The organism is Paracoccus sphaerophysae (assembly GCF_000763805.1).
Taxonomy (GTDB): Bacteria; Pseudomonadota; Alphaproteobacteria; order Rhodobacterales; family Rhodobacteraceae; genus Paracoccus; species Paracoccus sphaerophysae.
The window spans coordinates 1-57028 of sequence record NZ_JRKS01000012.1; the positions used below are offsets into that span (position 1 = coordinate 1).

Below are 57028 nucleotides of genomic sequence, written 5' to 3' on the forward strand. Positions count from 1 at the left end.
GTCGCGGCCTCCACGATCCGCACGCAGCGGTCGCGGCGCAGCGCCTGATAGCGGGCGAGCGCGCGGGGCTGGTCGCCGTCGGCATCCAGACAGGCGGCGAGCGTCCACGCATCCTCGATCGCCATGCCCGCCCCCCGGGGGGGGGACGGCCGCGGCGGGAGGGGTTGCCTGGGCCCCAGTCGGAGTGGTCGCATCGGCGCCACCCGCCTCGTCCGGCGCAGCCGCGGCCGTCCCATCCGTTCCGGCCGGCCCCGAGGTCTCGGCCCCCGCCTCCGCGGCGGCCTTGATCGCGGCGGCGACCATGTCGCTCCCGTCGCCAAGCTCCGCGTCCAGCGCGGCCACGGTGGCGGCGGTGATGTCGGTGCGCTCGTCCGAGATCAGCACGGTGCGCTGGTCCAGCACCACCAGGGCGCCGCGCGCCGACATGATCCGGCCCAGCACCGGCGCCGCGGCCTGGAAGAAGATCGCCCGGTCGCGTTCGGCCATCGCGGCCAGCGCCTCGCGCGCGGCGTCGCGTTCGGTGCGCACCGCCGTCACCCGCTCGTCGAAGGCGGTGGCGCGGCTGCGAAATTCATCCGGCGACAGCGTCGCGCGGGCGGCGGTCAGCGCGTCCTCGTCGGCGACCAGCTCGGCAAAGGCGCGTTCGTTGTCGGCCGCGACCTGGCGCGACTGCGCTGCGATTTCCTGCTGTGCGCGCTGGCCCCAGCGGGACTGGCGATAGATCGCCTCCTGATCGACGGTCAGCACGGCCTGCGCCAGGGCCCCCGCAGCCGCCCCACCGGCGCTCGGGGCGACGCGCAGGGGCGGATTGGCCGGCGGCGACCCGGGGTCGGTCGCCGCCCCCGGCGGACCGCCCAGCGCCTCGGCATCCGCCGCAGTCGCGGTGACGGGAGCGGGCGAGGCGTCAGCTGCTGCCGCAGCCGGCGCCTCGGCCTGCTGGCCCAGCTGCGCCGGGCGGGGGCGCGGGCTTTGGGCGGTATCCGGCGACTGGGCCAGGGCGGGCACGGCAAGGACGGAGGCGGCAAGCACGCTCAGCAGCGCCGCTGCCACCGCCCATTGCCCCCCAGGACGGCCGCGCATCAGAACTTGGTCGAGATCGACAGGTCGAAGGGCTGGTCCTTGTCGTAGTCTTCCTTCTTGACCGCCTTCGAGAAGTTGAAGCGCAGCGGTCCGATCGGCGTCGTCCAGAACATCGACACCCCGACCGAGGCGCGCACCTTCATGCTGTCGTCGACCGTCCCGTCCACCACCTCGGTGAAGTTGCCGTCGCCGTCGCGGTCGTTGGAATCGCGGTCATAGCCGGCGGCGTTGTCCAGCCCCCAGACCGAGCCGGCATCGGCAAAGATGCCGCCGGTGATGCCGTATTCCTCGGGCAGGCCGACCGGGAACTGCGCCTCGGCGCGGACGGCCCAGAAATAGTTGCCGCCCAGCGCGTCCTCGTTCGGCGCGTTCAGGTCGCGGGGGCCATAGCCGTTCGCCTCGAACCCGCGGATCCGGCCGCTGCCGCGGAAGCGGTCGGTGATGCGGCTGTCCTCGTCGCCCAGCATGTGCAGCGCGCCGGCCTCGAATTCGGCCCGCAGCGTCACCTCTTCGCGCCAGGCGCGGCTTTCGACGCCCGCGGACATGGTCGAGGTGACCGACTGCACGTCCCCGCCCACCCCGGCGAAGTCCTGGTTGAAGCGCAGCTTGTATGAGGTCAGCGGGCTGATCGCGGCGATCCGGCTGTCATAGGAATAGCTGTAGCCCAGCGCCGAGGTCACCCGTTCGCCCTGTTCGGCGACGAGGATCGGCGACGACCCCGTCCATTCGCCGCTTTCCGGCGACAGCTGGACCGGATCGACGTCGAACAGCTTGTCCTTGCTGAGCCGATAGCGCAGCTCGACCCGGCCGTTGGGGCTGACCGGGAACTCGATCGCCGGCGAGAACCCGGCGCTGCGGGTGTTGAACTTGGCGTTGTTGTAATCCGAGGTCCGGTACCAGGCCGAGAACTTGGCCTTGAGGTCGCGGCCCAGGAAATACGGCTCGATGAAGCTGAAATCGAAGCTCTGCGACCCGCTGGCGGTCGAAAACGACAGATCGACGGTCTGCCCGCGGCCGAGGAAGTTGGTGTCGGTCAGCGAGGCGTTGAAGCCTATCCCCGCCGACGCGCCGTAGCTGGCGCCAAAGCCGAGGCTGCCGGTCGGCTGTTCCTCGACGTTCACATCGACGATGACCTGCTGGGTGCTGGACCCCTCGCGGGTTTCCACCTGCGCGTCGCTGAAATAGCCCAGCGCGCGGATGCGTTCGGCCGAATTGCGGATCTCGCGCGGGTTGAAGGGGTCGCCTTCGACGGTGTTGAACTGGCGCCGGATGACCTCGTCCAGGGTCGTGGTGTTGCCCTCGATGTCGATGCGTTCGACGAAGACGCGCGGGCCGCGGATCAGGGCAAAGGTCAGGTCCAGTGTCTGGTTGCGCATGTTCCGGGTGACGCGCGGTTCGAAGCTGACGAAGTCCACGCCCTGCTGGATCGCCAGCGCCTCCATCCGCTGGATGGTCTGTTCGACCACCTGCGGGCTGTAGACCTGCCCCGGCCTGACCCGGTTCAGCGCGCTGTAAGGGCCGGCATCGACGCCGGGGATCTCGCTGACCACATCGACGCGGCCAAAGGTAAAGCGCGGGCCTTCGTAGATGTTGTAGGTCACATAGAAGGCGTCGCGTTCGCGCGTCACCTCGGGGGCGACGGCCTGGACCTTGAAATCGGCATACCCGCGCGAGCGGTAGAAGTCGGTCAGCAGCTGTTCGTCCAGCTGCGTGCGTTCCGGCGCATAGACGTCGCGGCGGATGAAGGTCCGCAGGATACCCGCCTGCTTGGTGGACAACACGTTGCGCAGGCGGCGGTCCGAAAAGGCGCGGTTGCCGGTAAAGCCGATGCGCTCGATTTCGGTCAGGTCGCCCTCGCGGACCTCGAACACCAGATCGACGCGGTTGTTGGGGCGGCGGATGATGCGCGGATCGACGCGGGCGGCGTAGCGCCCTTCCGAGGCATAGGCCGCGGCGATCGCCTGCGCGTCCTGTTCGGCCTGGCTGGGCGAGAACACCCGGCGCGATTTCGACTGGACGATCTCGGCCAGCTTGTCGTCCTTGAGCCGGCGGTTGCCCTCGAAGTTCACCACGTTGATGGTGGGAAATTCGCTGACCCGGATGACCAGGGTGCTGCCCTGGGGGACGATCTCGACCGTCTCGAACAGGCCGGATTGCTGCAGGCGCTGCTGGGCGTCGTTCAGATCGCCCGGCGACAGGTCGGCGCCGCGGCGGATATTGGCCAGCGACAGCGCGGTTTCAGCGTCCACGCCCTGCGCGCCTTCCAGCCGGACCTGCGTATAGACCGCCGCGGCGGCCGGCAGCGCGGCGCCCAGCATGGCGGCCACCGCCAGCCCCGATACCAGCGCCCGCGCGCCCATGACCCGTGTCTTGTCCGTCATTGCCCGCCCCTCGCGCATGGCCGCCCGCGCCGGATTTCCCCGGTCGCATTTGCAGGCAGGATTAACCCTTCGCGGGGCATGCTGTCAAAATGAAACCCGCCCTCAGCGGCACATGATGTCGTTGGAGAGTCCAAACAGCATCAGCACCAGCACCAGCGCCATCCCGCCGCGGGTCAGGAAATCCATCACCCGCGCCGAGGGCGGGCGGCCGGCGACGGCCTCCCACCCATAGAACATCAGATGCCCGCCATCCAGAACCGGGATCGGCAGCAGGTTCAGAAGCCCGATCCCCGCCGACAGCACGGCGACCAGCCAGAAGAAGTTGCCGGCCCCGGCGCTGGCCGCGTCGCCCGCGACCTCGGCGATGGAGATCGCGCCGGACAGGTTGCAGCGCCCGATCTGGCCCGTGATCATCGCCCAGATGCCGGTGAGCGAGCCCCAGACCACGTCCCAGGTCTGCCGCGCGCCCATCGCCAGCGCCTCGAACGGGCCGGGGGTGCGGGTGGCGGGGCGCAGATAGCCTTCGCCGCCGGTCACCCCGATCAGCCAGCGCTTTTCAAATCCGTCGGCGGTCGGCAGGTCCTGTTCGCGAGGGACTAGCACGAAATCGGTCTCGCCCACCCCCTCGCGCCAGACCCGCAGGGTGACGCCGCGGCCCTCGGCGGCCTCGACGGCGGGGCGCAGCTCGGTGAAGCGGCTGATCGGCCGGCCCTCGACGGCCAGGATGACGTCGCCCGGGCGCAGATCGGCGGTCGAGGCGGCACTGCGGGGCGCCACGCCCGAGATGCGGGGCGGCGCGGGATCGGGGGCGCGGACGGTCAGTTCGGCCCCGTCGCGGCGGATGCGCCAGTCCTGCTGCGCCGCCGGGGGCAGGCTGTCGGTCAGCCGGAACAGGTCGGGCCAGCCGGCCACGGGCTGACCGCCGACGGCCAGGACCTCGTCGCCCGCACGCAGGTCGTTGACGATCCCCGGCGGGGCGGGGGCGACGTCGCCGACGATGACCCGCTCGGTCGCGATGCCCTGCCACAGGATCACCCCGGCAAAGACCAGCGCGGCGAGGATGAAGTTGAAGACCGGCCCCGCGGCCACGGTCGCGAACCGCGCCCATAGCGGCGCCCCGCCCAGCGTCTGCCGCGCCAGTGCTGGATCGACCGCCCGGCCCGGCCCGGCGCTGGCGGCGTTGTCGTCGCCCAGAAAGCGGACATAGCCGCCCAGCGGGATCGCCGCGATCTGCCACAGCGTCCCGCGCCGGTCGCGGCGCGACAGCAGCCGCGGGCCGAAGCCCAGCGAGAACACCTCGGCCCGGATGCCGGACCAGCGGCCGACGATGTAGTGCCCGAATTCGTGGACGCCGACGATGATCGACAGCGCGACGACGAAGGCGATGACGGTCCAGGCCAGCCCGCCGGTCTGCGCGATGAGGTCCGAGATCATGCGGCCACGCTCCATGCTGCGGCGTCGCGGCGGGCCTGCGCGTCCCAGGCCATCACCGCCTCGAGGCTGTCGGGGCTGACCGAAAAACCCGCTCGCCCGGCGGCGCGGTCCAGCGCATGGGCGACGGCCGGGGCCATGTCGGTGAAGCGGATGCGCCCGGCGATGAAATCGTCCAGCGCCTGCTCCTTGGCCGCGTTCAGCACCGCGCCCGCGGCGCCCCCCGCCGCGATCACCTGCCGCGCCAGCGCCAGCGCCGGCCAGCGCGTCTCGCAGGGCGCGCGGAAGGTCAGGCTGCCCAGCGCCGCGAGGTCCAGCCGGGGCAGAGGCAGCTTCCGCCGCCGCGGCCAGTGCAGCGCGTGGCCGATGGCGTGGCGCATGTCGGGCGGCCCCAGATGCGCCAGCGTGCCGCCGTCAACATAGGTGACCAGCGCGTGAACGATGGATTCGGGGTGGACCAGCACCGCGATCCGGTCGGCGGGCAGGCCGAAGAACTCGTGCGCCTCGATGACCTCAAGCGCCTTGTTGAACATGCTGGCGCTGTCGATGGTGATCCGCTGGCCCATCGCCCAGTTGGGATGCGACGAGGCCTGGTCCACCGTCGCCTCGGCCAGCCGTTCCAGCGGCCAGTCGCGGAAGGCGCCGCCCGAGGCGGTCAGGGTGACGGACGCGACGGCGTCGAGATTGCCCGCGTCAAGGCACTGAAACACCGCGGAATGTTCGGAATCGACCGGCAGGATGGTGGCGTTGGTCCGGGCCGCGGTGCCCATCAGCAGCGGCCCCGCGGCGACGAGGCTTTCCTTGTTCGCCAGGGCCAGAGTCCCGCCACGCTGCGCCACCCGCAGCCCCGGCGCCAGCCCCGCCGCGCCCACGATCGCCGACAGCGACCAGTCGGCGGGCCGGTCGGCGGCCTCGGCGACGGCGGCGGTCCCGGCGGCGGCCTCGGTGCCGGTTCCGGCCAGCGCCGCGCGCAGGTCGGGCAGCAGGCTTTCGTCGGCGATCACCGCGACCTCGGCCCGCAGCGCGCGGGCCATCTGGGCCAGCCGGGCGACGTTGCGGCCGCCGGTCACCGCGACGGTCCGCCAGGCCTCGGGCCCGCCCGAGGACGTCAGCAGGTCGAACGCGCTGTCGCCGATCGAGCCGGTGGCGCCAAAGATCGAAACGCTGCGCATCTCAGCTGCCGATCGTCGGCAGCAGGCCCGCCAGCCCCATGACCAGCGCCGCGGCCAACGATCCGCCCATTGCGTCAAAACGGTCCATCAGCCCTCCGTGGCCGGGGATCAGCTGCGAGCTGTCCTTGACCTGCGCCCGGCGCTTGAGCCAGCTTTCGGCGATATCCCCCATCTGCCCGCCAAAGACCAGCAGCGGCCCGGCGACGAGCGCGCCCCAGCCGGCCTCCCCGGCGGCGACCAGCGCCAGCCCCAGCGCCACCGCCCCGACCCAGCCGGCGACCGTGCCGCTCCAGGTCTTCTTGGGGCTGATCGCGGGCCAGAATTTCGGCCCCCCGACGCTGCGGCCGACGAAATAGCCCAGCACATCGGACAGCACGACGAGGATCACGATCCACCACGCCGTCCCCTGCCCGTGGGTGGCGCGGACCCAGGCGAGCCCCGCCGTCGCCAGCGCCATCAGCACCGCATTCCCGACGAAGGCCGGGCGCAGCGGTGGGTCCGCGATCCGCAGCCCCAGGACCAGCGGCACGAGGAAACCCAGCGCGCACCACGCCGAGACGAGCAGCGTCCCCGCCATCACCAGCGCCGCCAGCAGCGCCACGAGATAGGCCATCCGCGCGTCCCCCGGCCGCGGCCGGGGTTCCGGGAACTGTTCGCCCAGCGGCACGGTCGAGGGGGCAGAAAGCCGCGCCAATTCCCAGATCAGCGCCCCGAACAGGATCGCGAGGCCGACACTCGACCACCAGGGCGGCGCCAGCAGCAGCCCGGTCCCCAGGACGAGGATCACCATCGCCGATCCGACCCGCTGCGCCAGGTCGACCCAGCGGCCGGGCGGGGACACGCGCGGCGGGCGCGGGCTCATGCGGTGCCGAAGCGGCGCTGCCGAAGGCTCGTGCGGTCGAGGATCTCGGCCAGCAGCACCGGGGTGAAGTCGGGCCACAGCACCGGGGTGAATTCGTATTCCGCATAGGCGGCCTGGAACGGCAGGAAGTTCGAGGTCCGCGTCTCACCCGAGGTGCGGATGACCAGGTCGGGGTCCGGGTGGCCGGCGGTGTCGAGGCAGGCGGCCAGGTCGGCCTCGGTCGGGGGCGCGGCGACCTCGCCGCTGGTCAGGCGCTGTGCGAGCCGTGAGGCGGCGCGGGTCAGCTCGTCCCGGCCGCCGTAATTGATCGCCACGGTCAGGTTCAGGCGGGTGTTGCCGGCGGTCCGCGCCTCGATCCCCGACATCAGCTGCTGCAGCTTGGGGTCCAGCCGCTCACGCCCGCCGATGAAGCGCATCCGCACGCCTTCGGCCGCCATCGCGTCGGCCTCGCGCCGGATATAGCGGGCGAAGATCGCCATCAGGCCAAGCACTTCCTCGGTGGAACGCTTCCAGTTCTCGGTCGAGAAGGCATAGACGGTGAGCCAGTCCACCCCCAGGTCGGGGCAGGCGCGGACGATCTGCTTGACCCGCTCGGCCCCGCGGCGGTGGCCGACCAGCCGCGGCCAGCCGCGCTCGGTCGCCCAGCGGCCGTTGCCGTCCATGATGATCGCCACGTGGCGCGGGCGGCCGGCGGGACCGGCAGCGGACTCCTGCGCCTCGGCGGGAACGGCGGCCATCCGGGTCAGACCTGCATGATTTCGGCTTGCTTCGCTTCCAGCGCCTTGTCGACCTCGGCGATGGCCTTGTCGGTCAGGTCCTGCACCGAGCTTTCCCAGAATTTCTGGTCGTCCTCGGACATGCCCTTGCCCTTGGCCTTCTTGATCTGGTCCATGCCGTCGCGCCGCACGTTGCGGACCGCGACCCGGGCGTGTTCGGCATAGCCGGCGGCGACCTTGGTCAGTTCCTTGCGGCGTTCCTCGTTCAGCTCGGGGATCGGCAGCATGATGATGGTGCCGTTCAACTGCGGGTTGATCCCTAGCCCGCTTTCGCGGATCGCCTTTTCGACCTTGCCGACCAGCGCCTTGTCCCAGACGTTGATCGTCACCATACGCGGTTCCGGCACGTTGACCGTGCCGACCTGGTTGATCGGGGTGGGCGAGCCATAGGCGTCGACGGTGATCGGATCGATCATGCTGGCCGAGGCGCGCCCGGTGCGCAGCGAGGCGAATTCATGCCGCAGCGCGTCCATTGCGCCCTTCATCCGCCGTTCCAGATCGTCGGTGTCGATGTCGATGTCGTCGCTCATGTCGGCCTGCCTGCCCGTCTTTTCTGGTCGTTTCCGAGATTTCTACCCAAAGCGCGGGGGCTTGGCAAAGGTTTCAGCCATGCACGCGCGTATAAGTGCCGGTGCCCGACAGGATGCCGCGGAAGCCGCCCGGCTCGTCCAGCGAGAACACGATGATCGGCAGGTTGTTGTCGCGCGCCAGGGCGATGGCCGAGGCGTCCATCACGTTGAGGTGTTTCTGCAGCACCTCGTCATAGGTGACGTTGTCATAGCGGACAGCGTCGGCGTGCTTCTTGGGGTCCTTGTCATAGACCCCGTCCACCTTGGTGCCCTTGAAGATCGCCTGGCAGTTCATCTCGTTGGCGCGCAGCGTGGCGGCGGTGTCGGTGGTGAAATACGGGTTCCCGGTGCCGGCGGCAAAGATCACGATGCGCTTCTTTTCCAGGTGCCGGACGGCGCGGCGGCGGATATAGGGCTCGGCGACCTCGTCCATGCGGATGGCCGAGATGACGCGGACATACAGGCCCTTGGCCTCCAGCGCGGACTGCATCGCCAGCGCGTTCATCACCGTGGCGAGCATCCCCATGTAGTCGGCGGTCGCGCGCTCCATCCCCTGCGCGCTACCCTGCAGCCCGCGGAAGATATTGCCGCCGCCGATCACCATGCAGATCTCGACGCCCATGTCGTGGACGGTCTTCACCTCGTCAGCGATGCGCTGAACGGTCGGCGGGTGCAGGCCGAAGCCCTGGTCGCCCATCAGCGCCTCGCCCGAGATCTTGAGCATCACGCGCTGATAGCTGCCGGGCTGGTCGGACCGGGATGCGGGGGGATTTTCAGTGGCGTCGGTCATCGTCAGGCCCCCGTGGTTTCATCGGCGGGCAAAATGGCGCAGATAGGCGGCATGTTCAACACCGCCGCCCGCCCAACCGACCGCGATGCGCTTGCGACGTTCCGGCGCGTGGCGGCGGGCATCGATCCCGACCGGCCGGTGCTGATCGCGGGCCCCACCGCGGCGGGCAAATCGGCGCTGGCGCTGGCCATCGCGCAGCGCATCGGCGGGGTGGTGGTCAATGCCGACGCGCTGCAGGTCTGGTCCTGCTGGCGGGTGCTGACCGCCCGCCCCTCGGTCGCCGACGAGGCCGCCGTGCCGCACGCGCTGTATGGCCACGTCGCGCCCGGCCGCAGTTATTCGGTCGGTGACTGGCTGGCCGAGGTCGCGGCGCTGCGGGCCACCGGCGCGCGGCTGGTGATCGCCGGCGGGACCGGGCTTTACCTGACGACGCTGACCGAGGGGCTGGCGGTGATCCCGCCCGTGCCCTCAGCCATCCGCGCCGAGGGCGACAAGCTGCTGGCCGGGCCGGACGGTCTGGCGCGGATGCTGGCGGCGCTGGACGAGCCTACCCGCGACCGCATCGACCGGCTGAACCCCGCCCGCGTCCAGCGCGCGTGGGAGGTGCTGGCCGCGACCGGCCGGGGCCTGGTGGACTGGCAGGCCGACACGCCTGCCCCCCTGATCGACCCGGCCGAGGCGCAGCGGCTGGTCCTGACCGTGGACCGCGACCGGCTCGCCGACCGAATCGCCCAGCGCTTCGATGCGATGCTGGCCGAGGGCGCGGTGGACGAGGTCCGCCGGGTTGCGCCCTTCTGGGAGCCGCGCGCGCAATGGACCCGCGCGATCGGGGCGGCAGAACTGAAGGCGCATCAGGACGGCAAGCTGACGCTGAAGGGCGCCCGCGACCGCGCGGTGATCGCGACGCGGCAATATGCCAAGAGCCAGCGCAGCTGGTTTCGCAACCGCATGCGGGACTGGACCCCGGTCGCGCTCTGATCGGCGGCCGCGGTCAGCGCCGCAGGGCGCGGGCGATCACCAGCGCCAGCGCCGGCAGATACATCACTACGCCATAGATCGCCGCCGCCAGCGGCGCCGCCGGGATCCCCGAGGCAAAGCCCGCCAGCATGGGTACCGCGATGTTGCGCATCGGCAGGGCCAGCGTCGCGGTGACGGTGCCCGGACCGCCCAGCCCCAACGCAACACCGGCGCCCCGCCCAAGCACGGCCAGCGCCACCGCCAGCACCAGCGACGCGCCGGCCAGGGGCCAGAACGCCGCCCCGGCGCGGCCCCAGACGAGCCCGGCGAGGATCATGGCGGCCAGCGCCAGCCCGGCGAGGATCGGCGCCAGCCGGTGCACCGCCACCGGCACCCGGTCGCGCAGGGTCAGGCCCAGGAAGGCCGGCAGCGCCGCGGCCAGGATCAGCAGATAAAGACCCGCCGAACTGCCCCCGGCCCATGCGGCACCCGCGCCGACCGTCAGGACGGCGGCAAAACTGCCCAGCGCGGTCAGCCCGTGGGCCAGCGTCAGGTCGCCGCCCGACAGCGTCACCAGCGGGTTCGCCGCGATGGTCCCCGGCGCCGCGCCGATCAGCACCAGCGCCGCGATCTCGGCCGGGGTCAGGCCCAGCAGCCAGCCGACCAGCCAGCCCAGGCCCGCGCCGCCGACCAGTTGCACCGCCGTCAGCAGCAGCGTCCGGCTGTCCCGCGGCGCCGCGGCGGTGGCGAGCCCCGCCGCAAGGCACACCAGCGCACAGCCGAGGGCGGCCAGCCACAGCATCAGTCGGCCGCCAGCCGCGAGATGATGACCTTGACCTCGGGCTTCTTGCCGATCTCGTCCATGGCGGCCTGGCGCACGATGCGGCGCAGACCATCGTCCAGCTTCCTGTCGTCCATGACGGTGCGCGCATCGACACGTTCGAGGTAATCCGCCAGCTCGCTTTCGATGTGGCGGGCCAGCGGCACGCCGGCGCGGCCGGTGGCGGCCAGACCCATCGTCTCGACCCAGGCGTCGGGCAGCGGGTCGTCGTTCTCGTCGATGATGACGGACACGGTGGCGTGGCCGTTCAGCGCCATGCGGATGCGGTCGCGCACCACCCCGTCCATCGCCCCGATCAGCACCGTGCCGTCCAGATAGATGCGGCCGGTGGGCACGTCGTCCACCTGCCGCAGCGTGTCGCCGGTCAGGTCCATCATCATGCCGTTGGTCACGATCTCGGACGCCATGCCCTTGCCGCGGCCGATCTTCATGTGCTCGCGCAGATGCATGTGCTCGCCATGCATCGGGATCAGGATCTGCGGCTTCAAGAGGTCGTGGATCGCCTCGAGATCGGGGCGGTTTGCGTGGCCCGAGACGTGATACATCCCGTCATCGGGGTCATAGACGTCCACCCCCAGCCGGCTGAGGTTGTTCATGATCCGGATCACCGGCCGCTCGTTGCCGGGGATGGTGCGGCTGGAAAACAGGAAGGTGTCGCCCTCTTTCAGCTGGATCCCGAGGTACTTGCCCATCGACAGCTGCATCGAGGCGGCGCGGCGTTCGCCCTGCGACCCGGTGACGATCAGCATCACCTTGTCGCGCGGCAGCTCGGCCGCCTCGTCTGGGCCGATCACCTTGGGGAAATCGCGCAGCACGCCGGTCTCGATGGCCGCGGTCACCATCTTGCGCATCGCCCGCCCCAGCAGGCAGATCCTGCGCCCGGCGGCGGTGCCGGCATCGGCCAGCGTCTTGAGCCGCGCGACGTTGGACGCAAAGGTCGTCGCCACCACCATCTGCCGCTGGGCCATGACGAAATCCAGCAGCGGGTTGGCCAGCAGCGCCTCGGATCGGCCGGGATTGGGGCTGAAGACGTTGGTGGAATCGCAGGCCAGCGCCTTGATCGGGCGTTCCTGCGCGATGTCGTGCCACATGATCGGGTCGAACGCCTCGCCCACCACCGGCGTCCCGTCCAGCTTGAAGTCGCCGGTGTGGACGATCCGGCCGGCCGGCGTGTCGATGATCAGCGCGGCGCTTTCCGGGATCGAGTGGCTGACCGGCACGAACTGGACCGCGAACGGGCCCGCCTGCACCGTCTCGGGGCGCGGGGCGACGATGCGCAGCCGGTCCAGCGGCTGGCCGGCTTCCTCCATCTTCATCCGGGCCAGCGTGCCGGTGAACTTGCGGGCATAGACCGGCACCCGCAGGCGGTTCCACAGCAGGCCCAGGGCGCCGACGTGATCCTCATGCCCGTGGGTGATGAAGATCGCCTCGAGCCGGTCGCGGTTGTCTTCCAGCCAGCGCAGGTCGGGCATGATGAGGTCGATGCCCGGCGCGCTGTCCATGTCGCCGAAGGTCACCCCCAGATCGACGAGGATCAGCCGCTCGCGCCCTGCCGGGCCGTAGCCATAGACATAGGCGTTCATGCCGATTTCGCCCGCGCCGCCCAGCGGCAGATAGATCAGACGTTCAGACATTTCCCGCCTCCCTGTTGAAGTCATGGATGAGCCGCAGCCCGTGGATGGTCAAATCGTCGTCCCAGCTGTCGAACAGACCCTCGGTCTGGTCGAACAGCGCAGCCAGACCGCCGGTGGCGATGATCTTCAACGCCCGCCCGCGTTCCTCGGCGATGCGGCCGCAGATCTCGCGCACCAGGCCGGTATAGCCCCAGAACACGCCGGACTGGATGCACGCAACCGTATTCGTGCCGATCACCTGCGCCGGCCGGGTCACATCGACATGAGGCAGCGACGCCGCCCCCATGTGCAGCGCCTCAAGCGACAGGTTCACGCCGGGCGCGATCACGCCGCCCACATAGGCGCCGTCATGGCCCACCACGTCGAAGGTGGTGGCGGTGCCGAAATCCACCACCGTCAGGTCGGGCCCATAGCGGTCGAAGGCCGCCCAGGTGTTGACGATCCGGTCCGGCCCCACCACCGCGCCCGGATCGACGCGCGGCGGCGCCGGCAGCAGGCAGTCGGGCTTGCCCACCACCAGCGGGCGGGTGTCGAAATAGCGGTTGCACAGCACCCGCAGGTTGAAGACCACCCGCGGCACAGTCGAGCTGATGATGCACTGGTCGATGGTCACGTCCAGCTGGTGCAGCCCAATCAGCGAGCGCAGCCAGACGTAGTATTCGTCCGCCGTGCGCCGGTGGTCCGTGGCGATGCGCCAGGTCGACAGGAACTTCTCGCCGTCCCAGATCGAGAACATCGAGTTGGTGTTGCCGGTGTCGATGCACAGCAGCATTCAGGCCTCGTGGAAATGGATGTCGGCGGCGGGGATCGTCTCGCGCCCGGCCGGGGTGGTAAGGATCAGGGCGCCGCTGTCGTCGATGCCCTCGAAGGTGCCGTGGCGGGTGTCGCGGCCTGTCCGGGCGGTGACGGGCTGCCCCAGCCGCGCGGCGCGGGCCAGCCAGGCGCTGCGGATCGGGGCGAAGCCCCAGGTTTCCAGCTGCGCCTGCCAGCGGGCGAAGGCGGGGGCGAGCAGGTCCAGGAACTGGTCGGCGGTGACCGCGTGGCCGGTTTCGCCCAGCACCGACACGGGGGGCGTCGCTCCGGGTTCGAGCGTTGTGGGGTCGGGGGCGGCGGCGAGGTTCACGCCGATGCCGATCGCCAGGGCCGTGACCCGTGCCCCCTGCCCCGCGCTTTCCAGCAGGATGCCGGCGACCTTGCCGCCGTTCAGCAGCCCGTCGTTGGGCCATTTGATCTGCACCCGGGCGGCCGGCCCGCAGGTGGCGACCAGCGCCTCGTGCAGTGCCAGGGCGGCGACGAAGCTGTACAGCGAGGCGTCCGCGGGAGAGCCGGTCGGCCGGATCAGCAGGGTCGCGGCCAGGTTCCCCTGCGGGTCGCGCCAGGCGCGGCCGCGCCGGCCCCGCCCGGCGGTCTGTTCGCGCGCCATGATCCAGGTCGGGCCGGACAATGTGGCGGCCAGGCGCAGCGCCTCGGCATTGGTGCTGTCGATGCGGGGCAGCACATGGCGCGCAACCCCCGCCGGCCAGTCCGGGGACTCAGTCAACGGGCGCCGTGGCGACGGCGACGGGGTCCGCGACCGGCGCGGCCTCGGCGACCACCAGCGACGCGGCAGCGCGCTCCGCTGCACGGTCAGTGCCGAACAGGGTGAAGGCCCCGAACAGCGTGATCGCCGTGGCGCCCATCAGCGCCAGCCACTGCACGCCGCCCATCCGGGTTTCGACCACGCCATCGGGCTCGGACCCGAACCACAAGTAATAGACCATGCGCAGGTAATAGAACGCGCCGATGACCGAAGCGATCACGCCCAGCACCGCCAGCCAGCTCATGTTCGCGTCGACGGCGGCCTTCATCACCGCGAACTTGGCGAAGAAGCCCAGCATCGGGGGCACGCCGGCCAGCGAGAACAGCAGGATCACCATCGCGATCGCCTTCAGCGGCTCGGTGCGGGCCAGCAGGTTCAGGTCGCTCAGCGCTGTGACCGGACGGCCGTCGCGTTCCATCGACAGGATGAAGGCGAAGGTGCCGACGTTCATCACCACGTAGATCGCCATGTAGATCAGCATCGCCTGCACGCCGAAGGCGGTCCCGGCGGCCAGTCCGATCAGGGCAAAGCCCATATGCGCGATCGAGGAATAGGCCATCAGCCGCTTGATGTCGCGCTGCCCGATGCCGGCGATCGAGCCCAGGAACATCGACAGCACCGCCATCACCGCGATGATCTGACCCCAGTCGCCCGGCACGTTGCCGAAGGCGCCCCACATCAGCCGCGCGATCAGCGCCATCGCCGCGACCTTGGGCGCGGTGGCGAAGAACGCCGTCACCGGGGTCGGCGAGCCTTCATACACGTCGGGCGTCCACATGTGGAACGGCACCGCCGAGACCTTGAACGCCAGCCCGACCAGCAGGAACACCAGCCCGAACAGCAGCCCCATCGGCAGCGCGCCCTGATGGACGACCTGGGCGATGCCGGCGAGGTTGGTGGTCCCGGCAAAGCCGTAGACCAGCGAGGCGCCATAAAGCAGCATCCCCGAGGACAGCGAGCCGAGGACGAAATACTTCAGCCCCGCCTCGGACGAGCGCACGCTGTCGCGGCGCATGGCGGCCACGACATACAGCGCGAGCGACTGCAGCTCGAGCCCCATGTAGAGCGACAGCAGGTCTCCGGCCGAGACCATGACCATCATGCCGACCACGGCCAGCACGATCAGGATCGGCAGCTCGAACCGCATCATGCCGTTGCGGGTCAGGTAACCGACGCTCATCGCCAGGACGGCGGCGGCGGACAGCAGGACGGTGACCTTGGCGAAGCGGGCGAAGGCGTCGTCGATGAACATGCCGAAGAAGGCCTGCCCGTCCGCGCGCCCGGTCCAGCCGACCGCAAAGGCGGCCGCCAGCAGCGCCGCGACGGTCAGCCACAGCACGGCGCCGGCGATCCGGTCCTTGCCGAAAAACGCCCCCAGCATCAGCGCGGCCAGCGCAAAGATCGACAGCGCCGCTTCCGGCAGGATCGTCGACAGGTCGAGAGAAGTCATCGCGGGGCCCCCTTAGTGGCTTGCCGCGGGCGCAGCGGCGGCGAGCTGGGTCGCGGCTTCTGCGGCAGGCAGGCTGGCGTGGTAATCGTTCAGAAGTGCGGCGACCGACGGGCCGGTGATGTCGGTGACGGCGCGGGGATAGACCCCCAGCAGCAGCGTCATCGCGATCAGCGGCACGAAGATCCAGCGCTCGCGCGGGGTCATGTCGGTGATCGCCATCAGGCTGCCCTTGATCAGGTCGCCGAGCGTCACCCGGCGATACAGCCACAGCGCATAGGCCGCCGACAGGATCACCCCCGAGGTCGCCACGACCGCGACCCAGGTGTTGACCCGGAAGGTGCCGAGCAGGGTCAGGAATTCACCGACGAAGCCCGAGGTGCCGGGCAGGCCGACGTTCGCCATGGTGAAGAACATGAAGATCAGCGCATAGATCGGCATGCGGTTCACGAGCCCGCCATAGGCGTCGATCTCGCGCGTGTGCATGCGGTCATAGATCACGCCGACCAGCAGGAACAGCGCGCCCGAGACGAAGCCGTGCGACAGCATCTGGAAGATCGCGCCCTCGACCCCCGGCTGGTTGGCCGCGAAGGTGCCCAGCGTCACATAGCCCATGTGGGCGACCGAGGAATAGGCGATCAGCTTCTTCATGTCCGACTGCGCCAGGGCCACCAGCGAGGTGTAGACGATGGCGATCGCGGACAGCCAGAAGATCGCAGGCTGGGCGATGGCCGACGCCTCGGGGAACATCGGCAGCGAGAAGCGCAGGAAGCCGTAGCCGCCCATCTTCAGCAGCACCGCGGCCAGCAGGACCGAGGCCGCGGTGGGCGCCTGCACGTGGGCGTCGGGCAGCCAGGTATGGACCGGCCACATCGGCATCTTGACCGCGAAGCTGGCGAAGAGGGCCAGGAACAGCAGCATCTGGGTGCCGCCCAGCAGCGACCAGCCGAAGACCCGGACCGGATCGGTCGGGAAGTCGAAGCCCAGCAGGGTCGGAATGTCGGTGGTGCCGGCGATGCGGTACATGGCGATCATCGCCACCAGCATCAGTACCGAACCGAGGAAGGTGTAGAGGAAGAACTTGAACGCCGCATAGATGCGGTCCTTGCCACCCCAGATCCCGATGATCAGGAACATCGGGATCAGCCCGGCTTCGAAGAACAGGTAGAACAGCACCAGGTCCAGTGCCACGAAGACGCCGATCATCAGCCCCTCCAGCACCAGGAAGGCGATCATGTAGTCCTTGGCGCGGTCGGTGACCTCCCAGGTGGACAGGATCACCAGCGGCATCAGGAAGGTGGTCAGCATGACGAACAGGATCGAGATCCCGTCCACGCCCAGCTTGTAGCGCAGGCCGAAGATCCAGGGCTGGTCCTCGACGAACTGGAAGCCGGTGTTCTGCGGGTCGAAGCCCGCCAGCACGACACAGCTGACCGCGAAGGTGGCGACGGTGGCGACCAGCGCCAGCCACTTGGCGTTGCGGCCCGCGCCCTCGTCCGAGCCGCGCAGGAACAGCGCCATGATCAACGCCGCCACGATCGGCAGGAAGGTAATGATCGACAGAAGCGGATAGGTGGTCATCTCAGTTCACGCTCCGCGCCATCACCCAGATCAGCAGGCCGACGAGGCCCAGAACCATGCCGAAGGCATAGTGGAACAGATACCCCGACTGCACCCGGCCGGCAAAGCGGGTCATCCGCGGGATCAGCCCCATCGCGAGCCCGTTGATCGCCCCGTCGATGGTGCGCCCGTCGCCGCCGGTCCACAGCGCCCGGCCCAGCCAGCGCGCCGGGCGGACGAAGGCCCAGTCATACAGCTCGTCGAAATACCACTTGTTCAGCAGGAAGCGATACAGCGGCCGCTGCGTCGCGGCCAGCGCCGCGGCGCTGCCCGGGTTGCGGATGTACATGACCCAGGCCAGCCCCAGCCCGGCCAGCATGGCAAAGAACGGCGCCACCTTGACCCAGACCGGCGCGTGGTGCGCCTCGTCCATGACGTGGTTGTCGGGGTGCATGTAGATCGCCCCCCCGACCGGAGCCGGGACGTTCACGTTCACCGCGCCGGCGTGGTCGGCCTCGGCCCCGTCGGGGGCGGTCACGGCGGACTCGGCGGCGGCGTGTTCGGGGGCGGCGGTCGCGGTCTCGGCCGGCGCCGTGGCGTGGTCGGCCGGATCGGCGGCCGGGGCGCCGTGGGTGCCGGTCGCCTCGGCGGTGCCGTGGCCCATGTGGAAGAACTCGACCACCTGGTCGTGACTGCCGAAGAACGGCCCGTACCAGACCATCCCCGAGAAGATCGCCCCGACGGCCAGGGCCGCCAGCGGGATCAGCATCACCGGCGGGGATTCATGGGCGTGTTCGTAGGCGTGCAGGCCGTCATGGCCATGCGCGTCGTGGGCGTGGGGATCGTGGCCATGCGCGGCGGCGTGGGTCTGGACCTCTTCCTCGGCCTTGATCTCGGCGTCCCAGACCCGCTGCGGGCGGGGCGCGCCCCAGAAGGTCAGGAACATGAGCCGCCAGGAATAGAAGCTGGTGAACATCGCCGCGATCACCAGTAGCCAGAAGGCATAGGCGTGGCCCGAGCCATAGGCGCTTTCGATCACCGCGTCCTTGGACAGGAAGCCGGCGAAACCGATGGTGGTCAGCGGGATGCCAACCCCGGTGATCGCCAGCGTGCCGATCAGCATCGCCCAGAAGGTATAGGGGATCTTCTTGCGCAGCCCGCCATAGTTCCGCAGGTCCTGTTCATGGTGCATCGCGTGGATGACCGAGCCGGCGCCCAGGAACAGCATCGCCTTGAAGAAGGCGTGGGTCAGCAGGTGGAACATGGCGACCGAATAGACGCCCACGCCCGCCGCGACGAACATGTAGCCCAGCTGCGAACAGGTAGAATAGGCGATCACCCGCTTGATGTCGTTCTGCACGAGGCCCACGGTCGCGGCAAAGAACGCCGTGGCCGCGCCGATCAGGACGATGAAGTTCTTGGCGTCGGGTGCGAATTCGTACAGCGGCGACATCCGACAGACGAGGAACACCCCTGCCGTCACCATCGTCGCGGCGTGGATCAGCGCCGACACCGGGGTCGGACCTTCCATCGCGTCGGGCAGCCAGGTGTGCAGGCCCAGCTGCGCCGACTTGCCCATCGCGCCGATGAACAGCAGCACCCCGATCAGGTTCGCCGCGTTCCAGTCGGTCCACAGGAAATGCAGCTGCGTCTGGGCGATCTGCGGGACCTGGGCGAAGATCTCGTCGAAGCGGACCGTGCCGGTCAGCCAGTACAGCGCGAAGATCCCCAGCAGAAAGCCGAAATCGCCGACGCGGTTGACGATGAAGGCCTTCATTGCCGCGGCATTGGCCGAGGGCTTCTTGTAGTAGAAGCCGATCAGCAGGTACGAGGCGACGCCCACGCCCTCCCACCCGAAGAACATCTGCAGCAGGTTGTCGGCCGTCACCAGCATCAGCATGGCGAAGGTGAAGAACGACAGATAGGCGAAGAACCGCGCCTTGTAGGGCTCGTCCTCGGTCCAGTTGTCGTCGTGGGCCATGTAGCCCATCGAATACAGGTGGACGAGCGCCGACACGGTGGTCACGACAATCAGCATGATCGCGGTCAGCCGGTCCATGCGGATCGACCACTCGGCGGCGAAATCGCCGGTGACGATCCAGTCCATGACCGGGATGTGTCGCGGTGTGCCGTCAAACCCCAGGAACACCATCCACGACATCGCGCAGGCGGCGAACAGCACCGCCGTGGTCAGCCACTGGGCGCCCTTTTCGGAGATCACCCGCCAGCCGAAGCCCGTGATGATCGCGGCGACGAGGGGGGCAAAGAGGATGAACTTTTCCATGATGTCCTCAGCCCTTCATCACGTTGACGTCTTCAACGGCGATGGTGCCGCGGTTGCGGAAGAACACCACGAGGATCGCCAGCCCGATCGCCGCCTCGGCTGCGGCGACGGTCAGCACGAACATGGTGAAGACCTGCCCCGCGAGATCGCCCAGATGGGTCGAGAAGGCGACGAAGTTAATGTTCACCGCCAGCAGGATCAGTTCGATCGACATCAGGATGACGATGACGTTCTTGCGGTTGACGAAGATGCCGAACACGCCGGTGACGAACAGGATCGCCCCCACGACAAGGTAATGTGTCAAACCGATCATTCGCTTCGTCCCTCTCCGGTTCGTGGCCCGGTTGTCGTTCTATAATTTTCCGCGATTGCGGATAACTGCCTCAAAGGCGTCAAAGACGTTTTCAGCTGTGATAATTAACGATGTCCGCCAGGTCTCGTTGCGAACGCCCGCATCATCGAGCCGCGGCTCAATCAACTTGACGGCGTCATTTTGTCCGCTCTCGTAAGCGGCGAGTAGGAAATCCGTAAACCTCTCGGTGTCATTGGGGTGGAGAAGGCCCCAATTTGCCGATCCGGCAAAAGTTTGCCAAAGCTGATCGATAGCCTTTTTCACAGCCCCTGCCCCGGCTTCGGGTTGGTCATCCGCATCGCCTTCTTCGGGTCGCGCCACATCTGTTGCAGCACATCCTGGCGCTTGATGTCCTTGCGGTGGCGCAGCGTCAGCAGGATCGCCCCGATCATCGCCACCAGCAGGATCAGACCGGCCAGCTGGAAGGCGAGGAAGTAGCGGTCATACAGCAGCATCCCCAACGCGTGGGTGTTCAGGGTGTTTTCCACGATCGGCGCGGCGCGGGCGGCGGCTGCGGTCTCGGCCGTCTGCCAGGCACCGAAGGCGATGCCCAGCTGCGCCATCATCACCAGCCCGATCAGCAGGCCCAGCGGCAGATAGCGCGCCAGCTCGCCCTTCAGCTCGGCAAAGTCGGTGTCGAGCATCATCACCACGAACAGGAACAGCACCGCGACCGCGCCGACATAGACGATGATCAGCAGCATCGCCACGAACTCGGCCCCCTGCATCACGAACAGCCCGGCCGCGGACAGGAAAGCCAGGATCAGCCACAGCACGGAATGCACCGGGTTCTTCGAGATCACCACCATGAAGCCCGACACCACCACGCACAGCGCGAACAGGTAGAACGCAAAGATCATCATGCCTGGTCTTCCTCTTCGGCGAATACCGACTGCGCCAGCTCCAGCGCCTTCTGCATGGCGGGCATCCCGCCGAACATGCTCATCTGCCAGATCGTCTCGGCGATCTCGCGCTGCGAGGCGCCGGCCTTGCGGGCGTGACGCACCGCGAGGCGCAGCTGCGGCTCGGCCAGGGCGCCCTGCACGGTCAGCGCGCCGATGGTCAGCAGCAGGCGGGTCTTGGCGTCCAGACCCTCGCGGTTGAAGGTCTTGCCGAACCACATCTCCATCATGTCCGCGGGCATGGTGGGGATCATCTTCTCGAACGCGCGCGGGTCGAAGCTTTCCAGCGCCGGGTTGAAGGCGCGCGCCATTTCCTGCCCCGACTGGAGCATCTGCGAAAAGAGCCGGGCGAAACCTTCACTCATGGCGGGTCCTCAGCGATACGGGGCGTCGATCTGCAGGTTGCGGGCGATCTCGGCCTCCCAGCGTTCGCCGTTCGCGAGCAGCTTTTCCTTGTCGTAGAACAGCTCTTCGCGGGTCTCGGTGGCGAATTCGAAGTTCGGGCCCTCGACGATGGCATCGACCGGGCAGGCCTCCTGACAGAAGCCGCAATAGATGCACTTGGTCATGTCGATGTCATAGCGCGTGGTGCGGCGGCTGCCGTCCTCGCGCGGCTCGGCGTCGATGGTGATCGCCTGGGCGGGGCAGATCGCCTCGCACAATTTGCAGGCGATGCAGCGTTCCTCGCCGTTGGGATAGCGGCGCAGCGCGTGTTCGCCGCGAAAGCGCGGGCTCAGCGGGCCCTTCTCGTGCGGATAGTTCAGCGTCGCCTTGGGGGCGAAGAAATACCGCATGCCGATGCCGAACCCCTTGATGAAGTCCCACATCAGGAAATATTTCGTCGCACGGACCAGATCGAGGGCCATCAGACCTTCCCCTCCTCGTCGGCAAAGCGGTCCATTGCAGCGACGACCAGGCGCTTGGTGGCGGCCTCGTCCCCCTGCGGTCTCTGCGCCAGCGCCTCGACGATGAACTGCGCCAGCGTGGCCTTGTCGGTCTCGGACGCCTGCCCGACGGCAGCGGCGAATTCGGTTGCGGCCATGTCTCAGCCCCCCACGACGGCGCCGATCGGCACCAGATGATCCCAGCGCGCCCACGCGCCGCCCAGCAGGTCGAAGCGGGCGAGGAACGCAACCAGCACGACCCAGCCCAGCGACAACGGCAGGAAGACCTTCCAGCCGATCCGCATCAGTTGGTCATAGCGATAGCGCGGCACGATCGCCTTCACCATCGCGAACATGAAGAACCAGACCCACATCTTCAGCACCATCCACAGCGCCCCGTCGGGCAGCCCCGGAATGGGCGACAGCCAGCCGCCAAAGAACAGGATCGAGATCAGCGCGCACATCAGGAAGATCGCGATGTATTCGCCGGCCATGTAGAGAAGGTAAGGCGTGGACGAATATTCGACCATGTGGCCCGCGACCAGTTCCGACTCCGCCTCGGCGAGGTCGAAGGGCGGGCGGTTGGTCTCGGCCAGTGCCGACACGAAGAATAGCACCAGCATCGGCAGGTGCGGCAGCCAGTACCAGTTGAACATCCCGTAGGCGCCGCGCTGGCTTTCCACGATCCCCGACAGGTTCATCGTCCCGGCCGAGATGATGACGCCGATGATGATGAGGCCAAGGCTGACCTCGTACGAGATCATCTGCGCCGCCGACCGCAACGAGGCGAGGAAGGGGTATTTCGAGTTCGAGGCCCAGCCGCCCATGATGACGCCGTAGACCTCCAGCGAGGACACCGCGAAGATGAACAGCACGCCCACGTTGATGTTGGCCATCACCCAGCCCGGCGCGAAGGGGATGACGACCCAGGCGAACAGCGCCAGCATCATCGACAGGAACGGGGCGAGGAAATAGACGAACTTGTCGGCGCCGGCCGGAATGACGATTTCCTTGACCACGTATTTCAGCGCGTCGGCGACGGACTGCAGCAGGCCCCACGGGCCGACCACGTTCGGCCCCCGGCGCATCTGCACGGCGGCCCAGATCTTGCGGTCGCCATAGACCAGGAACAGCAGCGAGATCATCACGAAGGCGATGATCCCCAGCCCCTGCGCCAGGATGATGACGGCGATGCCAAGGGGGGAAGCCAGGAAGTCAGCCATCGGAAATCGTCCCCCTCGTCATGCGGCGGGAATGCCGCGATCCTTGCACGCGCGCAAGGTGTCTTTGGTTTCCATGACCCGCAGCCCAAGGGGCCGGGTGTCAGACAGCGTGAACACCGAACCGACCACCAGCCTGCCGTCCCGCTTGTTCTGCAAGGTGCGGATATGGCGACCGAAGCTCTTGCCCCTGGTGTCGGCCCATCCGGCCAGCGCGCAGGTGGCATAGGCGAAGGCCAGATCGACGTCCACCCCCGGTTTCAGGTTAGCGGTGACCTCGACCAGATCGCCACGCTTGTCGCCCGAGATCACGTCGACACGCGAGGCGATGAAGCTTTGCGGATCGGCCGCGAAGTCCTTGGGAAAGCTGGGCAGGGCGGGGCGGGTCCGGGCCGCGAACGCCTCGAGCGCCTTTTCCTGCGCGGTGGGCAGGCGCGGCTTTTCCGGGGCGACTATGTCGAAATTGGCGACGTCGGCGGGGGACAGGTCCAGCCCCAGATTGACCTCCAACGCGGCCAGCTCCTCTTCAGTCACCTCGAAGGCGTCGCGGCCGGCGGGGCTGTCCAGCGACACCGCGCTGACCGAGCCGTCGGGTTCCAGGATCAGGATGTCGCCCGACTTGGTCGACACCCGCGCCCGGCTGAGCTTGGTGCCGGCGATGCTGCGGTCGACGATGCTGACCTTGACCTCGTCCGGCTTGGCGCGGGGCGGCGTGGCCAGCCCCTTGCTTTCGGGCGCGCAGCCGGCCACGACCAGCGCCGCGCCCGCAAGCAGAACGATGATCCCTCCCCGCATCGCCGTCACTCCGCCGCCAGCGCGGGCGCGCGGCGGGCGGCGGCCATCGCGGACAATTCGCCCATCAGCGCCGAGGACCGGGCGATCGGGTTGGTCAGATAGAAATCGGTGACCGGATTGCGGAAGCTGGCCTGGCCCAGCGCCCCCGCCTCGACCGGCTGCCAGGCGTTTTCCGGCACCTCGTCGATCTGCGCCAGATGCGGCACCGCGTCGACCAGCGCCCGGCGCAACTGCGCGAGGCTGTCCCACGGCTGGGTCTTGCCCAGCCGCGCCGACAGCGCGCGCAGGATCGCCCAGTTCTCCTTGGCTTCACCGGGCGCAAAGTTGGCCCGCATGGCCAGCTGCGGCCGACCCTCGGTGTTCACGAACAGGCCGTTTTCCTCGGTATAGCAGGCGGCCGGCAGGATCACGTCGGCCCGGTGCGCGCCGCGGTCGCCGTGGCTGCCCTGGTATATCACGAACGGCCCGCCCTGATCGCGGGGGGTGATGTCCACCTCGTCGGCGCCGAGGCTATAGATCACCTCTGCCCCGTCGATGGCGGCGTCCAGCCCGCCTTCGGTCACGGCGCCCACGTCCATCGCCCCGACCCGCGAGGCGGCGGTGTCCAGGATCAGCAGCCCCGAGCCGGAGTTCTGCGCCAGCTTCATCGCGTGGCCCAGCACCGCCGCGCCGTCGGCCTCGCGCAGGGCGCCCTGCCCCACAATCACCATGGTAGGCTTGTCGCGGGTCTCCGGCGAGATCCCGCGGCCCGACAGGCTTTCCAGCGCCGCCCGGTCGGCGCCGACATGGGCATAGTCATAGGTCAGGTCGACCGCCTCGCCGACCAGCCCGACCTGCGCGCCGCGCGCCCAGGCCTTGCGGATGCGGGCGTTCAGCACCGGCGCCTCGGTCCGCGGGTCCGTGCCGATCAGCTGGATCATGGCCGCATTGTCGATGTCGGCGATCCGCGCGGTGCCGACATAGCCCGAGCGGTTACCGGCCGGCAGGCGCGCGCCGTCGGTGCGGCATTCGACCGTGCCGCCGATCCCCTCGACCAGCTGCTTCAACGCAAAGACCGCCTCGACCGGGGCAAGATCGCCGATCAGCCCGGCAACCTTGCGGCCCTTCATCGCGTCAGCGGCGACGCCCAGCGCCTCGTCCCACGTCGCCGGGCGCAGGCGGCCGTTTTCGCGGATATAGGGCCGGTCCAGCCGCTGCCGGCGCAGCCCGTCCCAGACGAAGCGGGTCTTGTCGCTGATCCATTCCTCGTTCACCCCGTCATGGTTGCGGGGCAGGATGCGCATGACCTCGCGGCCCTTGGTGTCGATGCGGATCGACGAGCCCAGCGCGTCCATCACGTCAATCGACTCGGTCTTGGTCAGCTCCCACGGGCGGGCGGTGAAGGCGTAAGGCTTGGACACCAGCGCACCCACCGGGCACAGGTCGATGATGTTGCCCTGCAGGTTCGAATCGAGCGTCAGCCCCAGATACGAGGTGATCTCGGCATCCTCACCGCGGCCGGTCTGACCCATCTGGGTGATCCCCGCAACCTCGGTCGTGAAGCGCACGCAGCGGGTGCAGCTGATGCAGCGGGTCATGTGCGTCTCGACCAGCGGGCCGAGATCCAGATCCTCGGAGGCCCGCTTGGGTTCGCGGTAGCGGCTGAAATCGACGCCATAGGCCATCGCCTGGTCCTGCAGGTCGCACTCGCCGCCCTGGTCGCAGATCGGGCAGTCGAGCGGGTGGTTGATCAGCAGGAACTCCATCACCCCTTCGCGCGCCTTGCGGACCATGGGCGAGTTGGTCTTGATCTCGGACGGCGCCCCGTCCGGGCCGGGGCGCAAATCCTTGACCTGCATCGCGCACGAGGCAGCGGGTTTTGGCGGGCCGCCCACCACCTCGACCAGGCACATGCGGCAGTTGCCGGCGATCGACAGCCGCTCGTGATAGCAGAAGCGCGGCACCTCGATCCCGGCCTGCTCGCAGGCCTGGATGAGCGTCAGGTTGGGATCGACCTCGATCAGCCGGTCGTCGATCTTGATGGTGCGCTTGTCGCTCATCTGTCTGCCTTCGCGTCTGCCTCAGTCCACGCGGACAAAGGTCTTGTGCTGATATTCGGTCTGATCGCCCAGTTCGACGATGGTCATCATCGCGGGCTGGCCGGGGCGATAGACGACCGTGCCATAGGTCGGCTCGGCCGGGGTATAGGGCGCCGTGCGGTTGGCGGTGGCCTGCCAGCGCGCCCCTTCCGCGTCGGTGCAGGTGATGACCGCGGCCCGGGCATCGCCAAAGACGCGGATCATCGGCCGCCCCAGCAGGTCGCGGCCCGACCGCACCTGCGAGCCCGGCGCGTCGGCCGCACAGCTGAACCCGCCGGGCGACAGCAGATCGAAGCGCAGCACGAACTGGTCCCGGGTGCCCGTCGCGCCCACGCGCGAGATCGAGGTCGGTCCCGCCAGCGCCATGTCGGCCAGCAGCATCGTCGCGGCGGCCGCCGCCGTCACCCCGATGCCGATCCAGCGCACCGCCCGCTTCATTTCGCCACCAGCAGCGACCCGGTCACTGTCCGATTGGCGATTTCCTGGCGGCCCAGCTGGCAAAAGCTTTCCGCGTTGCCCTTCACCACGCCGTTGCGGGCCATGTAGTCCTCGGCCACAGCGTAGATGCGCTGCTTGTCGGACTTGCTGTCCAGGAATGCCTCGACCTGGGCCTTGGTGTAGCCCTTGTCCAGCGCATAGCGCTGCAGCGCGCGGGCCTGCTGATAGGCATAGACCAGCCGCCCGTCGATGCTGGGGCATTCGCGCCGGATGCGGTCGGCGATCCGCGCCGCGATCAGGCGGTCGTTGATGTATTTCTCGGACGACAGCGGCTCGAGCGCCGCCGCCGGCACAGCCAGCGCGGCAACGCCGGCAAGGGCGAGCATGGCGGATCTGAGCGGTTTCATGGCGAACTCCGTATTGCACATCCCTGCAATATAGGCGCGGGCGCCGCAGGTTGCCCTGCACGCCCCCGTCATTCCGCCGTGATCGCGCCCGCCGGTCATTCCGCTGCCATCGCCCCCATGCGGCCCGTGCGCTTGGCCTTGATGCGGTCCTCGATTTCCTCGCGGAAGTGGCGGATCAGCCCCTGGATCGGCCATGCGGCGGCATCGCCCAGCGCGCAGATCGTGTGGCCCTCGACCTGCTTGGTCACGTCCAGCAGCATGTCGATTTCCTCGACCTCGGCCTCGCCACGGACCAGCCGGTCCATGACCCGCATCATCCAGCCGGTGCCCTCGCGGCAGGGCGTGCATTGGCCGCAGCTCTCGTGCTTGAAGAACGCGGACAGCCGCCAGATCGCCTTGATGACGTCGGTGGACTGATCCATCACGATCATGCAGGCGGTGCCGAAGCTGGATTTCAGCTCGCGCATCCCGTCGAAGTCCATGATCGCGTCCTCGCACAGATACGCGGGCAGGATCGGGCAGGACGCGCCGCCGGGGATGATCGCCTTGAGGTTCGACCAGCCGCCGCGGATGCCGCCGCCGTGCTTTTCGATCAGCTCGCGCATCGGGATCGACATCGCTTCCTCGACCACGCAGGGCGTGTTGACGTGGCCAGTCAGACCGAACAGCTTGACGCCGGCGTTGTTGGGGCGGCCGAAGCCCGCGAACCATTCGGCGCCGCGGCGCAGGATGGTGGGCACCACGGCGATGGATTCGACATTGTTCACGGTGGTCGGGCAGCCGTACAGCCCCGCGCCGGCCGGGAAGGGCGGCTTCATCCGCGGCATCCCCTTCTTGCCTTCGAGGCTTTCCAGCAGCGCGGTTTCCTCGCCGCAGATATAGGCGCCGGCGCCGTGGCTGAGATACAGGTCGAAGTCCCAGCCCGACTTGGCCGCGTTCCTGCCCAGCAGCCCAGCGTCATAGCATTCGTCGATCGCCGCCTGCAGCGCCTCGCGCTCGCGGATATATTCGCCCCGGATATAGATATAGGCCGCGTGCGCGCCCATGGCGAAGCTGGCGATCAGCGCGCCCTCGATCAGCGTGTGCGGATCGTGGCGCATGATCTCGCGGTCCTTGCAGGTCGCGGGTTCCGATTCGTCGGCGTTGATGACCAGATAGGCGGGCCGCCCGTCGCTTTCCTTGGGCATGAAGGACCACTTCATGCCGGTCGGGAAGCCGGCCCCGCCGCGCCCGCGCAGGCCGGATTTCTTCATCTCCTCGATGATGCCGTCGCGCCCCTTGGCGATCAGCTCGGCGGTGCCGTCCCAATGGCCGCGCGCCCGCGCGCCCTTGAGGGTGCGGTCGCCCATCCCGTAGAGGTTGGTGAAAATCCGGTCCTGATCGCTCAGCATCAACGCGTCCTATCGTTCGTGAGGACCGGCGGCACGACGCCGCCGGATCCGCCAGGTCACCAGCAGCGACCAGACAAGCGCCCCGATCGCCGCAAGATCGGCGAGAAAGGCATATTCCGCGGGCCAGCCATAGCGCCGCCCCGCCCAGTTCGCCGCCAGCCACAGCAGCATCGTCGCGGCGATCACGCCGCCGACCAGCCGCATCTGGCCGCTGTCGTCGCGGGGTCGCGCGGCCGAGGTCATGTCGACTCGCCTTGGTCGACGCGGCGGGAATGCGCCGTTTCGCCGCCCGCCGCAAGGATGCGGGCCTGCCCGACCCAGTCCTCGCGGTCGATCCGGCCGCCATTGCGGCCGAGCCTGTCGCCCCAGGCGCGGACGTCCTCGGGGCTCCACGCGGCGATCTGGTCGAAACGCCGGATGCCGTTGTCATGCAGCCATTCCGTCAGCCGCGGGCCGATGCCGAGGATGCGGCTGAGATCGTCGCCCTGGCCGTCACGGGGGGCGGCGAGATGCGCTGCGGTGCTGCGGGGGGCGTCGTCCGGGGCCGCGCCCCTTCGGTGCGCGCGCGCCGCCCGACCGGCGTCGGTCGAGCGTGTCGGCCGCGACGGCTGGCACTCGGCAGAAAAGGCGGCCCCCGGTCCCGCGGCATCGCGCTCCGTCAAAGCCGCCTCCACCCGAGCCGCAGCAGCCCGATCGGCACCACCAGCCTCGGTGAAGGTCACCGCCAGCCGCGGGTCGGCGCTGGCGCCTTGCGGCGCGCCGGTCCGGATCGGCTCCACGGGAGCCCTGTGTTCGGCCGCCTCCTCGGCGGCCTTCACCGCGGTCGAAGGCTCGAAGGTAACCGCCTGGCGCGGATCGGCCGAGGCGCCCGCAGGCGCCTGCAGGGCCGGCTCGGCGCGCGTCGCGCCAGTGGTTTCGCGGCGCGCGGCGCTTCTCGCGGGCGGGACGGCCGACCCATCCCGTACGACAGGCGGCGTGTCCGCAAACCCAAGCCCCTCACCGGCCGCTTCGCCCTGACAGAACAGCATCACCAGCAACCCGCCCAGCAGCCACGCCGTCACGAAGCCGAGAAACGCCCCCGGAAGCAGCCCGACGCCGCCCTGCCCCAGCGCAAAGGCCCAGACGAGCAGCCCCATCAGGGCTGCAAACATCCAGCAATTGCGCGTGCAGTCGGTCATCGGTCGGCGTCCTCGGGCTGGGTGGCTATTCGGTGTCCTTCGCATCCGCGGGCTGGCCCGCCGGTTCGTCCTTGGAGTGCGGCTTACCAGGCGAGGTCGCCGCGGCCTCCTGCACGGTTATGCCCGTCGTGTCGGCCTCGCGCCCGGCCGAGGGCGTCGCCTCGGTCTGGGGCGCGTCCTTGGGCGCCGCCTCGGGGCGCCCGGCCCAGGGGGTGATGATCGGCACCTCGGTGCCGTCGATGCGCTTGACCGTGTCGCGCAGCTTGACGGCGCGGGCAGCCGAGGCGTTGTACTCCTCGGCCTTGTCCACCCCGGTCAGCGCCGTGGCGCCGCCCAGCGGCTCCGAGGAAAAACGGCCGTTCTGCGGCCCCGGCACCGGCAGCTGTCCCGCCGCCAGCGCATCGATCAGCGCCGACAGCTTTTCGACGGTGAGATCCTCGTAATAGTCCTTGCCGATCTGGGCCATCGGCGCGTTCGAGCACGCGCCCAGACATTCAACCTCTTCCCACGAGAAATTGCCGTCGGCCGACAGGGTGTGCGGCGTCGGCGCAATCTTTTCGCGGCAGACCCGGATCAGTTCCTCGGCCCCGCAGATCATGCAGGTCGTGGTCCCACAGATCTGGATATTGGCAATCTTTCCAACCGGATGCAGCTGGAACATGAAGTAGAACGTCGCCACCTCGAGCGCGCGGATGTAAGGCATCCCCAGCAGGTCGGCGACGTACTCGATTGCCGGCCGCGACAGCCAGCCTTCCTGTTCCTGGGCGCGCCACAGGACCGGGATGATCGCCGATTGCTGGCGACCTTCGGGGAACTTCGTCATCTGCGCCCGCGCCCATTCCAGGTTCGTTGGCGTGAACTCGAAGGACTCGGGTTGGGTGAGGGAAAGGCGGCGCAGCATCAGCCGGGCACTCCGAAATAAAGGATCAGGGCGAGCGCCGGCAGCAGCAGCGGATGTGCCGTGAGGAGGTCGGCTGCGTTCACCGGTCCACCTCGCCGAACACGATGTCCATCGTGGCGATGATCGCGGGCACGTCGGACAGAAGATGCCCGCCCGCCATCCAGTCCATCGACTGAAGATGCAGGAAGCCCGGCGCGCGCAGCTTGGCGCGATAGGGCTTGTTGGTGCCGTCGCTGACCAGATAGACGCCGAACTCGCCCTTGGGCGCCTCGACCGCGGCATAGACCTCGCCGGCCGGGACCTTGAAGCCCTCGGTATACAGCTTGAAGTGGTGGATCAGGCTTTCCATGTCGCGCTTCATGTCGGCGCGGCGGGGCGGAGTCAGCTTGCCGCGCGCGAGCACGTCGCCGGCTGGTTCTGCGCGCAGCTTGGCGATGGCCTGCTGCATGATCTTGCAGGACTGGCGCATCTCCTCGACGCGGCACAGGTAACGGTCATAGCAGTCGCCATTGGTGCCGACCGGGACCTCGAACTCGAACTCGTCGTAGCATTCATAGGGCTGGCTGCGGCGCAGGTCCCAGGCGAGGCCCGAGCCACGGGCCATGATCCCGGAATAGCCCCAGTCCAGCGCGTCCTGTTCGGTGACGATGCCGATATCGACCAGCCGCTGCTTGAAGATGCGGTTCTCGGTCAGCAGCGTGCCGAGGTCGTCGACCAGCCGCGGGAAGCGCGCGCACCACGCCTCGATATCGTCCAGCAGCGCCGGCGGCAGGTCCTGGTGGACCCCTCCGGGGCGGAAATAGGCGGCGTGCAGCCGCGCGCCCGAGGCGCGCTCGTAGAACACCATCAGCTCTTCGCGGGCCTCGAAGCCCCACAGCGGCGGGGTCAGCGCGCCGACGTCCAGCGCCCCGGTGGTCAGGCCCAGCAGGTGATTGAGGATGCGCCCGATCTCGCAGAACAGGACCCGGATCAGGCTGGCGCGGCGCGGCACCACGGTGCCGGTCAGCCGCTCGATCGCGAGGCACCAGGCGTGCTCCTGGTTCATCGGGGCGACGTAATCCAGCCGGTCCAGATAGGGCAAGTTCTGCAGGTAGGTGCGGCTTTCCATCAGCTTCTCGGTGCCGCGGTGCAGCAGGCCGATATGCGGATCGGCGCGTTCCACCACCTCGCCGTCCAGCTCGAGCACCATCCGCAGAACGCCATGCGCCGCAGGGTGTTGCGGGCCGAAGTTGATGTTGAAGTTGCGGATCTTCTGTTCGCCGGTCAGGGCATCGACCGAGCCGTCGTCATAGACATTGTCGCGGAAATCGCCGTCCATCATTTCTTGCCCTCTGCCGTCACGCCGGTCGTGGCCGGGGCCTTTTCGTCGCCGGGCAGCACATAGCGCGCCCCTTCCCAAGGCGACAGGAAGTCGAACTGCCGATATTCCTGCACCAGGTTCACGGGTTCATAGACGACGCGCTTTTCAGCGTCGTCCCAGCGCACCTCGGTATAGCCCGTGGTCGGAAAGTCCTTGCGCAGCGGGTGCCCGCGGAAGCCATAATCGGTGAGGATGCGGCGCAGGTCGGGATGGCCCGAGAAGGCGATCCCGAACATGTCGAAGACCTCGCGCTCGAACCAGTTGGCCGCGGGGATCACCGACACCAGCGACGGCACCAGCTCGTCGGCGCGGACCGCGGCCTTCAGGCGGATGCGCTGGTTGGTGTACATCGACAGGAAATGCCAGACGACGTCGAACCGCGCCGGCCGTTCCGGGTGGTCGATCGCGGTGATGTCGATCAGGGTCGAGAACCGGCAGGCCGGGTCGTCGATCAGCGCCTTGACCAGCGGCACGATAGCGCCGGCGTTGATCGTCAGCGTCAGTTCGCCAAAGGCCACGGTGGCGGACAGGATGTCGTTGCTGTGGCGGGCGGCCAGCACCTCGCCCAGTTCGGCCAGCGCGTGGGGATCGGGATAGACGGCCATCGTTACCTCACCAGCGTGCCGGTGCGGCGGATGCGCCGCTGCAGTTGCATGATGCCGTACAGCAGCGCCTCGGCGGTGGGCGGGCAGCCGGGGACATAGATGTCCACCGGCACGATCCGGTCGCAGCCGCGCACGACGGAATAGCTGTAGTGGTAATAGCCGCCGCCATTGGCGCAGGACCCCATCGAGATCACATAACGCGGCTCGGGCATCTGGTCATAGACCTTGCGCAGCGCCGGGGCCATCTTGTTGGTCAGCGTGCCGGCCACGATCATCAGGTCCGACTGGCGCGGCGAGGCCCGCGGCGCGGTGCCGAAGCGTTCCAGGTCGTAGCGCGGCATCGAGGTCTGCATCATCTCGACCGCGCAGCAGGCCAGCCCGAAGGTCATCCAGTGCAGCGAGCCGTTGCGGGCCCAGTTGATGATGTCCTCGGTCGTGGTCAGCAGGAAACCCTTGTCCTGCAGCTCGCGGTTCAGCTCGGCCGTGGCGTACTCGCGGTCAGGCCCGGCGGCGTTTGCCAGCGCGGGGGACTTGTCGAAGATAAGCCCCGACTGAACGCCGGTCGGCTGACCGCCGTGATGCGCGGGGCCGGCGCCGCCGACGCGGCCAGTCGTTTCGGTCACGCCCATTCCAGCGCCCCTTTCCGCCATTCATAGGCAAAGCCGATGGTCAGCACGCCCAGGAAGACCATCATCGACCAGAAAGCCACGTTGGACAGCGTGGGGAAGCTGACCGCCCAGGGGAACAGGAACGCCACCTCGAGGTCGAAGATGATGAACAGGATCGACACGAGGTAGAACCGCACGTCGAACTTCATCCGCGCATCGTCGAAGGCGTTGAAGCCGCATTCATAGGCCGAGACCTTCTCGGGGTCCGGGTTGCGAACGGCGATGACCCAGGCCGCGACCACCAGAATGATCGCCAGCGCCGAGGCCATGCCCAGAAACACGAGGATCGGCAGATATTCGGACAGCAGATAGTCCACTTGAAACGATGCTCCCTGACGTCGCGGCGGCCACGTCCCCGCGAGTAGCTTGGCTCGGTCCGGGTTTAGCCCCTGCCCCTGCAAGGGTCAATGCGATGAGACGCGGGCCGAGGCCGCCGCACGGCGCCTTTTGCAGGGCGGGCGGACGGGATTCAGTCGAGCCGGCCGTCGATCGCCTCGACCAGTCAGGTGCGCAGCCCGCCATCGTCCAGCGCGGCGATCTCGCGCGCCGAGGCGGGTTCTTCCCGATGGACCAGCAGCACATTGTTCCCGGCCGGGTCCTGACCTGCGACAAATTCGCCGTCCTCGCTGCCGGCGCCGTCGATCGAGGGCGTCATCCCCAGCGCGGCGACCGTATGCATCACCCGTTCGGCCTGCGCCTCGTAGGCGGGGGAAAACCGCTCCCCGGGGCTGCGCGGGGGTGTCGCCGTCCAGACCCCAGGCCCAGCCTGCGCCCCGTCATCGGGACGGGGGAAATGCGGGAAACCGTCGCTCATCTGGCATCCTTTCGGCTCAGGGCAACGGGGCCAGAAAGCGCGCGATGCGGTCCAGCACCGCGGGCCCGGCCTCGCGGTGAGGGAAGTGAGCGACGCCGGGCATGATTTCAAGCGCCCCGTCCGGTCCGGCGATCAGCTACGCCTGGTCGGGGGTGCCGTATTCGTCCTCGGCGCCGTGGACGCGGTCGTCATTGTAGTGCTGGGCCAAGATCGACACCACCGCAACGCAGTCCTTCGGTCAGGCCGCCGCCCGCGGCGGGCGCATCGCCTAGGCGGCGGTCCGGCGCTTGCGGACCGGCTTGACCTCGGCCCCCCGCCGCCTTGCCGCGGTCGCCAGCATCGGAGAGAGATAGCGGCCGGTGTGGCTGTCAGGCACCTCGGCGACCTGCTCGGGCGTGCCTTCGGCGACGATCTCGCCGCCGCCATCGCCGCCCTCGGGGCCAATGTCGATGATCCAGTCGGCGGTCTTGATGACGTCCAGGTTGTGCTCGATCACGATCACCGTATTGCCCTGATCGACCAGCGAATGCAGCACTTCCAGCAGCTTGCGGGTGTCGTCGAAATGCAGCCCCGTCGTCGGTTCGTCGAGGATGTACAGCGTCTTGCCGGTCGAGGCGCGGGAGAGTTCCTTGGCCAGCTTGACCCGCTGTGCCTCGCCCCCCGACAGCGTGGTGGCCTGCTGGCCGACCTTGACGTAGCCGAGGCCCACCTCCAGCAGCGCGTCCATCTTGGACCGGATCGAGGGCACCGCCTTGAAGAACTCCTGCGCGTCCTCGATGGTCATGTCCAGCACGTCGGCGATGGACTTGCCCTTGAACTCGACCTCGAGCGTCTCGCGGTTGTAGCGCTTGCCCTTGCAGGTCTCGCAGGTGACGTAGACGTCGGGCAGGAAGTGCATCTCGATCTTGATGACGCCGTCGCCCTGGCACGCCTCGCACCGCCCGCCCTTGACGTTGAAGCTGAAGCGCCCGGGCTTGTAGCCGCGGGCCTTCGACTCGGGCAGCCCGGCGAACCAGTCGCGGATATGGGTGTAGGCGCCGGTATAGGTCGCCGGGTTCGACCGCGGGGTGCGCCCGATGGGGCGCTGGTCGATGTCGATGACCTTGTCCAGCAGCTCGAGCCCCTTGACGGCGCGGGCGGGCGCCGGGGTCTGGCGAGCGCCGTTCAGCCGCATCGAGGCGGTCTTGAACAGCGTCTCGATGGTCAGCGTGGACTTGCCGCCGCCCGAGACGCCGGTGATGCAGGTGAACGTCCCCAGCGGGAACCCGACCGTCACGTCCTTGAGGTTGTTGCCGGTCGCGCCCTCGACCACGACCTTCTTGCCGTTGCCCTTCCGGCGTTCGGCCGGGACGGGGATCTCGCGCACCCCGGCCAGATACTGGCCGGTCAGGCTGGCCGGGTCGGCCTCGATCTCGGCCGGCGTGCCCTTGGCGACCACCTGCCCGCCGTGGACCCCCGCCCCCGGCCCCATGTCGAAGACATAATCGGCGTGGCGGATCGCGTCCTCGTCATGCTCGACCACGATCACCGAGTTGCCCTGATCGCGCAGCCCCTTCAGCGCATCGAGCAGCCGGTCGTTGTCGCGCTGGTGGAGCCCGATGCTGGGCTCGTCCAGCACATACAGCACCCCCGTCAGACCGCTGCCGATCTGGCTGGCAAGCCGGATGCGCTGGCTTTCCCCGCCCGACAGCGTCCCGGCGGCGCGGCTGAGCGTCAGGTAGTCCAGCCCCACGTTGACGAGGAACCCCAGCCTTTCGCGGATTTCCTTGAGGATGGCGCGGGCGATCTCGTTCTTCTGCGCCGTCAGGCTCTCCGGCGCGGCCTCGACCCAGGCCAGCGCCTCGCGGATCGAGAGGTCCGTGACCTGGCCGATATGCGTGCCGGCGATCTTGACCGCCAGCGCCTCGGGCTTCAGCCGCCAGCCGTTGCAGACATGGCAGGGGCGGTTGTTCTGATAGCGCTCCATCTCTTCGCGCGACCAGGCGCTGTCGGTCTCGCGGTACCGGCGCTCCATGTTGGGGATCACGCCCTCGAAGGTCCGGCTGACCTCGTAGACGCGGCCGGCATCGTCGAAGCGGAAGCGGATTTCCTCGGCACCCGAGCCGTGCATGAACAGCGACCGGGTCTGGTCCGGCAGGTCGCGCCACGGGGTCTTGCAGTCGAACCCGTAATGCTTGGCCAGCGCGTTGATCGTCTGGGTCAGATAGGCCGATTTCGACTTGGCCCAAGGCGCAATGGCGCCTTGCGCCACCGACAGGCCGGTGTCGGGGACGATCAGCCGTTCGTCGAAGAACAGCTCGACCCCCAGACCGTCGCAGGCCGGGCAGGCGCCGTAGGGAGCGTTGAAGGAAAACAGCCGCGGCTCGATCTCGGCGATGGTGAAGCCGCTGACCGGGCAGGCGAATTTCTCGGAAAAGGTGATGCGCTCGGGCTCGCCCTCGCCCTCGGCCGGGGCGGTTTCCAGAACGGCGATGCCGTCGGCAAGGTCCAGCGCGGTGCGGAAGCTGTCGGCCAGCCGCGTGGCGATGTCGCCGCGCACGACGATCCTGTCCACCACCACGTCGATGTCGTGGCGCAGCTTCTTGTCCAAGACCGGCGGTGTGTCGAGTTCGTGAAACGCCCCGTCCACCCGCACCCGCTGGAACCCCCGCTTTCGCAGGTCCAGCAGTTCCTTTTCATAGGCGCCCTTGCGGTCGCGGACCATCGGGGCGAGCAGATAGGCGCGCGTCCCCTCGGGCAGGGCCAGCACCCGGTCCACCATGTCCTGCACCTGCTGCGCCTCGATCGGCAGGCCGGTCGCCGGCGAATAGGGCGTGCCGGCGCGGGCGAACAGAAGCCGCAAATAGTCGTAGATTTCCGTGACCGTCCCCACGGTCGAGCGCGGGTTCTTCGAGGTCGTCTTCTGCTCGATCGAGATCGCCGGCGAGAGGCCCGAGATGTGGTCCACGTCCGGCTTGCCCATCATGTCGAGGAACTGCCGCGCATAGGCCGACAGGCTCTCGACATAGCGCCGCTGCCCCTCGGCGTAGATGGTGTCGAAGGCAAGGCTGGACTTGCCCGACCCGCTCAGCCCGGTGATGACCACCAGACTGTCGCGCGGAATGTCCATGTCCACGCCCTTGAGGTTGTGTTCGCGCGCACCGCGGACTTCGATGAACTTCTGTTCCATGCGGACCTCGTGGGGGGACAAGGGCATCAGATAGGCACCGCGCTGGGGAACGCAACCCGGGCCACCGGGAACATAGCGCGAACAAACGGAAAGGAAAACCCGCCGGCGTGCTGGACTGCCATGCGGGCGTCGTGTTCTCTTGCGAAAGACCCCCGACCCAAAGCGGAGCCCCGGCGATGAAGTTCACGACCCCCATTACGACGCGCACCCTGCTGGCCTCGGCCGGCCTGCTGGCGCTCAGCGTCGGCGCGGCGCAGGCGGAATACGTGCTGCACGTCCTGCACACCAACGATTTCCACAGCCGCATCGAGCCGATCAACAAGTACGATTCGACCTGCGACGCCGAGACGCTGGAGAAGAAGGAGTGCTTTGGCGGCGTGGCCCGGCTGGCCGCCGCGATCAAGGCCAAGCGTGACGAGATCAAGGCCGCCGGTGGCAACGTCATCGTGGTCGATGCCGGCGACCAGTATCAGGGGTCGCTGTTCTACACGACCTACAAGGGCAAGGACACGGTCGAGTTCATGAACGCGATCGGCTATGACGCCATGAGCCTCGGCAACCACGAATTCGACGACGGGCCGGACGGGACCATGATCCTGCTGGACGGCGCGAAGATGCCGGTGATGTCGGGCAACCTCGACGTGTCGCAGTCCAACCAGCTGAACGGCAAGCTCAAGGACACCATCACGCTGGACGTGGACGGCGAAAAGATCGGGCTGGTGTCCACGCTGGCGATGGACACGCCGGAAACCGCATCCCCCGGCAACACGGTCATCTTCAAGGACGACCTCGAAAGCCTCAAGGGCGACGTGCAGGCGCTGACCGATGCCGGGGTGACCAAGATCATCGGCCTGACCCATGTCGGCTATGCGCGCGACCAGGACTACGCGGCCCAGGTGCCGGGGCTGGACGCGATCATCGGCGGCCATTCGCACACGCTGCTGGGTCCGATGGAGGGCGCGGCCGGGGCCTATCCGACGATGGTCAAGGCCGCCGACGGGCCCGATGTGCCGGTCGCCACGGCCTATGCCTATGGCAAGTACCTGGGACACCTGACCCTGACCTTCGACGACGCCGGCAAGCTCACCGCCGCGACCGGCGAGCCGATCCTGATCGAACAGGCCATGCCCGAGGACGAGGCGATCGCCGCCCGGGTCAAGGAAATGGCCGCGCCGATCGAGGAGCTGCGCAACAAGCAGGTGGCCGAGACCGCCGCCCCGATCGACGGCGGCCGCGACAGCTGCCGGGCGAAGGAATGCGAGATGGGCAGCCTGGTCGCCGACGCCATGCTGGCGCGGGTCAAGGACCAGGGAGTGACCATCGCGATCCAGAACGGCGGCGGGCTGCGCGCCTCGATCGATGCCGGCCCGGTGACGATGGGCGAGGTCTATGACGTGCTGCCGTTCCAGAACACGCTGTCCACCTTCGAGGCGACGGGGGCGACGGTGCTCGCGGCGCTGGAAAACGGCGCCAGCCAGTACGAGGAAAAGGCCGGCCGCTTTGCCCAGGTGGCGGGGCTGAAATACAGCGTCGATCCCAAGGCCGCCGCCGGCAGCCGGATCAGCGACGTGCAGGTGGCGTCGGGCGACAGCTGGGCGGCGCTGGACCCGGCGGCCAGCTACAAGCTGGTGACGAACAACTATGTCCGCACCGGCGGGGACGGCTACAAGATGTTCGATGCCGAGGGCAAGAACGCCTATGACTTCGGCCCCGACCTGGCCGACGTGCTGGCCGAATACCTGGCCCAGCAGGGTCCGGGCTACAAGCCGGTGCTGGACGGGCGCATCACCGTCAAGTGAGGGCGTGCGCGGGCGCCCTAGCGCTCGGGTCCCGCCGGCGGGCCGGCCAGTTCGCCCTGCAGCGAATTGGGCGCGCTGGCGACGATCCTCACCTGCACCAGGTCGCCCACCGCGGCCTCCGGCGCCTGCACGAAGACCGAGTGCAGATAGTCCGACTTGCCGACCATCTGCCCCGGCATCCGCCCCGGCTTTTCGAACAGCACCCCCAGCGTGCGCCCGACCATCGCGTCCTGCGCGGCCTTCTGCTGGCGGCCCAGCAGCGCCTGCAATTCCTGCAGCCGCGCATCGGCCACGGAGTCCTCGACCGGGGCGCGGCCCGCCGCGGGCGTGCCGGGACGCGGCGAATACTTGAACGAGAACGCGGTGCCGAAGCCCACCTGCTCGATCAGGCGCAGGGTCGCGGCGTGGTCCTGGTCGGTCTCGCCCGGAAAGCCCACGATGAAATCCGAGGTCAGCAGGATGTCCGGCCGCGCCCCGCGGATGCGTTCGATCAGCCGTAGATACTGATCCGCGGTGTGTTTGCGGTTCATCGCCTTCAGCACCCGGTCCGACCCCGACTGAACCGGCAGATGCAGATAGGGCATCAGCTGCGGCACGTCCCGGTGCGCCGCGATCAGGTCGTCGGTCATGTCGTTGGGGTGGCTGGTCGTATAGCGGATCCGGTCCAGCCCCTCGATCTCGCCCAGCGCGCGGATCAGCGCCCCGAACCCCGAGGCCCCCTCGCCGTGCCAGCCATTCACGTTCTGGCCCAGCAGGGTGATCTCGCGCACCCCGCGGGCGACCAGGTCGCGCGCCTCGGTCAGGATGCGGGCGGCGGGGCGGCTGACCTCGGCCCCGCGGGTATAGGGGACCACGCAGAAGGCGCAGAACTTGTCGCAGCCCTCCTGCACGGTCAGGAAGGCGGCCGGATGGCGGCGGGTGGCGGCGCGCTGCGGCAGGTGGTCGAACTTGTCCTCGGCCGGGAACTCGGTGTCCACGGCCGGCGCCTCGCCCCGCGCCATGGCGGGCAGCCGGTGATAGGCCTGCGGGCCGACCACCAGGTCGACCAGCGGCATCCGGCGGATGATCTCGTCCCCCTCGGCCTGCGCCACGCAGCCCGCGACCCCGATCTTGAGATCGGGCCGTTCCGCCTTGAGCGGCTTCAGCCGGCCAAGATCGGAATACAGCTTTTCGGAGGCCTTCTCGCGGATATGGCAGGTGTTCAGCAGCACCATGTCGGCTGCGGCCTGGTCCTCGGTCAGCTCATAGCCTTCGGCCGCCATCGCCTCGGCCATGCGCTGGCTGTCATAGACGTTCATCTGGCAGCCATAGGTCTTGATGAACAGCCGTTTCGGGCTCTGGTCGGTCATGGCACGGGCTTTCGGTGGGACGGGCGCTGATACCACCGCAGGGGCGACAAGAAAAGCGTCGCGGACGTGCGCGGAGGAAAGCGACGGCGGAGGCCGCTTGCCGCTGGCCGGGCCGGCTGCTAAGGCAGCGCCATGAACGCACGCGCCGCCGATTGCTGCTGCATTACCGTCTGACACGCGACAGGCGGGCCGTTCACGCGCGACATGAACCCCGCCCGAGGGGGAAATCATGGTCGAGATCAAGCTGACCAACACCCGCACCCGGACCAGGGAACCCTTCGTTCCGCTGGACCCGCAGGACGTGCGGATGTATCTGTGCGGCCCCACCGTCTATGACCGCGCGCATCTGGGCAACGCCCGGCCGGTGGTGGTCTTCGACGTCCTCTACCGCCTGCTGCGGCACGAATACGGGGCGGAAAACGTCACCTATGTCCGCAACTTCACCGACGTGGACGACAAGATCAACGCCGCCGCCCTCGCCCGCCAGCAGGCCGGCGACCCGCGCAGCCTGGAAGAGCTGATCCGCGACCGCACCGCCGAGACGATCGGCTGGTACCACGCCGACATGGACGCGCTCGGGGCGCTGCGGCCGTCGATCCGCGGCGTCGTCTCGGACGCGGCCGAGCCGCGGGCGACGGACTATATCCCCCAGATGATCGCGATGATCGCGGAGCTGATCGCCAAGGGCCACGCCTATGCGGCCGAGGGGCACGTGCTGTTCGACGTCCGGTCCTTCCCGGCCTATGGCAGGCTGTCGGGGCGGTCGGTCGACGACATGATCGCCGGGGCGCGGGTCGAGGTGGCGCCCTTCAAGCGCGACCCGATGGATTTCGTGCTGTGGAAGCCCTCGAGCGCCGCCGAGCCCGGCTGGGACAGCCCCTGGGGTCGCGGCCGCCCGGGCTGGCACATCGAGTGCTCGGCCATGTCGGCCGCCCTGCTGGGCGACAGCTTCGACATCCACGCCGGCGGCATCGACCTGCAATTCCCCCACCACGAGAACGAGATCGCACAAAGCTGCTGCGCCCACCCGCAAGCAGAGTTCGCCAAGGTCTGGCTGCATAACGAGATGCTGCAGGTGGAGGGAAAGAAGATGTCCAAGTCGCTGGGCAATTTCTTCACCGTGCGGGATTTGCTGGACCAGGGGATACCGGGCGAGGTGATCCGGTATGTGTTCCTGATGACGCATTACAGGAAGCCGATGGACTGGACGGCGGAGAAGGTTCGCGAGGCAAAAGGCCATCTTGCCCGTTGGCACGCAGTCGTCGGGATGCTTGCAGATGGAGGCACGGCCGATGCCGAGATGATCGAGCTCTTGTGCGACGATCTGAACACCCCTGCCGCTTTGGCACGGCTTCATAAGCTTTCCAACGAACTGACAGCCAACCAGACCATTTCGGAAAGACAGCAGGCGGACTTCATTGCGTCCGCGCGGCTGCTGGGACTGCTGCAGACCGACACATCAGCGTGGGATGATCCGATTGCCCGCGCCCCCGAATTGACCGCCGCGGTTGAAAGACTTCTCAAAGTCTGGGCGACATTGCGAAAGCAGAAGGACTTTGTGCGCGCCGACGCGCTCAAGTCAGACGTCGAGACGTTCGGTGTCCGGTTTCGCGCCACACCCTCCGGTACGGCAGCAGATTTCTTGCGTCCGGCAGACGCATCTTCGTGGGGGCAGGACAACATCGCGGGGCTTAAGGCGATCGAGACGAGGTACAACGCGTGACCCGGTCCACCCTCTCCCTCTACGACACCACCCTCCGCGACGGCCAGCAGACCCAGGGGGTCCAGTTCACCGCCGCCGAAAAGGTCGAGATCGCGCAGATGCTTGACGCGCTGGGGGTCGATTACATCGAGGGCGGCTGGCCCGGGGCGAACCCGACCGATTCGGATTTTTTCGCCGCCGCCCCGCAGACCCGCGCCACCATGACCGCCTTCGGCATGACCCGGCGCGCGGGCCGGTCGGCCGGAAACGACGACGTGCTGGCCGCGGTGCTGGATGCGCGCACGCCCGCCGTCTGTCTGGTCGGCAAGACCCACGACTATCATGTGCGCGAGGCGCTGGGCGTCAGCCTCGACGAGAACCTCGACAGCATCGCCGCCTCGGTCGCCCATGTCGTGGCGCAGGGCCGCGAGGCGATCTTCGACGCCGAGCATTTCTTCGACGGCTACGCGGCGAACCCGGGCTATGCGCTGGACTGCCTCTGTGCCGCCCGCGATGCCGGCGCCCGCTGGATCGTGCTGTGCGACACCAATGGCGGCACCCTGCCCGACCGCATCGGCGCGGTCACGGCCGCGGTCATCGCCGCCGGCATCCCCGGCGACCGGCTGGGCATCCATTGCCACGACGACACCGGCAACGCCGTCGCGGGCTCTCTGGCCGCGGTCGCGGCCGGGGCGCGGCAGGTGCAGGGGACGCTGAACGGCCTCGGCGAGCGCTGCGGCAACGCCAGCCTCACGACGCTGATCCCGACGCTGCTGCTCAAGGAGCCCTACGCCTCGACCCTGCGGACCGGGGTCGGGCACGGGGCGCTGGCCGATCTGACCCGGATCTCGCGCCGGCTGGACGAGATCCTGAACCGCGTCCCCGACCGCGCCGCGCCCTATGTCGGCGCCTCGGCCTTTGCCCACAAGGCGGGGCTGCATGCCAGCGCGATCCTCAAGGCGCCGCAGACCTATGAGCATGTCGATCCCGCCACGGTCGGCAACGAACGCGTCATCCCGATGTCGAACCAGGCGGGCCAGTCGAACCTGCGCGCCCGGCTGGCCGGCGCGGGCATCGCCGTCGCGCCCGGCGATCCGGCGCTGGCCCGCATCCTGGCGGTGGTCAAGGAGCGCGAGGACCAGGGCTACGCCTATGATTCGGCGCAGGCGTCCTTCGAGCTGCTGGCCCGCGCCGAGCTGGACCAGCTGCCGCGGTTCTTCGAGGTCGAACGCTACCGCGTCACCGTCGAGCGCCGGATGAACGCCCGCGGGCACCGGATCTCGGTCAGCGAGGCTGTGGTCGTCGTCCGCATCGGTGATCAACGGGTGATGTCGGTCAGCGATTCCGGCGGCAGCGGCGAGGATGCCGGGCCGGTCAATGCGCTGTGGCGGGCGCTGGCCAAGGACCTGGGGCCGTGGCAGGCCTCGATCGACGGCATGGCGCTGACCGATTTCCGGGTGCGGATCATCGGCACGGGCACGGACGCGGTGACCCGGGTGACGATCGATTCCGCCGATGACCGGGGGGCGGCGTGGTCGACGGTCGGGGTGTCTCCGAACATCGTCGATGCGAGTTTCGAGGCGCTGGTCGACGCGATCCGCTGGAAGCTGATCCGCGACGGCGCGGCATGAGCGACCTCGCGCCGCTGATCGACCGGCTCAGGCGCGACGACCCCGACCGGCTGGCGATGGCGCTGCTCGCCCCCGCTGCGGCGCGGAGCCGACTGGTGACGCTGTATGCGCTGAACGCCGAGCTGGCGCGCACGGCGCTGTCGGCCCGCGATCCGATGGTCGCGGAAATCCGGGTGCAATGGTGGGTGGACCGGCTGCAGGCCTTCGCGGACGGCACCCCGCCGCCGCATGAACTGCTGACGCCGTTGTGGGCGGCATGGGGGCCCGAGGCCGCCGGAATGACGGGGCTGGCCGAGGCCCGCCGCCATGACGCCGCGCGCAAGCCGTTCACCGATCCGCTCGAGGTCGTGGCCTATGCTGATGCCACCGGCGGGGCGCTGATGCAGCTCGCGGCACGGGCGGCGGGGGCGGAGGGCCCGGCGGTGCTGGCGCAAGGCCGCGCCGCGGCGCTGACCGCCTGGCTGCGGGCGCGCCCGGCGCTGCAGGCGCTGGGGCTGGGACTGGCGCGCCCCGATGCGGCGGCCTTGCGGGCATTGGCTGACAGCGCGGCCCGCGCCTTTGCCGTGGCCAGGGCCGCGCGGCGCGAGGTTCCCGCCGCGGCCGCGCCGGTGCTGTTTGCAGGCGCCGCCCCGCGCGCGGTCCTCGCTGCCGCGCAAGAGGGCCGCGATCCTGCGCCGCCCTCGGAGTTCCGGCGCCGCGCCGCGCTGCTGAGGCTCGCGCTGACCGGGCAGTGGTGGGTTTAACCGCTTATTCAGTGGTTTCTGCCAGTTTGGGGGCCAGACAGCGAATCAACGGGGTTTCCGGATGACAACTGCCATGCCGCGTGGGGGGCGCTGAGATGCGCCCGGTCCGCGTTCTTATCATCGACGATTCGATGACCATGCGCCGCCTGATCCGGCTGGCGCTGTCAGGGGACCCCCGGATCGACGTGGTGGGCGAGGCCCGCGACGCCCAGCAGGCGCGCGAGCGTCTGGGCGAGTTGCGGCCCGACGTCCTGACCCTTGACGTGGAAATGCCGGGACAGTCGGGGCTGGATTTTCTCGAACGGCTGATGGCGGTTCGGCCGATGCCGGTCATCATGGTCTCTACCGAGACACATCACGGTACCGCCGCCGCGCTCGAGGCGCTGTCGATGGGCGCGGTCGAATGCGTGGGCAAGCCCGTCAACGCCGCCGCGGCTGCCGATTTCGCCATGCTGCCGGACCTGGTCGTGGCGGCCTCGACCGCCCTCATCGCCCCGCGCCCGGCGGGTCACCAACGCCCGGCCGGGACACCGCCGCCCACCGGCTTCATCTGGAACGGCCGCTTCGTTTTGATCGGGTCCTCGACCGGGGGCGTCGATGCGCTGGAACGCATCCTTTCGGAATATCCCTCGAACTGCCCGCCGACCGTCATCACCCAGCACATGCCGGCGGGCTTTCTGACCAGCTTCGCCCAGCGGCTGAACACCCGGATCCGGCCGACGATCCAGCTTGCCTCGACCGGGGCGCCGCTGCTGCCGGGCAACGTCTATCTCGCGCCGGGGGGTGACACCCACCTGGCGATCTCGTCGCCGCGCGCGCCGGTCTGCCATCTGGTCGATGCCGACAAGCGCAACGGGCATCGGCCCTCGGTGGATTACCTGTTCGAAACCGGCGCCCAGCTGGGCGACAAGGCGATCGCGGTCATGCTGACCGGCATGGGTCGTGACGGCGCCGACGGGATGCTGGCAATGCGCCGGGCCCGCGCGATCTGCCTGGCGCAGGACGAGGCGACCTCGGTGGTCTGGGGGATGCCGCGCGTCGCCTGGGAAAGCGGCGCCGTCGACCGGCTCGTGCCGCTGCCCGAGATCGCCACCCAGATCCTGTCGGCGGCCGGCCGGGCGATGCGCGCGGCGTCGTGATCGGATGAGGCGGCCTCAGTCGCTGGCGACGAAGCGGAAGGTCTCGCCCTGACGCTCGACCCGGCCGGTGCCACCCTCGGGAAGGTGATAGCCGAGGATCGTCCAACCCTCGTCGGCAAGCCGCGCCAGGTTGGCCTTGCGGGTTGCGGCGGCAAGCTCTGGGTCGCTGTCGGTCGCGGTGCCGACATCCGGCTGCAGGAAACCCATCGGCGACGTCACGAAATCTCCGGTGACGAAGATGCCCTGGTCCGGGGTGCCGACGGCAAACGACATGTGCCCCGGCGTGTGGCCGGGCGTCATCACCGCCCGGACGCCGGGCAGGACCTCGGCGCCATCCGCGAAGTGGTTGATCTTGTTGGCTACCGCGTCCAGGCGGCGGCTCGCGCCCACGGCAAAGGACTGCCACGCCTCGCTGATCGAGTCGACGGTCGCGGGGTCGGTCCAGTATGCGAACTCGTCCGCGCCCATATGCAGCGCAGCGTTGACGAACAGCGGCTCGTCGAATTCGTCCAGCAGCCCCCACAGGTGATCGGGATGGGCATGGGTAAAGACGACGTCGGTGACATCCTCCGGGGCAACGTTCATCGCCGCCAGCGCCTCGGCGAGCCGCCCCGCCGTCGGCACGAAGTCGGGACCGGACCCGACGTCGAACAGGATCGTCCGGTCCGGAGTGCGCAGCAGCGTGACGTTCAGCGGGCTTCTCATCACTCCGTCCGCCGGCAGATCCGCCAGCTTGAGCAACTCTGCCCGTTCCGCCTCGGGCACCCGCTCGAGAAGCGGACCCACCGGCAACTCGAGATGCCCGTCCGACAGGCTGTCGATCTGGAAATCGCCCATCGTCAGCGTCGTGATGGCCCAGGCCCGTCCGGGCCGGAACGGCAGGCCCGCCGTCGCGGCACAGGCGCCGGCAAGCAGCATGAATCGGCGACTGATCTTCATCCCAAGATCTCCCCATGACCAGCGGCGCGCTGCGACGCCTGCGGCCCCGCCGCCAGTGGACGGGCGGATGCGGTCGCACCGACGCGTGCGAGCGTTCCCAGCGCCCTCCCCCCGCATCGAAGCAGAATATTCACAGAATGCAATGGACGAATTCCGCTTGGTGCCTCCCGACTGCCTCCGCCGCCCCACCGTTGCACCGTTAACGCTAACGCGCTAAATCCCGAAAAACGGCCGCCCCTCTAGCCGGAGCACTCGCATGGCCCTGCATCCCGTCATCGACCGCGTCACCGACCGCATCCGCGAACGATCGCATCCGCGCCGTACCGGGTATCTGTCCAAGATCGCCCGCGCCGGCGAGGACGGTCCCCGCCGCGCGCATCTGTCCTGCGGGAACCAGGCCCACGCCTATGCAGCGATGGAGGACAAGGCCGACCTGGCGATGACCGCGCGCCCCAATCTGGGCATCGTCACCGCCTATAACGACATGCTCTCCGCCCATCAGCCCTATGAGCGCTTTCCCGATCTCATCCGCCGCGCGGCCCATGCGGCGGGCGCCACCGCCCAGGTCGCCGGGGGCGTGCCCGCCATGTGCGACGGCGTCACCCAGGGCCGCGCCGGGATGGAGCTGTCGCTGTTTTCCCGCGACGTCATCGCGCTCGCCGCCGGAGTCGCGATGAGCCACGACGTCTTCGACGCCGCGGTCTGTCTGGGCATCTGCGACAAGATCGTGCCGGGGCTGGTGATCGCGGCGGCGACCTTCGGCCATGTCCCGGCCGTCTTCCTGCCTGCCGGGCCGATGCCCTCGGGCCTGCCGAACGACGAGAAAGCCAAGGTGCGTCAGGACTTCGCCGCCGGCAAGATCGGCCGCGACAAGCTGATGGCGGCCGAGATGGCCTCCTATCACGCGCCGGGCACCTGCACCTTCTACGGCACCGCGAACACCAACCAGATGCTGATGGAGTTCATGGGCCTGCAACTGCCCGGCTCGAGTTTCGTCAACCCCAACACCCCCCTGCGCGAGGCCCTGACGGTGGCCGGCGTGGCCCGCGCCGCCCAGATCACCCGGCTCGGCAACGACTACACCCCGGTCAGCGCGATCCTCGACGAGCGCGCCTTCGTCAACGGGCTGGTCGGGCTGATGGCGACGGGCGGCTCGACCAACCTCGTCATCCACCTGCCGGCGATGGCGCGGGCGGCCGGGATCGACCTCGACCTGCAGGATTTCCACGACATCAGCCAGGCGGTGCCGCTGATGGCGCGGGTCTATCCGAACGGGCTGGCGGACGTGAACCACTTCCACGCCGCCGGCGGGCTGGGCTTCCTGATCGGGCAGCTGCTCGAGGCGGGCCTGCTGCACCCGGACGTGCGCACCGTCGCCGGCGAGGGGCTGGACCGCTACACGGCCGAGCCGCGGCTGGCCGAGGGCGCCCTGACCTGGGTGGAGGGCCCGGGCGAAAGCCTCAACGACCGCATCCTGCGCCCCGCCGCGGACCCGTTCGCGGCGACCGGCGGGCTGCACATGCTGGCCGGCAATCTCGGGCGCGCGGTCATCAAGGCTTCCGCGGTCAAGCCCGAGCTGCACGTAATCGAGGCGCGGGCCCGGGTCTTCCACGACCAGAACGCCGTCAAGGCCGCCTTCCAGGCCGGCGAGTTCACCGACGACACCATCGTCGTCGTCCGCTTCCAGGGCCCCCGCGCCAACGGCATGCCCGAACTGCACTCCCTGACCCCGATCCTGTCGGTCCTGCTGGATCGCGGCGTGCGGGTGGCGCTGGTGACCGACGGGCGGATGTCGGGCGCCTCGGGCAAGGTGCCGGCGGCGATCCACGTCTCGCCCGAGGCGGCGACCGGCGGCCCGCTCGCCCGGCTGCGCGATGGCGACCTGGTGCGGCTGGACGCGGTGAAGGGCAGCCTCGACTGTCTCGAGCCCGACTTCGCCGCCCGCGAGCCCGTGACCGCCGACCTCTCCGGCAATGCCGAGGGGCTGGGCCGCGAGCTGTTCGCCGCGTTCCGCGCCCATGCCGCGCCGGTCGACCAGGGCGCGGGCATCGTGGTGTAGAAAAGCCGCGGAACGCGCCCGCGGCTTCTTCTTTGTCCAAATATCCCGGGGTCCGGGGCAGAGCCCCGGCTTACTTCAGCCTGGTCCAGGTCTGCGTCTTGCAGATCAGGCCGCCGGCCACGCAGCCGGACAGCTTCATCGACTTGCCGCTGACCTGCGCCTTGCCATTATAGATCTTGTTGTCGGCCGGGCGCAGAACCTTGCCCTTGTAGGCGCCGTCGCCGGCGGGCGTCATGCCGATGACGATCTGCTTGCCCAGGTTGGGCGACTTGTATTCGTCCTTGCCCTTGAAGGTCTTGACGATGGTGCCGCAGAACGCTCCGCCGCAGGGGCCGACCTGGACGAAGGCGCTGGAGCCCTCGTCGGCCTGGGTCTGCCACAGCCCCTCGATCGGGTCGGCGGCAAAGGCGGCGGTGCCCGACAGTGCGAGTGCGGCGGCAAGCGCGATGGCTTTCATGGGTGTCCTCCCTGACTTCTCCCTGACCGGAATTGACGTCCGCGGATGCGATTCCGGCAAGCATGACGTCGGGTCGCGGTCTTTTCCCCCGTGCCCCGCTGTGGCAAGGGACGCGCGACACTGACGGACGGAGCCCCCGATGATCCTCTATCCCGCCATCGACCTCAAGGACGGGGCCTGCGTGCGGCTGCTGCGCGGCGACATGCAGGCGGCGACGGTGTTCGGCACCGATCCGGCAGCGCAGGCCAAGGCGTTTCAGGATGCCGGGGCCGCGTGGCTGCATCTGGTCGACCTCAACGGCGCCTTCGCCGGGCAGCCGGTCAACGCCGCCGCGGTCGAGGCGATCCTCGACACCGTCAGTGTCCCCGTGCAGCTGGGCGGCGGCATCCGCGACATGGCGACCATTGCGGGCTGGCTGGACCGCGGCGTCCGCCGAGTCATCCTCGGCACCGTCGCGGTCGAGAGCGCCGACTTGGTCCACGAGGCCGCCCGCGCCTTCCCCGGCCGCATCGCCGTCGGCATCGACGCCCGCGGCGGCCGCGTCGCCACCCGCGGCTGGGCCGAGGAAACCGAGATCACCGCGACCGACCTCGCCCGCCGGTTCCAGGACGCCGGCGTCGCCGCGATCATCTATACCGACATCGACCGCGACGGCGCCATGGGGGGCCCGAACGTCGCCGCGACCGAGGCGCTGGCCCGCGCCGTCTCGATCCCGGTCATCGCCTCGGGCGGGGTGTCGTCGCTGCGCGACCTGATCGCGCTGCGCGATACCGGCGTGATCGCCGGCGCGATTTCCGGCCGCGCGCTGTATGACGGCGCGCTCGATCTGACCCGGGCGCTGGCCGCGCTGGGCTGAGGCGCGGGCGCTTGCCTTCCCCCGGCCCGCTGCCTAGATAGGCGCGATCCGAAACATAAGGCCGAAGCCAAGTGGAAAACGTCGTTCTGACCGTGCATCTCATCCTCGCCCTGCTGCTGATCGGCGTGGTGCTGCTGCAGCGGTCCGAAGGCGGCGGGCTGGGCCTCGGCGGCGGGGGCGGCGGCGTGATGACCGGCCGCCAGGCCGCCAACGCGCTGTCCCGCGCGACCTGGCTGCTGGCCACCGGCTTCCTCATCACCTCGGTCGCGCTGACGGTCATCGCGGCGCGCAATTCGGCCGGCGGCTCGGTGGTCGACCGCCTCGGCGGACCCGCGCCGGCAAGCCAGGCGCCGGCCTCGAACCTGCCGACGCTGCCCAGCTATTCGCCGCCTCCGGGCGTCGGTCAGCCGGTCCTGCCGCCGGGCGCGACTGCGCCTGCCGCGGACACGGCGCCGGCCGCCGCGGCCACGCTGGCGCCTGCGTCGGGAACGGCGGCCCCGGCCGCGGAACCCGCCACGGCTCCTGCACCCGCCCCGGCTCCTGCCACGGCGACGGCCCCGGTGCCGGCCCAGCCCGCAACTCCGGCCCCTGCCCCGCAGACCGGCGCGGCCACCGGCGGCACGGTCACCACCACGACCGTTCCGATCACCGCCGCGCCGGTGTCGAACTGATCTCACAACCCGTTGGGGTCGCACGGCCCCGTCCCTACCACACATCGCGGTCCCGTTGCGGCTTGGCGGAGAATCGGCTATAGGTCGACTCCCGTGATGGTCGTGTCTTACGCGCGGCCCGCAACGCTGAACATCGCGGGAGTTTCATGGCGCGTTACATCTTCATCACCGGCGGCGTGGTCTCCTCTCTCGGCAAGGGGCTCGCCTCGGCGGCGCTCGGCGCGCTGCTGCAGGCGCGCGGCTATACGGTGCGGCTGCGCAAGCTCGACCCCTATCTGAACGTCGATCCCGGCACGATGTCGCCCTTCGAGCATGGCGAGGTCTTCGTCACCGACGACGGCGCCGAAACCGATCTGGACCTCGGCCATTACGAACGCTTCACCGGCGTCTCGGCGCGGCGCACCGACACGGTCAGCGCCGGGCGCATCTATTCCAACGTGCTGGAAAAGGAACGCCGCGGCGAATACCTGGGCAAGACGATCCAGGTGATCCCGCACGTCACCAACGAGATCAAGGACTTCCTCGCGATTGGCGAATCCGAGGTCGATTTCATGCTGTGCGAGATCGGCGGCACCGTCGGCGACATCGAGGGCCTGCCCTTCTTCGAGGCGATCCGCCAGTTCATGCAGGACCGCCCGCGCGGCCAGTGCATTCTCATGCACCTGACGCTGCTGCCGTGGCTGGCGGCCTCGGGCGAGTTGAAGACCAAGCCGACCCAGCACTCGGTCAAGGAGCTGCGGACCATCGGGTTGCAGCCCGACGTGCTGGTCTGCAGGTCCGAACACCCGATTCCGGACCGCGAGCGCGCCAAGATCGCCCTGTTCTGCAACGTGCGGCCGGATTCCGTGATCCCTGCCTATGATCTCAAGTCGATCTACGAGGCGCCGATCGCCTATCACCGCGCCGGGCTGGACCGCGCGGTGCTGGACGCCTTCCAGATCAGCCCCGCACCCAAGCCCGACATGCGCCGTTGGGAAGACGTGATGGACCGTCTAACCCATGCCGAGGGCGAGGTCCGCATCGCCATCGTCGGCAAGTACACGCAGCTCGAGGATGCCTACAAATCCATCTCCGAGGCGCTGACCCACGGCGGCATGGCCAACCGCGTGCGGGTGCGTCCGGAATGGATCGCGGCCGAGGACATCGAGGCCGAGGACGGCATCCACCTGCTGGACGGCTATCACGGCATCCTCGTGCCCGGCGGCTTTGGCGAACGCGGCACCGAAGGGATGGTCGCCGCCGCCCGCTATGCGCGCGAGCGCAAGGTGCCCTATCTGGGCATCTGTCTGGGGATGCAGATGGCGGTGATCGAGGCGGCCCGCAACCTCGCCGGCATCCCGGACGCGGGCTCCGAGGAGTTCGACCACGAGGCCGGCGCCGAGCGGTTCACCCCGGTCGTCTATCACCTCAAGGAATGGGTGCAGGGCAACCACAAGGTCGAACGCAAGCTGTCGGACGACAAGGGCGGCACGATGCGGCTGGGCGCCTATACCGCGGTGCTGACGCCGGGGTCGCGAATCAGCCAGGTCTATGACGGCGCCACCGAGATCGAGGACCGCCACCGCCACCGCTATGAGGTGGACGCGCGCTACCGCGACCAGCTGGAAGGCTGCGGGCTGATCTTTTCGGGCATGTCCCCCGACGGCCGGCTGCCCGAGGCGGTCGAGATCGAGGGCCATCCGTGGTTCATCGGCGTCCAGTCCCATCCCGAACTGAAATCCAAGCCCTTCGCGCCCGCGCCGCTGTTCGCCGATTTCATCCGCGCCGCCAAGGAACAGGAGCGGATGGTATGATTCGGCCTGTCGCCCTGGCCCTGCTGCTGCCCGGGGCGATCCTGCCGGGGGTGGCCGTCGCCGACGCCCCGCTGTTCATCGTCGATCCCTCACAAATGCCCTTCGATCTGGGGCCAGGGGCGCCGGCGAACCAGCCGTCCCGGATGTCGAATTCGCCCTCTGCAGCCGGCAATTCGTCGGGGGCGCCGGGCAACGGGTCGGGAATTCGGTCAAATGCGCCTGACAATCCGGCGAACGGCCCGGATGGCGGCCGCGCGATCTGGGCCGATGGCGAACCCGTGGGCTACTACACGACCAATGGCGGAACGCTGAACCTGTTCACCTCGTCGGGCCGCCGCGTCGCCTATCGCCCGGCACGCGGGACCAAGTCGCTGTTCGCCACCGACGGGCGCTGGTGCGGCACCGTGGCCCAGACCTCGGGCGGGGTCGCGTTCGGCATGACGCGAAGCTGTCTGGAAAAGTTCTTCCAGTGATCCCTGGGTGAGAACGGTTTCTTAATCCGGCGCAGCTATACCGTCCGTGGTTGTGCGCGTCGGAGGCGGGAATGAGACCGGAACGAATCCTCGATCAGGAACGCGTCTTCGACGCGGGGAAATATATCTACACGCGCACCGATCGCCGGGGCGTCATTCTCAGCGCGAACCGGTATTTCGTCCAGCTCAGCGGCTATGACGTCGACAAGATGCTGGGTGCGCCGCACAAGATCCTGCGCCACCCCGACGTTCCGCGCGGCGTCTTCTACCTGCTGTGGCAGACGCTGCAGGACGGCAAACCGTTTTCGGCCTTCGTCAAGAACCTCGCGGCGGACGGCTCGTATTACTGGACCTGCGCGATCGTTGCCCCGATCGACGAGGGGTACCTGTCCGTGAGTGCCAAGCCGCAGGGCGAATGTTTCGACCACGCGCGGGCGCTGTATGCAGGGCTTCTGGCCGACGAGGCCGCCGGCGCCTCGCCGGCCGAATCCGCCGCGCTGCTGCGGGCGCGGCTGGAAGACAGCAGCCATGGCTCGCTCGACAACTTCATGGCCACGGCGCTGGCCGACATCGCCGCCGAGAAAGGCGCGCCGAATTGCCCGGTCAATCGTCTGCGCCAGCTGCGGGCAGAGATGCAGCGGCTGGACACTACCCAGCGCGACCTGCTGGCGACGCTCAAGAAGCTGTATCTGATCCCGACGAACATGCGCATCCTCGCCTCGCGGCTGGAACCGTCCGGCGGGCCGGTCAGCGCGATTTCCGACAGCTACAAGCGGGCGGCGTCCGAGCTGATGGGACGCCTGCACCAGCGGATGGGGGACGTGACCGCCCGTCCGTCCGGAACGGCGGCCCACGGTCCCGATACCGGGGTGGCCATGGTGAACCGGGCGCTGTTCTTCGAGGCTGCGGCGGCGATCCTCGGCAACGCCGCACAGCAGTTCGCCGCCGAAGAGACGCTGCCCGGCGTGGACAGCGCGGCGGAACGGGCGTCGCTGTCCCATAGCCTGCAGCTCTTCCGAAACGAGGCGGTGGCGTGCAGCGGCAAGATGACGGGCACCGTGATCCGGGTCGGCAAGGAAGCCGAACACATCAAGCGGCTGATGTCGGGCCTCGACCAGATCCGCATCCTGGGCGAGGTTGAAAGCGGCCGACTGCGGAACTCGGACGGCGGCCTGGCGGCGATCATGACCCAGCTGACCACCTTCCACGGGCTGATCCACGCGCGGCTGTCGGCGATGACTAACGCCGCCAACCGGATGCGGGCGGGGGCGGAGTAGGCGCTGGCCTCGCGCGGCGCCGCGCCGCCGCCTGTCCGCCCGCCACCCGCCAACAGCGAGGACACCTCTCGCCGTGCCTCAGGCCGGTCGGCGGCCCCCGGCCTTTGCCGCAGGACGCAGCGGCGCCTTCGCCGGCGCGGCCACATCTCGCGCCGGCCCGGCGGCTGCGGGCGGCGCGGCCTTCAACTTCGCCGCCAGGTCCTTCGCCACCGCGAAGGCGCCCTTGATGCGTTCGGCGTCGGTGCTCCAGGGGCGGCTGACGACCAGCTTGTTGTCGACGATGCGGGCGGCGCCCTTCTGTTCGGTCATGAACTCGACCAGCCCGGCCGGGTTCGGGAACTTGTCCTGGTGGAACTGCACCGTCGCCCCCTTGGGGCCGGCCACCAGCGAGGCAATGTTGGCGCGCTTGGCCATCGCCTTGATGCGGATCACCAGCATCAACGTGTTGACCTCACGCGGCAGCGGGCCGAAGCGGTCGATCAGCTCGGCCGCAAAACCTTCCAGCTCAACCTTGGTGGTCAGCTGCGCCAGCCGCCGGTACAGCTCCAGCCGCACGTCCAGATCGGGGACGTAGCTTTCCGGGATCGTCACCGGCACCCCGAGGTTCAGCGTCGGCGCCCATTCGTCGTCGGGCGTGCCCTCCAGCTCGCCGGATTTCAGCTTGGCGATGGTCTCCTCCAGCATCGCCTGGTACAGTTCGAACCCGACCTCCTTGATATGGCCGGATTGTTCCTCGCCCAGCAGGTTGCCCGCCCCGCGCAGGTCCAGGTCCTGCGAGGCGAGGTTGAACCCCGCCCCCAGCGAATCGATCGACCCCAGGAACTTGAGCCGCCGGATCGCCTGGGGGGTCAGCGGCACCCGCGGCTTGGTCGTCAGATAGCAATAGGCGCGGGTCTTGGACCGCCCGACACGGCCGCGGATCTGGTACAGTTGCGCCAGCCCGAACATGTCGGCGCGCCAGACCACCATCGTGTTCGCGCGCGGGATATCCAGCCCGCTTTCCACGATCGAGGTCGCCAGCAGCACGTCATGGCTGCCGTCGTAAAAGGCGTTCATCCGCTGATCCAGATCGCCCGCCGCCAACTGCCCATGCGCCACGATCACGCTGACCTCGGGGACGTGCTGCTGCAGCCAGTCCTCGACATCCGGCAGGTCCGCCAGCCGCGGCACGATCAGGAACGACTGCCCGCCGCGGTATTTCTCGCGCAGCAGCGCCTCGCGGATTGTCACGCTGTCGAATTCCGACACATAGGTGCGGATCGCCAGCCGGTCGACCGGGGGCGTGCCGATGATCGACAGGTCGCGCACCCCGGTCAGCGACAGCTGCAGGGTCCGCGGGATCGGCGTCGCGGTCAGGGTCAGGACATGAATGTCCGAACGCAGCTCCTTCAGCCGCTCCTTGTGGGCGACGCCGAAATGCTGCTCTTCGTCGATCACCAGCAGGCCCAGATCCTTGAACCGGACCTGCTTGGCCAGCACCGCGTGGGTGCCGACGACAATATCGACCGACCCGTCGGCCAGCCCGGCCCGGGTTTCCGCCGCATCCCGGGCCGAAACGAAGCGCGACAGCGGACGGACGTTGATCGCCGTGCCGCGGAAACGCTCCGCAAAGCTGCGGAAATGCTGGCGTGCCAGCAGCGTCGTGGGCGCCACCACCGCCACCTGCTTCCCCTGCGACGCGGCGAGGAACGCCGCGCGCATGGCGACCTCGGTCTTTCCGAAGCCCACGTCGCCGACGATCAGCCGGTCCATCGGGCGGCCCGCGGCCAGATCCTCGGCCACGTCGGCGATGGCGGCGGCCTGGTCGTCGGTCTCGGTCCAGGGAAAGCGGGCCGCGAAGGCCTCCCACTCGTGGTGCTCGGGCTCCAGCACGGGGGCGGCGCGCAGCATCCGTTCGGCCGCGACCCGCATCAGCCGGTCGGCGATCTGGCGGATGCGTTCCTTGAGCCGCGCCTTGCGGGCCTGCCACGCCCCGCCGCCCAGCCGGTCAAGCAACCCGTCCTCGTGGCCGTAGCGGGTCAGCAGCTCGATGTTCTCGACCGGCAGGTACAGCCGGTCGCCGCCGGCATATTCCAGCGCCACGCAGTCATGCGGCACCCCCAGCGCGCGGATCGTCTCCAGCCCGGTATAGCGCCCGATACCGTGTTCGACATGGACGACCAGATCGCCCGGCGTGAGGCTTTGCGTGTCCTTGAGGAAGTTCTGCGCCCGCCGCCGCTTGCGCGCGCCGCGGATCAGCCGGTCGCCCAGCACATCCTGTTCCGAGATCACCGCCAGCGGCCCGGTCGCCTGGCCGTCGCTGACGAAACCTTCGTCCAGCGGCCAGACAGCCAGCCCCAGCGCGCCCTTGTCCTCGGGCAGCCCGCGGATGTCGTCGATGGGCAGACCCGTCAGCCCCTCGTCGGCCAGGAGCCCGGTCAGCCGCTCGCGCGCGCCTTCGGAAAAGCTCGCCACCACCACGCGCCGGGTTTTCTGCAGGTCGCGGACATGGGCGGCGAGCGCGGCGAACAGATCGGCCTTCTCGGCCTGGCGTTCGGGCGCGAAGCTGCGCCCGGCATGGCCGCCCGCGTCCAGCACCCCCGGCCCCGGAGGGCGGGCCAGCGTCGCCAGCCGGATGACGCGATGCGCCGCCAGCCAGCACGCCCACTCCGCCTCGTCGGCGAACAGCGCCGCGGGGGCGACCGGACGATAGACGCTGTCGCCGCCGCCCTTGCGGGCCATCGCCTCGCGCCGGGCGTCGTATTGTTCGGCGATAGTGGCGCTGCGGGCCTCGCGGTGCTGGTCCAGATGGTCGTCCAGCACCACCGCGGCCGCGGGCAGATAGTCGAACAGGCTGTCCAGCCGGTCGTGAAACCACGGCAGCCAGTGTTCCATCCCCGCGACCTTCTGGCCGGCGCTGACCGCCTCGTACAGCGGATCGCTGGCGCCGCCGCCATATTCGGCGCGGTAGTTCTGGCGAAAGCGGGTGATCGCCGCCTCGTCGAGGATCACCTCGGACATCGGCGCGATCTCGACCCGGTCCATCGCCGCCAGGCTGCGCTGGGTGTCGGGGTCAAAGCCGCGGATCCCGTCCAGCACGTCCCCGAACAGGTCCAGCCGCACCGGCCCCACCCCGCCCGGAGGATAGATGTCGATGATCCCGCCGCGGATCGCGTAATCCCCCGGCTCGCTGACCGTGGGCGCCTGCGAAAACCCCATCCGGGCCAGAAAGCCGCGCAACTGCGCCTCGTCCAGCCGCTCGCCCTTGCGGGCGACGAAGCTGGCGGCGCGCACGGTGTCGGCCGCCGGGACCCGCTGCAGCGCGGCGTTCACCGTGGTCAGAAGCACGAAGGGCGGCTTGATGGTGCCGGTGGCGAGCGCCGCCAGCACCTGCAGCCGCTGCGCCATGACCTCGCCCGAGGGCGAGACACGGTCATAGGGCGTCGTGTCCCAGGCGGGAAATTCCAGCACCGCGAGGGTCGGCGCAAAGAACCCCAGCGCGGCGCGCATCGCGGCCATGCGCCGGTCGTCACGGGCGATGTGGATGACGGGCTTTGGGTTGGGGGCGCCGCGGGCCGCCTCGCGCGCGATCAGTGCCGCGTCGAGCCCTTCGGGCGCGCCAGAGAGGATCAGGGT

General features: G+C 69.0%; 52 protein-coding genes (1 of these 52 cut by a window edge). 12 read left to right on the forward strand and 40 right to left on the reverse strand.

Annotation, left to right across the window (positions count from 1 at the left end; all coding sequences use genetic code 11):
- The 8 genes from IC63_RS18700 to pyrH form a co-directional block, all read right to left on the reverse strand.
- Positions 1-1050 (reverse strand): OmpH family outer membrane protein (locus tag IC63_RS18700; protein ID WP_332257738.1); only part of this gene is annotated, 1050 nt, incomplete at its 3' end.
- A 29-nt stretch (positions 1051-1079) separates the two neighbouring features.
- Positions 1080-3461, reverse strand: coding sequence for an outer membrane protein assembly factor BamA (gene bamA, locus IC63_RS05600; RefSeq protein ID WP_156965367.1), 2382 nt, complete (start codon positions 3459-3461; stop codon positions 1080-1082).
- Between the two features lie 102 nt (positions 3462-3563).
- Entirely contained in the window at positions 3564-4895 is a 1332-nt protein-coding gene (gene rseP / locus IC63_RS05605) for an RIP metalloprotease RseP (protein ID WP_036717870.1), read from the reverse strand.
- Positions 4892-6064: a 1-deoxy-D-xylulose-5-phosphate reductoisomerase gene (gene dxr / locus IC63_RS05610; RefSeq protein WP_036717776.1), complete on the reverse strand. Its 1173-nt coding sequence runs from the start codon at positions 6062-6064 to the stop codon at positions 4892-4894. The genes rseP and dxr overlap by 4 nt, the downstream gene beginning before the upstream one ends.
- 1 nt (position 6065) lies before the next feature.
- Positions 6066-6926 (reverse strand): phosphatidate cytidylyltransferase, encoded by an 861-nt coding sequence (locus IC63_RS05615; protein WP_052041910.1) that lies wholly within the window; start codon positions 6924-6926, stop codon positions 6066-6068.
- Positions 6923-7663, reverse strand: coding sequence for a polyprenyl diphosphate synthase (gene uppS, locus IC63_RS05620; protein ID WP_036717778.1), 741 nt, complete (start codon positions 7661-7663; stop codon positions 6923-6925). Before uppS ends, IC63_RS05615 begins: the two co-directional genes overlap by 4 nt.
- A gap of 5 nt (positions 7664-7668) precedes the next feature.
- A complete protein-coding gene (gene frr / locus IC63_RS05625; RefSeq protein ID WP_036717779.1) occupies positions 7669-8232 on the reverse strand; it encodes a ribosome recycling factor in 564 nt (187 codons plus the stop codon).
- A gap of 73 nt (positions 8233-8305) precedes the next feature.
- Entirely contained in the window at positions 8306-9061 is a 756-nt protein-coding gene (gene pyrH, locus IC63_RS05630) for a UMP kinase (protein WP_084115518.1), read from the reverse strand.
- 51 nt (positions 9062-9112) lie between these two features.
- Between pyrH and miaA the strand changes: the two genes are divergently transcribed.
- A complete protein-coding gene (gene miaA / locus IC63_RS05635; protein ID WP_084115526.1) occupies positions 9113-10039 on the forward strand; it encodes a tRNA (adenosine(37)-N6)-dimethylallyltransferase MiaA in 927 nt (308 codons plus the stop codon).
- A 13-nt stretch (positions 10040-10052) separates the two neighbouring features.
- Here miaA and IC63_RS05640 read toward each other — a convergent pair whose 3' ends face one another.
- The 28 genes from IC63_RS05640 to uvrA all read right to left on the reverse strand — a co-directional run bounded on the left by IC63_RS05640 (position 10053) and on the right by uvrA (position 36525).
- Positions 10053-10820: a bile acid:sodium symporter family protein gene (locus IC63_RS05640; protein WP_036717780.1), complete on the reverse strand. Its 768-nt coding sequence runs from the start codon at positions 10818-10820 to the stop codon at positions 10053-10055.
- Positions 10820-12493, reverse strand: coding sequence for a ribonuclease J (locus IC63_RS05645; protein WP_036717782.1), 1674 nt, complete (start codon positions 12491-12493; stop codon positions 10820-10822). Before IC63_RS05645 ends, IC63_RS05640 begins: the two co-directional genes overlap by 1 nt.
- Positions 12486-13265 carry a type III pantothenate kinase gene (locus IC63_RS05650; RefSeq protein ID WP_036717784.1) on the reverse strand — a complete coding sequence of 260 codons (780 nt, stop codon included), beginning with the start codon at positions 13263-13265 and terminating at the stop codon, positions 12486-12488. The genes IC63_RS05645 and IC63_RS05650 overlap by 8 nt, the downstream gene beginning before the upstream one ends.
- Entirely contained in the window at positions 13266-14033 is a 768-nt protein-coding gene (locus IC63_RS05655) for a biotin--[acetyl-CoA-carboxylase] ligase (protein ID WP_036717785.1), read from the reverse strand. It abuts the gene before it with no gap.
- Positions 14026-15522 (reverse strand): NADH-quinone oxidoreductase subunit NuoN, encoded by a 1497-nt coding sequence (gene nuoN, locus IC63_RS05660; protein ID WP_036717786.1) that lies wholly within the window; start codon positions 15520-15522, stop codon positions 14026-14028. Before nuoN ends, IC63_RS05655 begins: the two co-directional genes overlap by 8 nt.
- 12 nt (positions 15523-15534) lie before the next feature.
- Positions 15535-17100, reverse strand: a complete 1566-nt coding sequence (locus tag IC63_RS05665) for an NADH-quinone oxidoreductase subunit M (RefSeq protein ID WP_036717788.1) — start codon at positions 17098-17100, stop codon at positions 15535-15537.
- Position 17101: 1 nt separating this feature from the next.
- Positions 17102-19363 (reverse strand): NADH-quinone oxidoreductase subunit L, encoded by a 2262-nt coding sequence (nuoL, locus tag IC63_RS05670; protein ID WP_036717790.1) that lies wholly within the window; start codon positions 19361-19363, stop codon positions 17102-17104.
- Between the two features lie 7 nt (positions 19364-19370).
- Positions 19371-19676 (reverse strand): NADH-quinone oxidoreductase subunit NuoK, encoded by a 306-nt coding sequence (gene nuoK / locus IC63_RS05675; RefSeq protein WP_036717792.1) that lies wholly within the window; start codon positions 19674-19676, stop codon positions 19371-19373.
- 39 nt (positions 19677-19715) lie between these two features.
- Positions 19716-19979 (reverse strand): hypothetical protein, encoded by a 264-nt coding sequence (locus IC63_RS17940; protein ID WP_156965368.1) that lies wholly within the window; start codon positions 19977-19979, stop codon positions 19716-19718.
- Entirely contained in the window at positions 19976-20578 is a 603-nt protein-coding gene (locus IC63_RS05680; protein ID WP_036717796.1) for an NADH-quinone oxidoreductase subunit J, read from the reverse strand. Before IC63_RS05680 ends, IC63_RS17940 begins: the two co-directional genes overlap by 4 nt.
- Complete coding sequence (locus IC63_RS05685; protein ID WP_036717799.1) at positions 20575-20982, reverse strand: carboxymuconolactone decarboxylase family protein; 408 nt, start codon at positions 20980-20982, stop codon at positions 20575-20577. Before IC63_RS05685 ends, IC63_RS05680 begins: the two co-directional genes overlap by 4 nt.
- Before the next feature lie 9 nt (positions 20983-20991).
- Positions 20992-21483: an NADH-quinone oxidoreductase subunit NuoI gene (nuoI, locus tag IC63_RS05690; RefSeq protein ID WP_036717801.1), complete on the reverse strand. Its 492-nt coding sequence runs from the start codon at positions 21481-21483 to the stop codon at positions 20992-20994.
- Positions 21483-21659, reverse strand: a complete 177-nt coding sequence (locus IC63_RS17945) for a hypothetical protein (RefSeq protein ID WP_156965369.1) — start codon at positions 21657-21659, stop codon at positions 21483-21485. The genes nuoI and IC63_RS17945 overlap by 1 nt, the downstream gene beginning before the upstream one ends.
- Positions 21660-21662: 3 nt before the next feature.
- Positions 21663-22724, reverse strand: a complete 1062-nt coding sequence (gene nuoH, locus IC63_RS05695) for an NADH-quinone oxidoreductase subunit NuoH (RefSeq protein ID WP_052041911.1) — start codon at positions 22722-22724, stop codon at positions 21663-21665.
- A gap of 18 nt (positions 22725-22742) precedes the next feature.
- A complete protein-coding gene (locus IC63_RS05700) occupies positions 22743-23516 on the reverse strand; it encodes a hypothetical protein (RefSeq protein ID WP_036717886.1) in 774 nt (257 codons plus the stop codon).
- 5 nt (positions 23517-23521) lie between these two features.
- A complete protein-coding gene (gene nuoG / locus IC63_RS05705) occupies positions 23522-25555 on the reverse strand; it encodes an NADH-quinone oxidoreductase subunit NuoG (protein ID WP_036717804.1) in 2034 nt (677 codons plus the stop codon).
- Between the two features lie 21 nt (positions 25556-25576).
- Positions 25577-26020 carry a hypothetical protein gene (locus tag IC63_RS05710; RefSeq protein WP_156965370.1) on the reverse strand — a complete coding sequence of 148 codons (444 nt, stop codon included), beginning with the start codon at positions 26018-26020 and terminating at the stop codon, positions 25577-25579.
- Between the two features lie 8 nt (positions 26021-26028).
- The gene (locus tag IC63_RS05715; RefSeq protein WP_036717888.1) at positions 26029-26439 is read right to left on the reverse strand and encodes a DUF5333 domain-containing protein; all 411 of its coding nucleotides are present in this window, start codon (positions 26437-26439) and stop codon (positions 26029-26031) included.
- Between the two features lie 95 nt (positions 26440-26534).
- On the reverse strand, positions 26535-27830 hold the full coding sequence (nuoF, locus tag IC63_RS05720; RefSeq protein WP_036717808.1) for an NADH-quinone oxidoreductase subunit NuoF: 1296 nt from the start codon (positions 27828-27830) through the stop codon (positions 26535-26537).
- A 9-nt stretch (positions 27831-27839) separates the two neighbouring features.
- On the reverse strand, positions 27840-28073 hold the full coding sequence (locus tag IC63_RS05725) for a DUF5337 domain-containing protein (RefSeq protein WP_036717811.1): 234 nt from the start codon (positions 28071-28073) through the stop codon (positions 27840-27842).
- Positions 28070-29008, reverse strand: coding sequence for a hypothetical protein (locus IC63_RS16930; RefSeq protein ID WP_052041912.1), 939 nt, complete (start codon positions 29006-29008; stop codon positions 28070-28072). Before IC63_RS16930 ends, IC63_RS05725 begins: the two co-directional genes overlap by 4 nt.
- Before the next feature lie 25 nt (positions 29009-29033).
- Entirely contained in the window at positions 29034-29909 is an 876-nt protein-coding gene (gene nuoE, locus IC63_RS05735; RefSeq protein WP_052041913.1) for an NADH-quinone oxidoreductase subunit NuoE, read from the reverse strand.
- Positions 29910-29988: 79 nt separating this feature from the next.
- Positions 29989-31230 carry an NADH-quinone oxidoreductase subunit D gene (locus IC63_RS05740; protein ID WP_036717814.1) on the reverse strand — a complete coding sequence of 414 codons (1242 nt, stop codon included), beginning with the start codon at positions 31228-31230 and terminating at the stop codon, positions 29989-29991.
- A complete protein-coding gene (locus IC63_RS05745; RefSeq protein ID WP_052041914.1) occupies positions 31227-31874 on the reverse strand; it encodes an NADH-quinone oxidoreductase subunit C in 648 nt (215 codons plus the stop codon). The genes IC63_RS05740 and IC63_RS05745 overlap by 4 nt, the downstream gene beginning before the upstream one ends.
- A 2-nt stretch (positions 31875-31876) precedes the next feature.
- Complete coding sequence (locus IC63_RS05750; protein WP_232222521.1) at positions 31877-32503, reverse strand: NuoB/complex I 20 kDa subunit family protein; 627 nt, start codon at positions 32501-32503, stop codon at positions 31877-31879.
- Positions 32494-32859, reverse strand: a complete 366-nt coding sequence (locus IC63_RS05755; protein ID WP_036717817.1) for an NADH-quinone oxidoreductase subunit A — start codon at positions 32857-32859, stop codon at positions 32494-32496. Before IC63_RS05755 ends, IC63_RS05750 begins: the two co-directional genes overlap by 10 nt.
- Before the next feature lie 185 nt (positions 32860-33044).
- Positions 33045-33356 (reverse strand): hypothetical protein, encoded by a 312-nt coding sequence (locus IC63_RS17950; RefSeq protein ID WP_156965371.1) that lies wholly within the window; start codon positions 33354-33356, stop codon positions 33045-33047.
- 268 nt (positions 33357-33624) lie between these two features.
- On the reverse strand, positions 33625-36525 hold the full coding sequence (uvrA, locus tag IC63_RS05760; RefSeq protein WP_052041915.1) for an excinuclease ABC subunit UvrA: 2901 nt from the start codon (positions 36523-36525) through the stop codon (positions 33625-33627).
- Positions 36526-36701: 176 nt separating this feature from the next.
- Here uvrA and IC63_RS05765 point away from each other — a divergent pair, with 176 nt between their 5' ends.
- Positions 36702-38324 carry a bifunctional metallophosphatase/5'-nucleotidase gene (locus IC63_RS05765; RefSeq protein WP_036717818.1) on the forward strand — a complete coding sequence of 541 codons (1623 nt, stop codon included), beginning with the start codon at positions 36702-36704 and terminating at the stop codon, positions 38322-38324.
- 17 nt (positions 38325-38341) lie between these two features.
- On the opposite strand, the gene miaB is transcribed toward IC63_RS05765, so the two are convergent.
- Positions 38342-39673 carry a tRNA (N6-isopentenyl adenosine(37)-C2)-methylthiotransferase MiaB gene (gene miaB, locus IC63_RS05770; RefSeq protein ID WP_036717821.1) on the reverse strand — a complete coding sequence of 444 codons (1332 nt, stop codon included), beginning with the start codon at positions 39671-39673 and terminating at the stop codon, positions 38342-38344.
- 229 nt (positions 39674-39902) lie between these two features.
- Between miaB and cysS the strand changes: the two genes are divergently transcribed.
- The 4 genes from cysS to IC63_RS05790 all read left to right on the forward strand — a co-directional run bounded on the left by cysS (position 39903) and on the right by IC63_RS05790 (position 44888).
- The gene (cysS, locus tag IC63_RS05775; protein ID WP_084115520.1) at positions 39903-41396 is read left to right on the forward strand and encodes a cysteine--tRNA ligase; all 1494 of its coding nucleotides are present in this window, start codon (positions 39903-39905) and stop codon (positions 41394-41396) included.
- Positions 41393-43006, forward strand: coding sequence for a citramalate synthase (cimA, locus tag IC63_RS05780; protein WP_036717824.1), 1614 nt, complete (start codon positions 41393-41395; stop codon positions 43004-43006). Before cysS ends, cimA begins: the two co-directional genes overlap by 4 nt.
- Positions 43003-43749 (forward strand): squalene/phytoene synthase family protein, encoded by a 747-nt coding sequence (locus IC63_RS05785; RefSeq protein WP_036717827.1) that lies wholly within the window; start codon positions 43003-43005, stop codon positions 43747-43749. Before cimA ends, IC63_RS05785 begins: the two co-directional genes overlap by 4 nt.
- Positions 43750-43844: 95 nt before the next feature.
- A complete protein-coding gene (locus tag IC63_RS05790) occupies positions 43845-44888 on the forward strand; it encodes a protein-glutamate methylesterase/protein-glutamine glutaminase (protein ID WP_036717829.1) in 1044 nt (347 codons plus the stop codon).
- A gap of 15 nt (positions 44889-44903) precedes the next feature.
- Here the strand turns inward: IC63_RS05790 and IC63_RS05795 are convergent, their stop codons facing one another.
- Entirely contained in the window at positions 44904-45827 is a 924-nt protein-coding gene (locus IC63_RS05795; protein ID WP_036717832.1) for an MBL fold metallo-hydrolase, read from the reverse strand.
- A 256-nt stretch (positions 45828-46083) separates the two neighbouring features.
- On the opposite strand from IC63_RS05795, the gene edd reads away from it, so the two are divergent.
- Positions 46084-47886, forward strand: a complete 1803-nt coding sequence (gene edd / locus IC63_RS05800) for a phosphogluconate dehydratase (RefSeq protein WP_036717835.1) — start codon at positions 46084-46086, stop codon at positions 47884-47886.
- A 70-nt stretch (positions 47887-47956) separates the two neighbouring features.
- Here edd and IC63_RS05805 read toward each other — a convergent pair whose 3' ends face one another.
- Positions 47957-48343: a DUF2147 domain-containing protein gene (locus IC63_RS05805; protein WP_036717838.1), complete on the reverse strand. Its 387-nt coding sequence runs from the start codon at positions 48341-48343 to the stop codon at positions 47957-47959.
- Positions 48344-48482: 139 nt separating this feature from the next.
- On the opposite strand from IC63_RS05805, the gene hisA reads away from it, so the two are divergent.
- The 5 genes from hisA to IC63_RS05830 all read left to right on the forward strand — a co-directional run bounded on the left by hisA (position 48483) and on the right by IC63_RS05830 (position 53413).
- Complete coding sequence (gene hisA, locus IC63_RS05810) at positions 48483-49199, forward strand: 1-(5-phosphoribosyl)-5-[(5-phosphoribosylamino)methylideneamino]imidazole-4-carboxamide isomerase (protein ID WP_036717841.1); 717 nt, start codon at positions 48483-48485, stop codon at positions 49197-49199.
- Between the two features lie 71 nt (positions 49200-49270).
- Entirely contained in the window at positions 49271-49870 is a 600-nt protein-coding gene (gene secG, locus IC63_RS05815; protein ID WP_084115522.1) for a preprotein translocase subunit SecG, read from the forward strand.
- A gap of 146 nt (positions 49871-50016) precedes the next feature.
- Positions 50017-51663, forward strand: a complete 1647-nt coding sequence (locus tag IC63_RS05820; RefSeq protein ID WP_036717843.1) for a CTP synthase — start codon at positions 50017-50019, stop codon at positions 51661-51663.
- Positions 51660-52136, forward strand: coding sequence for a hypothetical protein (locus tag IC63_RS05825; protein ID WP_052041916.1), 477 nt, complete (start codon positions 51660-51662; stop codon positions 52134-52136). Before IC63_RS05820 ends, IC63_RS05825 begins: the two co-directional genes overlap by 4 nt.
- A gap of 71 nt (positions 52137-52207) precedes the next feature.
- Complete coding sequence (locus IC63_RS05830; RefSeq protein WP_036717846.1) at positions 52208-53413, forward strand: PAS domain-containing protein; 1206 nt, start codon at positions 52208-52210, stop codon at positions 53411-53413.
- A gap of 78 nt (positions 53414-53491) precedes the next feature.
- Here IC63_RS05830 and mfd read toward each other — a convergent pair whose 3' ends face one another.
- On the reverse strand, positions 53492-57028 hold the 3' portion of the coding sequence (gene mfd, locus IC63_RS05835; protein WP_084115524.1) for a transcription-repair coupling factor. The gene runs 9 nt beyond the window's last position; only the last 3537 of its 3546 coding nucleotides appear in the window; its start codon lies beyond the right edge, outside the window; the stop codon is at positions 53492-53494.

Excerpts from the sequence above, each read along its gene's own strand:
- nuoI (WP_036717801.1), bottom strand. The coding sequence starts at position 21,483 with ATGGCCCTCGATCTGGTCCGTGCGACGAAATATTTCCTGATGTGGGAC.
- IC63_RS05650 (WP_036717784.1), bottom strand. The coding sequence starts at position 13,265 with ATGCTGCTGTGCATCGACACCGGCAACACCAACTCGATGTTCTCGATC.
- dxr (WP_036717776.1), bottom strand. The coding sequence starts at position 6,064 with ATGCGCAGCGTTTCGATCTTTGGCGCCACCGGCTCGATCGGCGACAGC.
- uvrA (WP_052041915.1), bottom strand. The coding sequence starts at position 36,525 with ATGGAACAGAAGTTCATCGAAGTCCGCGGTGCGCGCGAACACAACCTC.
- IC63_RS05715 (WP_036717888.1), bottom strand. The coding sequence starts at position 26,439 with ATGAAACCGCTCAGATCCGCCATGCTCGCCCTTGCCGGCGTTGCCGCG.
- IC63_RS05745 (WP_052041914.1), bottom strand. The coding sequence starts at position 31,874 with ATGGCCGTCTATCCCGATCCCCACGCGCTGGCCGAACTGGGCGAGGTG.
- nuoF (WP_036717808.1), bottom strand. The coding sequence starts at position 27,830 with ATGCTGAGCGATCAGGACCGGATTTTCACCAACCTCTACGGGATGGGC.
- miaB (WP_036717821.1), bottom strand. The coding sequence starts at position 39,673 with ATGACCGACCAGAGCCCGAAACGGCTGTTCATCAAGACCTATGGCTGC.
- IC63_RS16930 (WP_052041912.1), bottom strand. The coding sequence starts at position 29,008 with ATGACCGACTGCACGCGCAATTGCTGGATGTTTGCAGCCCTGATGGGG.
- cysS (WP_084115520.1), top strand. The coding sequence starts at position 39,903 with ATGGTCGAGATCAAGCTGACCAACACCCGCACCCGGACCAGGGAACCC.
- IC63_RS05700 (WP_036717886.1), bottom strand. The coding sequence starts at position 23,516 with ATGCGGGGAGGGATCATCGTTCTGCTTGCGGGCGCGGCGCTGGTCGTG.
- IC63_RS05665 (WP_036717788.1), bottom strand. The coding sequence starts at position 17,100 with ATGACCACCTATCCGCTTCTGTCGATCATTACCTTCCTGCCGATCGTG.
- rseP (WP_036717870.1), bottom strand. The coding sequence starts at position 4,895 with ATGATCTCGGACCTCATCGCGCAGACCGGCGGGCTGGCCTGGACCGTC.
- nuoN (WP_036717786.1), bottom strand. The coding sequence starts at position 15,522 with ATGACTTCTCTCGACCTGTCGACGATCCTGCCGGAAGCGGCGCTGTCG.
- hisA (WP_036717841.1), top strand. The coding sequence starts at position 48,483 with ATGATCCTCTATCCCGCCATCGACCTCAAGGACGGGGCCTGCGTGCGG.
- IC63_RS05825 (WP_052041916.1), top strand. The coding sequence starts at position 51,660 with ATGATTCGGCCTGTCGCCCTGGCCCTGCTGCTGCCCGGGGCGATCCTG.
- IC63_RS05795 (WP_036717832.1), bottom strand. The coding sequence starts at position 45,827 with ATGAAGATCAGTCGCCGATTCATGCTGCTTGCCGGCGCCTGTGCCGCG.
- edd (WP_036717835.1), top strand. The coding sequence starts at position 46,084 with ATGGCCCTGCATCCCGTCATCGACCGCGTCACCGACCGCATCCGCGAA.
- frr (WP_036717779.1), bottom strand. The coding sequence starts at position 8,232 with ATGAGCGACGACATCGACATCGACACCGACGATCTGGAACGGCGGATG.
- miaA (WP_084115526.1), top strand. The coding sequence starts at position 9,113 with ATGTTCAACACCGCCGCCCGCCCAACCGACCGCGATGCGCTTGCGACG.
- IC63_RS17950 (WP_156965371.1), bottom strand. The coding sequence starts at position 33,356 with ATGAGCGACGGTTTCCCGCATTTCCCCCGTCCCGATGACGGGGCGCAG.
- pyrH (WP_084115518.1), bottom strand. The coding sequence starts at position 9,061 with ATGACCGACGCCACTGAAAATCCCCCCGCATCCCGGTCCGACCAGCCC.
- uppS (WP_036717778.1), bottom strand. The coding sequence starts at position 7,663 with ATGGCCGCCGTTCCCGCCGAGGCGCAGGAGTCCGCTGCCGGTCCCGCC.
- IC63_RS05615 (WP_052041910.1), bottom strand. The coding sequence starts at position 6,926 with ATGAGCCCGCGCCCGCCGCGCGTGTCCCCGCCCGGCCGCTGGGTCGAC.
- nuoK (WP_036717792.1), bottom strand. The coding sequence starts at position 19,676 with ATGATCGGTTTGACACATTACCTTGTCGTGGGGGCGATCCTGTTCGTC.
- IC63_RS05820 (WP_036717843.1), top strand. The coding sequence starts at position 50,017 with ATGGCGCGTTACATCTTCATCACCGGCGGCGTGGTCTCCTCTCTCGGC.
- IC63_RS05640 (WP_036717780.1), bottom strand. The coding sequence starts at position 10,820 with ATGCTGTGGCTGGCCGCCCTCGGCTGTGCGCTGGTGTGCCTTGCGGCG.
- nuoL (WP_036717790.1), bottom strand. The coding sequence starts at position 19,363 with ATGGAAAAGTTCATCCTCTTTGCCCCCCTCGTCGCCGCGATCATCACG.
- IC63_RS05830 (WP_036717846.1), top strand. The coding sequence starts at position 52,208 with ATGAGACCGGAACGAATCCTCGATCAGGAACGCGTCTTCGACGCGGGG.
- nuoE (WP_052041913.1), bottom strand. The coding sequence starts at position 29,909 with ATGCTGCGCCGCCTTTCCCTCACCCAACCCGAGTCCTTCGAGTTCACG.
- IC63_RS05785 (WP_036717827.1), top strand. The coding sequence starts at position 43,003 with ATGAGCGACCTCGCGCCGCTGATCGACCGGCTCAGGCGCGACGACCCC.
- IC63_RS05790 (WP_036717829.1), top strand. The coding sequence starts at position 43,845 with ATGCGCCCGGTCCGCGTTCTTATCATCGACGATTCGATGACCATGCGC.
- nuoH (WP_052041911.1), bottom strand. The coding sequence starts at position 22,724 with ATGGCTGACTTCCTGGCTTCCCCCCTTGGCATCGCCGTCATCATCCTG.
- IC63_RS05685 (WP_036717799.1), bottom strand. The coding sequence starts at position 20,982 with ATGAGTGAAGGTTTCGCCCGGCTCTTTTCGCAGATGCTCCAGTCGGGG.
- bamA (WP_156965367.1), bottom strand. The coding sequence starts at position 3,461 with ATGACGGACAAGACACGGGTCATGGGCGCGCGGGCGCTGGTATCGGGG.
- IC63_RS17945 (WP_156965369.1), bottom strand. The coding sequence starts at position 21,659 with ATGGCCGCAACCGAATTCGCCGCTGCCGTCGGGCAGGCGTCCGAGACC.
- IC63_RS05805 (WP_036717838.1), bottom strand. The coding sequence starts at position 48,343 with ATGAAAGCCATCGCGCTTGCCGCCGCACTCGCACTGTCGGGCACCGCC.
- IC63_RS05645 (WP_036717782.1), bottom strand. The coding sequence starts at position 12,493 with ATGTCTGAACGTCTGATCTATCTGCCGCTGGGCGGCGCGGGCGAAATC.
- IC63_RS05765 (WP_036717818.1), top strand. The coding sequence starts at position 36,702 with ATGAAGTTCACGACCCCCATTACGACGCGCACCCTGCTGGCCTCGGCC.
- nuoG (WP_036717804.1), bottom strand. The coding sequence starts at position 25,555 with ATGAGCGACAAGCGCACCATCAAGATCGACGACCGGCTGATCGAGGTC.
- IC63_RS05750 (WP_232222521.1), bottom strand. The coding sequence starts at position 32,503 with ATGGGCGTGACCGAAACGACTGGCCGCGTCGGCGGCGCCGGCCCCGCG.
- IC63_RS05725 (WP_036717811.1), bottom strand. The coding sequence starts at position 28,073 with ATGACCTCGGCCGCGCGACCCCGCGACGACAGCGGCCAGATGCGGCTG.
- IC63_RS05740 (WP_036717814.1), bottom strand. The coding sequence starts at position 31,230 with ATGATGGACGGCGATTTCCGCGACAATGTCTATGACGACGGCTCGGTC.
- IC63_RS05680 (WP_036717796.1), bottom strand. The coding sequence starts at position 20,578 with ATGATGATCTTTGCGTTCTACCTGTTCGCGCTGTGCGTGGTGGTGTCG.